Source organism: Pseudoalteromonas sp. SCQQ13 (genome assembly GCF_015864415.1).
Classification (GTDB): Bacteria; Pseudomonadota; Gammaproteobacteria; order Enterobacterales; family Alteromonadaceae; genus Pseudoalteromonas; species Pseudoalteromonas nigrifaciens.
The window spans coordinates 1-57,671 of record NZ_JADYXG010000022.1 but is presented as its reverse complement, the minus strand read 5'-3'; the positions used below and the strand labels follow the sequence as shown (position 1 = coordinate 57,671).

Genomic DNA, 57,671 nt, shown 5'->3' with positions numbered 1-57,671 from the left:
CGGTTGATCAACGCGATGAGTTTACGCCAGTAGCGCAAATTTGGTGTCAGTCTAGCGTTAGTTGGTTGAACGATTTAGTGCAAGTGCCTGCATTTGCCACCACCCCAAAAAATTAGGTTTATGATGAAAAAAATAACATTAATTACCTTATTCGCCAGTGTATTGAGCAGTGGTTTTGCTAATGCAAAAAACAGTGATATTGAGCACTTAAATGCGGCCTCAGCAAGTTTACCTTTTTCGCAAATTGTAAGGGTCGATAATACCTTGTATATGTCGGGTCAAATTGGGCTTACAAGCAGTGGTAAACTAGCACAAGGTGGTTTTGCAGCAGAGACTAAGCAAACGCTCGAAAATATAAAAAGCACCCTAGAGCAGCATAATTACAGTATGAAAAACATAGTAAAGTGTACGGTTATGCTAACCGACATAAATAACTTTAAAATGTTTAATAAAATATATGCTGAATACTTTACCCCGCCATATCCTGCGCGCAGTGCGTTTGCAGTAAAAGCGTTAGCACTAAATTCAGTTGTAGAGGTTGAATGTATTGGCGCTGTTTAAGCTAAATATATAAAAAGTACTAAACTATAATTAGTTATAAAAGTGGGCAAATGATTACACCGCCCACTTTTAATTAACGCTTACGCTTTGTTGCGCATAGTAATATTACGCCCGCCTAAATAACCAAACACCGCACATAGCGCGCTCGCACCTGCGCAAAACCATAAAGTAGATGCCCAGTTACCAAAATAACTATGCAGCGCACCTGCAATAATAGGTCCAGTAGCGGCAAGTAAATAACCAATACACTGCGCCATACCAGAAAGTGCCGCAGCTTGATGTGAGTCGTGAGTACGTAAACTAATAAACGACAAGCCCAATATAAAGCATGCACCCGAGCAAAACCCCATAGTGATTGACCACACAGACGCATAGTCTGGCATATACAACAGTCCAATCGACGACAGGCTTGCCAACACTCCTAAAACAAAGGTGAGTACGCGCTGATCTTTTAGTTTTGCTAATAAGGGAATTAAGATAATACCGGGTAAAGCCGAAGCTACCTGAAATGAGCCTTGCAGCGCACCCGCTTGTTGTGCGCTGTGGCCACTGTCTATTAAAATGCTTGGTAACCAGCCAATAATTATATAAGTAAATAACGAGTTACAGCCAAGTAGCAAAGTAATTTGCCACGCAAGGGCTTGGCGCCACACTTTTACGTCACCGGTGTTTTCAACCAGATCTTTAGTCGGTTTGGTGCGTAGCTTTAATTGCGGTAGCCAAATAAATAAACTTATTAAAGTAATTAACGCGTAACTGGCTAAAGCAATTTGCCAGCCCATTTGTTTATATTCGGCAAGGGGAATAATTAACGCTGAGTAACTACCGCCAAAAATACCCATAGCAAGCACATACGCCGAGGTCATTACAGCCACTTTGTGTGCAAAGTCGCGCTTAATTAAACTCGGTAACAGCACATTACCTATCGCAATGCCGACCCCAATGACGGCGGTGCCTAAATAAAGTACCGGCACAGAATCTATCATGCGCGATGCTAAGCCTAAGCCAATTAAAATAAGGGCAATAAAAAGCGACACTTCTAAGCCTTGCCTTTTAGCTAAACTAGTGGCTAATGGGCTTGCTAAAGCAAATGCAATTAACGGTAAGGTGGTAAGCATACCGGCTTGTGATGCGCTTAAATTAAAACTAAGAATTATTTGGTCCAGCACGGGGGCTAAACCAGTCACTGGCGCACGTAAGTTACTGGCAATAAGTAAAATTCCCAGTACTAATAATGCGTAAGATAAGCGAGATTGAGATTGTTGAGTTAACAAGGTAAACGTCCTAGCAGGTTGGTTATTTAGCAAGAAGCAATAGAGACTAGTATAAAGGCTAAGTCATCACTATAATTTAGTAAAAGAGACATTAAATAACTAAAAACAGACAAAATGCAGCTTCCCCAAGATTGGAATGAAATAAAAAACTTTGAAATCATGCCGCAGCCGGTTATTGCTAAAATAGAATATGCCCAGCTTAGCCGTGAAATTCCGCTGCATACTCATCCAAAAGGGCAGTTAATTTTAGCCCTGCACGGTTATGTTACCTGTGAAGTGGCAACAAAAATGTGGATGGTGCCTACTCATAGCGCCATTTGGATCCCGGCAAATGTAGAGCACAGTAATAGAGCATCTGATAATGCGCATTTATGCCACTTATTTATTGATGCAAACTTACAAGGTATGCCAAGTACAGCCTGTACATTAACCATTAGCCCATTAATAAAAGAGTTAATGCTTAGTTTGGCAAGTAATCAGCAAAACTATAGCTTAACGGGTAAAACCGCACGGCTTGCACAGGTATTATTTGATCAGCTGGTGGATATGCCAATTCAACCTTTAGACTTTGTACTATCAAAAAACAGTGTTATTAAAAACATGAGCAATCAACTTATTAGCCAGCCTTATAGCCGTAAAACATTGCCACAATGGGCACAGCAATTTGCTTTAACTGAACGTACTTTAGCGCGGTTAATAAAAAAAGAAACCGGTATGACCTTTGGTAAATGGCGCACTCAATTGCATATTATAATTGCACTGCAGGCGTTATCTAATCAGCAAAGTGTGCAGCAGGTATCGGAGCTATTAGGTTATGAGTCGGTGAGTGCGTTTATTACTATGTTTAAAAAAGTAATGAAAAAATCGCCCATGCGTTACATGAGCGATCTGGATGTTTACCAGCTATAAGTTGCTGAGATCATGGCGTTACGTGGCCGCCCTGGAAAGTAGCGGTCGCCGGTAAAGCTTGTGTAATCGGCGCGCTCGGCATAAGCGGTATCGGTTAAGTTAATAATACGCGCTGCAAGCGCTAAGTTATTTGTTATTTGCCACTGTGCTCGTAAACTTAAAATGTCATGCCCGTCATAACTGTGTAAGTTTTCAGGATCGGTATAGTAACGACCAACATGATGCCATTGCAGTGCCACATTGGCGTTATTAAACGCCTGCCAGGTTAAATCTAAATTGGCAATTTTACGCGGGGCGGTATCAACATCATTATCTTTAATATTGATATTATTGAGTATTTGCTCATTAGTATAACTATGCTTGGCATAACTGGCGGCAAAGTTAACTGACCAAGTTGAGGTGAGAGCATGCTCAAGTTCAAGCTCAATCCCGCGGTGGCGCGAGCTGCCATTATTCACGGTAAAAAAGTCGCTGTCGCGGTAAATAGTATGGTGCTTACTCATAGCATAAACCGATAAATTATAACGACTATTTTGATAAACGCCTTTTAAGCCAAACTCAGCATTATTAGCTATTTCGGCACTTAAATTAGTGGTGTTTTGCTGGCGTTGTAACTGATATAACTCGGCGGCTTGTGGCGCTCGGTAGCCACGCGAAAAGTTAGCATAAAGCAGGTTATTAACAGTGTACTGATAGCTAACCCCAAGTTTTGGCGATAAGTTACTAAAATTATTTTTTGTACTTTCAGGGCGGCTATATCGGCAACCACCAAATCCGCACTCTGTACCGTCTTCTTTCGTGCGCCCCGCTAACATGTTATTAGTGTAGTCGTATTGCATGTGCTCATAACGAGCGCCAAGAGTCACTAACCAATCGTTTAGTTGCAGATCAACACTGACAAAAGGTGCATATAAAGTGGCATTTACGTCGTAATCGTAATGCTTACCTTGGGGTACTGTAGCAACTAAAAATGCCGAGCCTTGAGTTGGCTTGTTTTGACTTTGTAAAAAGTCGGCGCGGGTGTATTCGCCATCTAGGCCAAAGTTAAGCTTAATATTATTCTCTAGCTGATGTTGATAAAGCGACTGCAGCCCCACACCGGTTTGACTGTTGTACTCTAGTGGCGTACCAGGTAAAAAATGCTTAAAAAAGTCCATACTTTGGTTACGAAAATACACCGTTGTTGAGAGTGTATCGTCATTTATTTGCCAAGTGGCGTTACTCCATACTCGTAACGAACGTGCTTTTCTAAACGCATCCGGATCAAAGTTTTGTTGTGCTATGCTCTCGTCTTTATAGCTTTTAAGGCCAGTAATAAAGCCTGCGGTTTGTTGATCTAAATGGGTATAAGTAAGCCCAGAAGTAAGCGCTAAATCGCTATTATTATACCGGTGACGTAAGTTTACCTTTTGTTGTTTTACGCTTTCATCATCGCGATAGCCGCTGTCGTCAGTAATGCTGGCGTTAATACCTAACCCACTGCTGCCCATATCGTGGCCAGCACGTAATTTATAGCGGTTATAGCCAAACGAGCCATAATCTAGTCCGATTAAGCCGCCATCTTGCGTTGTATCTGGGGTGATCACGTTAATAACCCCATGCACCGCATTTGAGCCATACAGGGCAGAACCAGGGCCTTTAAGTACCTCTATACGCTGCGCCATTTCGCTATGTGCTTCAAACAACTCGTTTATATTACAAAACCCAGCTGCTCTTAGTGCAATACCATCCTCAAGTGTGAGTAAACCACCACAGGCACCTGCACCGGATAAAACAGGTGAGCGCAGCGCGGGTAAATATTCTTGGCCATTACCACGTTGTATATTTGCGCCAGCGACTCTTTGCATGGCTTCTTCAATATGCGTAGGAGCAATGGCATTTAATTGTGCTTCATTGAGCACGCTAATAATTACGGGTAACTGTGTACTAAGCGCCTCAACACGCGACGCAGTGGTTGTTATGCGCTCAATTGGCTGAGCATCATTTTGCTTGGCAATGGCTATAAGTGGTAGCTGAGAGAGTAACAGCAAAGGGGGTAAGTAATGGCGTTTCATATATTCCTACACATTGATTATATGGCAATAGTGCTATGGTAAGCGTTAGGCAAACGTATTGAAATAACTTGCGTTAAACGGTATTGCGTAAACGATAAAGCCGATAAGTAATTGATAAAATAAAGCACATAACAGCCGGTACTACTAAAGTTGCTACAGAAAACAATTCAAATAGCATAAACCCAATTACACCACCGCATAAAAAACCTAGGGTGATCAGTAAAAACACCATGAATTTTCGGCCATCTACAGCATCGCCTTTTAATGCGCGGCCCATCATTAAACCAAGGTCGGTAAAAATACCGGTTAAATGTGTAGTACGTACTACTGCGCCACTGTAATTGGTTGCCAGCGCATTTTGTAAACCACAAGCGGCAGATGCCAGCACTATGCCATAAACAAAGGAGCTATAAAGTAAGTAGGCACTGGCTAGTAGTAATAACCCTTCAATAAACAATAAAGTATCGTAATGTCGGCCTAACTTTAACGAACCACCGTTGAGTAAAAACCCCGACAACGCAGAGCCAAGCATAAAGCTAATTATGATACTAAACAGTAATAATGCCGCACTGCCATCACTCATTAATTTAATGCCAAATAAAGTAACAGAGCCCGACAAATGAGAAATAGCCTGATGTTCAAATCCTAATAAACCCACGGCGTTCACAATGCCGGCAATAAATGCCAGTGTAAATGCGCCATATTCAACCCAGCGTGGCAGCTTTGTAAACATAGTTAACTTCTCTATACTTGGTTATAGATATATTTAATATCATACACTTAAACTTTCTTCTTCTAAAATAATGATAAAAAATAACCGTAATTAAATATATCTCTATTTTATATGGCTTAAGTTAAATTGATCGTGCAATTTTAGTGCTTCGTATTAGTTATTTTTTAAAGAGAAAATAACTATGTTTAACGCCCAGCAGCAATCGCGCATTATAGAAATGGCATGGGAGGATAGAACCCCGTTTGAAGCAATAGAGCAACTTTATGGCTTAAACTATTCGCAGTTGGTGGTTTTTATGCGCCAAAATATTGCCAGCGGTAGCTTTAAAGTATGGCGAAAACGCCACGCTGGGCGCAAAACCAAACATTTAAAGCTGCGTGATCCCGCCATTATGCGCAGCCATTGTAAAACGCAATATAAGCAGCGTTAAGATTAATTTATACAGAGTTTCATATAATGTTCAGGCTAACTTGTTAATCTCGCGTTATTAACTAAAGCAGAGATTAACTATGTATAAAACCATTTATAGCGCATTAATTATTTTAATATTGAGCTCATTTAACGCACAAGCAAAGCACGACAAAGATGATTATTATGATAAGCACCATAATAAACATAGTAAATACGAGCATGGCTCAAACAAGCACTACAATAAAAAACACCATAATAAAAAACACTATTCAAATAAGCATGAGTGGAAAAAACACCATAAAAAATATGATCGCCACGATAACCACTTATCTAAAAAAGAAGCTAAAAAACTTATTCGTCAAGGGTGGACACCACCGGGTTGGCATAAAAGTTACCACAGAGGTGATATTTTAGAGCGTGATATTTATAAGCGTGCCAAAGTAATAGACAGATACCGAGATAAAGGTACTGTACGCATAGAGGTAGATCGTACTATTATTCATATGGTACACGACACGCGCGAAATACTGTCTATTTTGAGTCGATAAGCAACCAACAGGAATTTAAATGTTTATTACGCTGGCAATAATAACAAGTTTTTTATTATTTATAACGCTATTACCTATGGCGTATAGCCAGCATTACCTGGTGCGTGGTTGCGACTTTATTCGCTTACAAGTGTTTTATATTGCAAGCTTTATAGCATGTGTTGCTGGGTACTTTGCATTTAATAACGCCACAGACTTTTTGTATATTGTTGCAGGCGCTGTATTAATTTTGTTTTTACAGGGAAAGTGGATATACCCATATACTTGGTTGGCAAAAAAAGAAGTGCAAAGCGCCTCAAAACACATTGCGCACAGTGTAAGAATTATGTCGGCAAATGTACTTATGTCGAACCATAACAGTGAGCAATTAATTAGCTTGGTTGATCAGCATCAACCCGACCTGCTTATTACCCTTGAAAGTGACAGCTGGTGGCAAAATAAGTTATCAGTACTTAAAAAAGACTATCCATATTACATAGAGTGCCCTAAAGACAACCGTTACGGCATGCACCTATACAGTAAATTTAAAATATTTGACGCACAAATATGCCAGCTAATAGAAGACGACATACCGTCAATTCATATTTTATTTGCAAGTGCACAAGGGGTTAAAATGCAAGCGCACTTTATTCACCCAGCGCCACCAAGCCCCACCGAAGAAGACTCATCGCGGCCGCGCGACTCAGAGCTAATTATGGTAGCAAAAGCACTTAAAAACCCAACACGGCCAACCATAGTTGCCGGCGACTTAAACGACGTAGCTTGGTCGCGCAGTACCCGTTTGTTTATGCAAATTAGTGGCTTATTAGACCCCCGTAAAGGCCGTGGCTTTTACAATACTTTTCATGCAAGTTACTTTTTTATGCGCTGGCCGCTGGATCATTTATTTCACAGCGAAGGGTTTAAAGTAAAGCGTATAAAACGATTAGCTAAATACGGTTCTGATCACTTCGCGCTATTAACCGAGCTAACCTTTGAAAATGCCGACCAACAATCGCTAGAAACTAAATCGGCGCTGCACAAGCAAGAAGAGATTCAACAACTCGCTATGAGCAAAGCAGATAAACGCAAAGTGCCAGTGTTTGAAAAGAGTTAAGCTTTCAGTAATTAATTTATAAAGAGCTTAGGTGCTGCGTTTTAGCACGTGATAAAAATGATGAGTAAAAGTGCGATATAAAATCGTAATAACAAAAATTGATGTTAGATAAATTGAATACAAAAACACCGCGCTGAATTAGCGCGGTGTTTTATTTTACTTTCTAGTAACGAGTGTTTAGTACTCGTACTTTATAGTAAGTTTATGAGCTGTGGATCATGATGCTTTTAACGTTCACAAATTCGCGCATGCCAAAGCCGCCGTGCTCTCGACCGTAGCCACTTTCTTTAACTCCACCAAATGGTAAGTTTGGTTGCGCTAAACCGTAGCCGTTTATGTTGATCATGCCGGTGTCGAAGTGCTTTTTAGCCAGCTCAATGGCTTTTTTCTCGTCTTTTGAGAAAATGCCGCCACCTAAACCATAGCGAGACGAGTTAGCAATTTTCATTGCATCGTTGTTGTCTTTCGCTTTTATAAGCGAGGCAACAGGGCCAAATAATTCGTCATCGTATGCTGGCATGCCTGGCGCTAAATTATCAAGTAGCGTAGGAGGGTAGTAAAAGCCGGTTTGCTCTGGTATTTCACCACCGGTGACTATGTTTGCTCCTGCTTTAACCGATTGCATTACTTGCTCGTGAATACCGTCGCGTAAATCTTTACGTGCCATTGGGCCTAAATCAGTGCCGTCGGCCATTGGATCGCCCATTTTCATGGCTTCAAACTGCTGTTTTACTTGCGCTTTAAAGTCATCATACAGAGACTCAACCACTACAAAACGTTTTGCCGAAACACACGTTTCGCCGTTGTTGATCATACGTCCTGTTACACAGGTTTTTACGGCAAGCTCTAAATCGGCGTCATCAAGTACTAAAAATGCGTCGTTACTACCAAGCTCTAGTACGGTTTTTTTAACGTATTTACCCGCTTGCTCGGCCACTTTTTTACCTGTGCTATCGCTACCGGTAAAGGTAACGCCGCTAATCGCTTTATGCGCTATGAGTGCGCTGGCTGTTTTGCCATCAATAAGTAGGTTACTAAAGCAGTGCTCAGGAAATCCGGCTTGTTTAAACAAGGTTTCAATTTTTTCGGCCATACCAAATACATTACTGGCATGCTTTAACACTGTGGTGTTACCGGCCATAATATTAGCGGCGCTGTAACGAATTACCTGGTAAAGCGGAAAGTTCCAAGGCTGAATGCCAAGTAGTACACCCGTAGGCTGATAGCTAACAATTGCGCGACCGCCGTCCATGTCACGTTCTTCATCAGCAAGAATTTTAGGGCCGTGCTCGGCACTGTAACGACAAATGCCTGCGCACAGTTCAACTTCTTGCAAACCTTGGGCGTATACTTTACCCATTTCTTCGGTCATAAGCTTGGCTATGGCATCTTTTTGCTCTTCGAATAATGAAGCTAATTTGTTTAAGTGTTTTGCACGTTCGGTCACTGACACTAAGCGCCACTGTAAATAGGTTTGATGAGATTTTTCGATTACCTGCTCAGCTTGCTGTTGCGACAGCAGCGTATAGGTATTAATGATTTGCTCAGTTGTTGGATTGATCGTATTAACTGTGTTGCTCATTGTAATCTCCTCTATGTTTGTCTGTACTGAGAAGTGCAAAGGTAATGCCAGTTAAGGTTCTATTCGAGTTTATTTATAAGTTTATGTTATTAATAAATTTAATGTTTTTTATAATATGAATTTAATATTTTTATAGTTTATTTATCTGTTATATTTTGTAAACAATGCAAGTAGCTGCAAAATTTACAAGAAAATTAAAGTAATTTACGTGTTTTTAGGCTTAGCTTGCAAGTTAGAGCCAGTAAACCCTCATCAAAAAATGGTTAATATAAATGAATGAAATTTCAATCTTGCCGCTAGGCGATAGCTATCAAGAACTTGCTGCAAATTTAAAACTGCAACTTGCAGCGCAATACCCAATTAAGCATATAGCGCGCGATACCGTATTGTTACAACAAGGGCAAAAGCAGCGTTATGGCTATTTAATTCTTGATGGGGTGTTAGGTGCAATACATGATGATGCACAGGGCGGGCAAAGGTGTAAGGAGTTTTACTTTAAAGATGAGTTTGCGCTACTTTATGGAAACTGGCTAACGAATACCGAAGCGTTTTATCAACTAAAAGTAATTAATAGGGTAAGCGTTATTAGCGTCCCATTGAATGTATTTAATCAACCCGAATGGCAAATAATTAAGCAACAACTTATTGCGCAGCAGCTTATATTTAAAGAGGCCAAAGAAGCATTTTTATTGCTTAATACACCCGAGCAACGCTACCGTTATTTATTAGCCGAAAAGCCCCATTGGTTGGCGCAGCTAAGTTTAACTCAAGTGGCTATGTATATTGGTATTTCGGCAATTTCTTTATCAAGAATTCGTAAACGACTTAACTTAAGTTAAGAGTAATAACGCTAAAGCTAGTTAGACTTGCTGCTTTAAGGAGTCACTATGTTTTTAATTGCTCAGTCGTTAGTTGCTATAGCAACATTACTTGATCTTGCTTCGTTTCAGTTTAAGTCGCGTTCGTTAATTTTAACCTGCTTATTTATGTCGGTATTGCTGACTGCAGTGCACTTTTTTATGTTGGGGCACAATAGCGCAGGTTGCTTAATGTTAATTGCCGCCTTTAGGTATTTTTACTGCATTTATGCACGCAAAACGTGGGCAATGTATGCTTTTATGTTGCTGTGTTGCGTGGCTGTTTATTTTACTTGGCAAGATTGGTTTAGCGCACTGGCACTTATTGCGACGTTAATTCAAACGTTTGCATCGTTTCAAAAGCACGACTTACATATGCGTTTATGTATGGTTGTAGGTACTTTATTTTGGATAAGCCATAACGTTTTTGCAGGCTCTCCGGTCGCTATTGTTATGGAAAGCTTATTTTTAAGCAGTAATTTAGTTGGCTTGTATCGTTTTTATAGCACAAAAAAAATACCTTGTTGAGCTTTACTCAGGTGTAAGTAAAGCTAATTACAGGCTATAACTGTTTAGCTATTTCTTTGAGTAAATAGGTTTCGCGAATAATCGACAGCCCCTGCTTATCGCTGGTGGCAAGTGTTCGCTCGTTATGCTCAATTGCTTCATTTATATCTACCCACTTGGCAACCATACCATTTTGTTGCTCGTAGTGTTCAAGCTGCGTTTGGCCTAACTTTTGGTCAATATTACATACATAGCAATAAGACTTTATATGAATAATGTCAAAGTCGTCTTTGTACCAAGGGCGGTACTCTTCATATAGGCCGAACTCTTTTTTTATTACTATATTTTGTGCGCCGGTTTCCTCTTGTAGCTCACGTATTAACCCTTGCTCTATACTTTCGTGCTCATCAACACCGCCACCAGGTAAACTAAAGTCATCGTATCTCTTTGTATACATTAATAAAATATGCTGTTTATGCATGGCAATAGCGCGGGCGGTAATACGTGTAAATTGGCTGCCTTGTTCAATATTAATACTTGGGTGAATGAGGGTTTTTAATGGGCGCATTGGCTCTCCTGTAATAAAGTTAAATTATATCAGTTATTTATTTTAGGTTTTTATTAAATAGTATATAAAGTGAGTGTTTTTTAAGTTTAAGTACATCAAGTATGCTTACACTGTTCACTGATGAAAATGTAACTAAATAATATAAGCTCTGTAATTTAAGCGACAAATAGCGCGCCTTTCTTTTAGTGCTAAGGCCAAGTAGAATAATAAAAAAGCATAGGGATTAATCATGTTAAATATACTATTAGTGGACGATGACGTTGAGTTTAGTGACGTGGTTTGTCATATAGTCGAATTCCTCGGCCATAACATAAGTACAGCAACCAGTTTAAAAGAAGCCCATCAGTGGCTAGAAAACAATAGTTTTGATCATATACTGCTCGACTTTATGCTCCCCGACGGTAGCGGCTTACACCTACTTGATCATTTAAAAATGATAGGCCATTCACCTAAAATAACTCTAATATCTGGGCACCCTTCGGTAAAGGGGATTTTAGCCGACATGTGCGAACCTAATGTTGCGCATTTATTAAAGCCATTGCAGCGTGAAGATCTTGAAAGGGTGTTAAATGGCCCGAAAAAAATCATTAAAAAAACGAAATCATCAGCTATAACCCGCCACTTTGGTACGCTAATAGGCGAGTCTACAGCAATGCATAAGCTGTACACCATGATAGAGCGAGTGGCTAAAACCCACGCCAACGTAATGCTTATGGGCGAAAGTGGTGCGGGTAAAGAAGTGGTTGCTCAGGCCATTCATAATGCCAGCGAATGTGGAGGACCGCTGGTGGCAAGTAACTGTGGTGGTTTTTCAAAAGAGTTAATTAGTAGTGAGCTGTTTGGCCATGAAAAAGGCGCATTTACCGGTGCTATTGCACGTAAAGAAGGCGTGTTTGAACAAGCAAATGACGGCACGTTATTTTTAGACGAAGTAACCGAAATGCCAATTGGTATGCAACCTAACTTACTGCGCGTGCTAGAAACAAAAAAAGTAACACGTGTTGGCGGAAACCGCGAAATACCTACAAATTGCCGAGTTATTTCCGCCACTAACCGCTCGCTTACCGATTTAGCGCAAAATAATATTATTCGTGAAGATATTTACTTTAGATTGGCAGTGTTTCCTATTGATATACCGGCACTGCGCGATCGTAAAGAAGATATTCCACTATTAGCAAACGCCTTTTTAGAGCAATTAAATGATGAAAATGGCACCGCATTTAACTGGAATAACGACCAGTTAAAAGAGCTACAAAGCTATGACTGGCCTGGTAACGTGCGCGAACTGCGCCATGCCATACATCGTGCGTTTATTATGAGCGATCCACAAACCAGTGATATTACCTTACCCGATAATTTAGAGTCGCCATTTTCAAAAGTGAATAGCCAAACTAACGACAAGCAAGTGTCGGCAGGACAAACCATTGAGGAAGTAGAAAAAGAACTTATTCATGCCACGCTCGATAAAGTACAAGGTAATAAAACCTTGGCTGCACAAATGCTGGGTATTAGTACTAAAACACTTTATAACCGCCTAAATGCTTATGGTGGCATTGGCGAATATAAATAAAATTTGAGGAAAACAATGAGCAATGACAGTAAAAAACCTCTGAATGAGTTAGTACACGATGCTAGAGCACCACTTAATCGAATTTCGATGAATGCAGAGCTTATAAAACTGGTGCTAGAAAACGATATGCCAAAAGAGAAAGCACTCGATGCGCTAAATAAAATTATTGCTAACTGCCAACAGTGCAGCGAAAGCTTACAAACAATTACAGACTCGCAATAATTTATCTCTTTGAATTAGGATGCTAAATGAGTACGCAAAAAGAACCAAGTAAAGCTAATGTCATTTGGGCAACATTTATTGTTGTGGTGTTATCTATCATTATTGGTAACGCATTTTTGGCAGTAAATACCATACAAGGATTAAGCCAAACGCAAAATAGTTTAGACAATACCAGTATGCTCACTAGCGCTATCGAAAAGTTACATTTGTCAGTTGTGCAGGCCGAGTCGGGTCAGCGAGGTTATTTACTTACAGAAAAAAGTGATTATTTAGTTCCTTATTATGATGCACTTGAGCAGCTTGAGTCACAAACTGAGCATGTAAAATCATTAAGTTCAGAAATTAATGGCCAGGCAGAGCGTATTGCACTGTTATTGTCGTTAGTGGATCAAAAGGAAATTGAATTAAAAAAGACCGTTAACTTAGCGCAAAATAATAAAGAGCGCAGTGCGCTGTATTTAGTAAACACAGATAAAGGACGAGAGCTGTATAAAAAAATTCGCTTAGCGGTAAACGAAATTCAAGATCGAGAAATGCTGTTTAAAGTTAGCCATTTTTCTAAGTTAGCAAAAATAAAAAATGAAGCTAAAATTACCTTTGTTATTACCGCAGTCACTAGCGGTTTGCTAATTATAGGCATGTTTGTACTTACACGGTTAAATTTAAGAAATGCTGCGCAGTATCGTGCAGAGCTTGAAAAACAAAACGAAACGCTAGCTAACAAAGTGACAGAGCGAACTCAAGAGCTAACGCTTTATTCAGATGAGTTGAGCCGCAGTAACCGCGAGCTAGAAGAGTTTGCCTTTGTAGCAAGCCATGACTTGCAAGAGCCACTGCGTAAAATTCAAGCATTTAGTGATCGTCTCGAAACTATGTTTAAAGATGAGCTAGGTGAAAAAGGCATGGATTATATAGCGCGCATGAAAAATGCAGCGCAGCGCATGTCTAATTTAATTAATGATTTATTAGAGTTTTCGCGTATTACCACCCGTGGCAAAAACTTTGTTGATACCGATTTAAATAATGTATTAAATGATATTTTAAGTGATTTAGAAATTGCAATTAAAGAGTCTAATGCACAGGTTAATGTGGGCGATATGCCAATAATTCAGGCCGACCCAAGCCAGATGCAACAGTTATTTTTAAACTTAATTTCAAACGCAGTTAAATTTAGGCATCCAGAACAACAACCAGTTATTAATATTGAACACATAAAAACGAGTGAGTTTAGTGAAGGGCATAATACCGAAGTTTGTTGGCAAATAATTACCGTTAAAGACAACGGTATTGGTTTTTCGCCAGATTATGCAGATAAAATATTTGTTCCATTTCAGCGTTTACATGGTCGCTCGCAATATAAAGGCACCGGCATAGGTTTATCTGTTTGTCGGCGTATAGTAGAGCGCCATGGCGGTACTATAACAGCACAAAGTAACATGGGTGAGGGTGCAAGCTTCATAATAAAACTACCTGTGGAAAGCGAGCTTTTCACATTGCAAGGAGAGGCTTAAATGCCACTTACTAAAGTAAAACCAATCACTATTTTAATGGCTGATGATGATGAAGATGATCGTTTATTAACTCAAGATGCCCTCACCGAAAGCCGTGTACTTAACGAGTTACATTTTGTTGAAGATGGTGTGGAGCTATTAGAGTACTTGGAGCGAAAAGGTAAATTTGAGCAAAAAGATACATCACCCAGACCAGGTTTAATTTTATTAGACTTAAATATGCCACGTATGGATGGCCGCGAGGCATTGCAAGCTATTAAAGCAAACCCATGCTTAAAGGGTATACCTGTTGTTATTTTAACTACCTCAAAGCAAGAAGAAGATATGGTTAAAGGCTACGACTTAGGTGCTGCGTCGTATATAACTAAGCCAGTTACCTTTGATGGTTTAGTTGAACTAATGAAAGCACTCGGTAAGTACTGGGTTGAGTTTGTAGAGTTACCAAATACTTATAATGATTAAAAACAGCCACTAAAACGGGAGATTGCATGTCTATTAAGGCAACCAAGCTGCTACTTGTTGAAGATGATGAAGATGATTATATTCTTACTAGCGATTATCTTGAGCAGCTCAGTTCCCATACATTTGAGATTGAGTGGGTTAGCGACCCTAAACAAGCAGTTAAAGTACTTAGTGAGAATAAGCATGACATTTGTCTGCTAGATTATCGCTTAGGTGCCTCAGATGGCTTAAGTGTATTAAAACAAGCAATAAAAAACGGCTTTAGTGGCCCAATAATTATGTTAACAGGGCAATCTAATGAAGCGTTAGATTCGGCTGCACTTGATGCCGGCGCTGTAGACTATTTAGTTAAAAGTGAAATGACCACTAGCCGCTTTGCGCGCGCAATACGTTATGCTTTAGCCCGTCGCGATGTTGAAGATGAGCGACTTGAACGATTAAAAGCCGAAGCCGAAAACCGCTCAAAAGATCGCTTTTTAGCACACTTAAGCCACGAGCTACGTACGCCGCTGTCGTCGGTTTTAGGTTACACCGAACTATTAATGCAAAGCGACTTTAGTAAACAAGCCGAAAACGAGCTAGGTGTAATTTATCGCAATGGTAAACACTTATTAAGCTTACTTAATGACGTCCTCGATTTATCAAAAATAGCGGCCGATAAGCTTGAACTTAATTGCAGTGATGTAAATCTTGATAGCTTAATGGCTGACGTATTTACTTTAATGCGAGTGTCGGCGCTTGATAAGGGCTTGTCATTACGCTTTGAATCGCTGCAGCCCTTGCCTTTAATCGTTAATATTGACGCAACTCGCCTTCGACAAATACTTATAAACATTATCAACAATGCAATTAAATTTACCGAGCAAGGCGAAATAACTCTTTGTGCTTGGACTGAGTTTGTTAGCGACCGTGAAATGCTATTTTTTAGTATTGAAGACTCGGGCATGGGCATTGCCCCCGAAAAACAAGCGCTTATATTTAAACCGTTTGAACAAATAGCCGATGTTGAGTCGCGTGCAGTGGGCGGTGCAGGTTTAGGACTTGCTATTTGTACTGAGTTACTTAACAGAATGCAGGGCTCAATAGCCTTAGATTCAGCAATAGGCAAAGGCTCTAAATTTATTATTTCGCTCTATCCGGGCAATATTAAAAATGTAGAGCGTAGCTTATTAAGGCTTGACTTAACCCCTAATATGCAGCAAAAAAATGCACCATGTAAAGTTAATGGTAGGGTATTAGTGGTTGATGATTTACGTGATTTACGCGTTTTAGTTGGCCACATGATCACTTCTGCAGGAGCAAAAGTAGATTACGCTGAGCACGGTAAGCAAGCGCTTGAAAAAGTACGTAATGCCCAGCAACAAGGAATAGACTACGACGCTATTTTTATGGATATACATATGCCAATTATGGGCGGAAAAGAAGCCACCATAGAGCTTAGAAAAATTGGCTTTGAAGGCGCAATTATTGCCTTAACGGCAGCAACTATGAAAGGCATTCATAATGAGTTATCGGCATTAGGGTTTAATAATGTGATAGCAAAACCAGTCGATTCCAACTTACTGTATCAGTGCTTACAAGATACGCTTAGTAAAAATAATAAAACAGCAGATGTATTAATTCCCCCCGAAGTTACCCATAGTAATACCCGCTTTTTATTAGTAGAAGACGACGCCGATGCGGCGCAAATAACGCAACTTTTACTAGAAAGCTTAGGGGTTGAAACACAAATAGCAAGCAGTTATGAGCATTGTTTAGCCATACTTAAAGCAGACGCTAACTACGATAAAGTACTGCTAGATATGAACCTGCCCGACGGCAGTGGTTTAGATTTAGCAAACCATATAAAACAACATTATCCAAAATTAAAGCGCGTTATTGTTAGTGGTATGGAACCTGATCCAGTAAAAATTAAACAGCTTGAAATTGAGCAAGTGCTGCTTAAACCAATTAATTTAGCTTTGCTCGAAACACTTATTTAACCAACAATATAGAGTTGATTTATGCAGTTAGTAACATTGGGTTGTGAGCAAGTATTACCCTCAAAAGTGGTGTGTGTAGGGCGTAATTACACCGCACACATTGCAGAGTTAAATAATGAACTGCCAGAGCAAATGGTGTTATTTAATAAGCCTAATAGTGCAATTGGTACTAAGTTGCTAGCTAAGCATAATAAGGATGCTTTACATTACGAAACCGAGCTTTGCTTTGTGGTAAAAAATAGTCGTTTAGTTGGCGTTGGCTTGGGGCTTGATTTAACCAAACGCGAAGTGCAGGCTAAGTTAAAAAACAAAGGCTTGCCGTGGGAGCGAGCAAAAGCGTTTGACGGCTCTGTGCTATTAACGCCGTTTGTTGAGCTTAACGAAGAGATGCAACATTTTAGCTTTGAGCTCAAAATAAACGATCAACTAATACAACAAGGCAATAGCGATTTTATGTTACATAAACCAGCGCAAATTTTAGCTGAAATTAGTGACTTTATGTACTTAGAAGATGGCGACGTGATAATGACCGGCACACCTGCAGGGGTTGGTGAAGTAACGGCGGGCAGTATATTTAGTGTCACGCTGTACGCCAATGAGCAACGTATATTAGCGCATAAATGGCAGGCCGAGTAATAATGCAAAGTTAAAAGTGCATCTATGGAGTAGGTGCACTTAGCTTGCGGTTTTTACTTTTAACTTGGTCTTTTTAATTAATGCGCATTAGCTTAATAAGGCATAGGGTATTGTCTAAAAATACGATTAATAGCGCCGAGAATTTCATCGCTTAAAGTAAGGTTAAACGCGCCTATATTTTCTTTTAATTGCGCCATAGACGTGGCACCAATAATAGTAGAAGTTACGCCATCCACTTTATTACACCAAGCTAGGGCAAGTTCTGCTGGGGTTAAATTATGGGCGTGAGCAAGTTCTACGTATTGCTTTATTGCTTGTTGTGCGTTTGGCGTATCGCGGAAAATACCGTTACGTTGCATAAAGGTCCAACGCGTTCCTTCAGGGCGTGCGCCGTTTAAATATTTACCGGTTAATGAACCCGCAGCTAATGGTGACCAAGGTAAATAAGCAATATCTTCGTGTACACATTGTTCTATTAAGTAAGGCCAATCTTTGGCGTGTACTAGGCTAAATTCGTTTTGAATCGACACCATGCGCGGTAAATTATGCTCTTTAGCTAAGTTTAAAAACTGGTTAACACCCCAAGGTGTATCGTCTGAAAGGCCACAGTGTTTTATTTTTCCGGCTTTTACGCAGTCGTTTAAACCTTCTAATATATCGAGCATATCGGCAGTTTGTTGCTGCGTATCTACCTCGGTAAATTTAAGCATACCTGGCCATTGTTTGGCAAAATGTGGCGTGGCGCGGTTGGGCCAGTGTAGTTGGTATAAATCAATGTAATCGGTTTGCAAGCGTTTAAGCGAATCATCAACCGCGGCAATGACTGTTTGGCGGGTAATATTGCTACCTTCACGTATCCACTCTAAACCGTTTCCGGCAATTTTAGTGGCAAGTACTATGTCGCTACGTTTATCTTGATTGCGCGCTAACCAGTTGCCAATAATTTGCTCTGTTTTGCCGTAGGTGTCGGGAGATGGCGGCACAGCGTACATTTCGGCGGTATCAATAAAGTTAACACCTTGCTCAAGCGCATAAGCTATTTGCTGATCTGCATCGCTTTGCGTGTTTTGTAACCCCCACGTCATACTACCTAAGCAGACCCTTGAGACGTTTACACCACTGCTACCTAGTGGGTTGTATTGCATATAAGCTCCTTATTTACTGGCTTAGTTTTGGGTATATTGCTGTATAGCAGATAAAAGCGGCTCAGTGATTGGCGACTTTTTACCAGTTTGAAAGTCAAACATTACGACTTGCGAAGTGCCCGTAGTGGTAATGGCATTTTGCGCGTGGCTAAACACGTTGTAGTTCATCATAAAGCGATCTGTTTTAATATCGCTAATGGTGACACCTACAGTGAGAGTATCGGGAAAAGTAACCGGGCGTTTATAGCGAATGGTGTTTTCGCTGATCACAGGGCCAATACCTTTGCTGCTAATGGTTTCAAAAAGATTTATTTTATTTAAAAAATCGATGCGAGCTATTTCAAAATAGCGTAAATAAACGACATTATTTACGTGTTGCAGAGCATCCATATCTCCCCATGCCACTGTAATATCAGTATGAATAGGATGTTGATCTTTAAACGTTTGCATACATTTACGCCCTTTAATTTTAAAGTGTTTAGATTATCAATATGGGGTTATTACCTCAAGGTAATTAACCTAGGGTATTTTATGTTTGGTTTAATTAAATAAAAGGTTTATTGTTATATAACACAGCTAGGGAGATATGTATGAAAAGTGTCGTTAATTGGCTTTTAGTCTGTTTAGTTTTTATAGCTGCATTTATTTGCTACGCGATGGGTAATGCATCGGGTGTAATTGCTTTAACAGTTATGGGCTTTGCGTTGGAAACAGGGTTTTGGCTGTACTCTTTTAAAAAGCGTAAAAATAATAAACGCTGTTTTTAATAGGGTGCAAGCTTGCTAATTATAGGTGATTCTATAATAATGGCTGTATAAATAAACAGTTGTTATAGTGGTAATGAAAAAGTTTATTCATATAGATATGGACTGCTTTTATGCGGCGGTCGAAATGCGCGACAACCCTAAACTTGCCAATGTACCACTAGCAATTGGTGGTAATAGTCGCCGTGGCGTACTCTCTACTGCAAATTACATTGCTCGGGAATATGGCGTGCGCTCGGCTATGTCTAACTATCATGCTAAGCAGTTATGCCCCGACTTAGTTATAGTGCCTGGGCGTATGGCTGTTTATAAAGACGTGTCGACGCAAATACGTGCCGTGTTTAGTCGCTATACAGATTTAATTGAACCCCTCTCTCTTGACGAAGCCTATTTAGATGTAACCCATAGTGATCAGTGTAAAGGCAGCGCTACACTTATTGCGCAGCAAATTCGTGCTGATATTTATAATGCCACAGGGCTTACTGCCTCGGCTGGTATTGCGCCAATTAAATTTATTGCCAAAATAGCCAGTGACGAAAACAAACCCAATGGTCAGTTTGTAGTATTGCCCGATCAGGTTGATGCCTTTTTAGCACAGCTACCGCTGGGTAAAATTCCGGGGGTAGGTAAGGTCACGCTCGAAAAGCTTAACTTAAAAGGTTTGTATACAGGCCAAGATGTACGCAAAAAAGGCGTAAATTGGATGCAGCAACATGTAGGTAATTTTGGCGTGTCGTTATATCAAAAGTGCGCTGGTGAACACATAGGCCGGGTGTCTACTGAGCGCGTACGTAAATCGCTAAGCGTTGAGCATACTTATGAGTACAATAAAAATAGTTTACAAGAATGCCTAGAACAACTTCCTTCACTGCTTGAGGAGTTAACCACTCGACTAAACAAGCAGCAGCTGCAAAACCAGGTAAATAAACTTAGTGTTAAAGTGAAATTTGCTAATTTTGTAGTGACCTCAGCCGATCAGGCGCATCAGCAATTAAATAGCGATATTTTTAGCGAACTATTAGCTAAAGCGTATCAACGCGGCTTACAGCAACCAGTGCGTTTGTTAGGTATTGGGGTAGGAATAAAGAATCAGCCGCAACACAATTTGCAGCTGAGCATACTTGATATGTAAACCCTGTAGTGACAAGTTGCCAGCGCATGTTAACTTAAGCGGGGAGCTTATCGCAGCTTGCTGGTCTTCAATATTCAAATCAACGATAATAGAGGCTTATGTTTTTAACAGGACCTTTATTTATGGCATACCCTAAAGCAGTAGTGGCTCAGCCAGTGAGCGCTAGCCTTGAATGCAACGCGCATGACGCACTCATTATAATTAGTGATGACTTTTCTCAATTAGCTAACAATCCATTACGCGACGCTATTGCAGCGCAAGCAAAAGTAGATTCACGTATCGGTAAGCAAGTAACTTTATTAGTTATTAATAATAAACGTGTAGTACTGGCGCCTACTGGGCCATTAAATAGAGACTACGACGATGTACGCCGTTATTTTGATGCTGCAAAATTAGCAATAAATGAAGCTAAAGCATCGGGCAGTGTTAACCCTGCTATTTACTTGCCTAATATAAATGCCGACAGCCGTTATCAGCATGCGCTAGAAGTTGCTTACTTAGGAACTTGCCAAGCATTGTGGCAGCCATTAGAAGCGCGCGAATATCATGGCGAGGCTATTGAGCCAATTACGCAAATTGGTTTGGTTGATGCCACAGAGCAAACAATTAAAGCAGTGAATGCACTTGCAGCTGGACAATACGCAGCGCGTGATTTATGTGGCACTGAGCCTGAGCGCATGGCGCCGCCACGTTTTGCAGATTACTGTGTTGATCTATTTAAAGGCAGTAATGTTGTAGTTGATGTTATTGATGACCTTGCAGTTATAGATAAAAACTACCCTATGCTTAGCACAGTAGCTCGTGCATCGTACGCTGTTGAGCATCATCACCCGCGTGTAGTTAAATTAGAATATGTACCAGAGGGCGAGGTAACTCGTACACTCATGTTTGTAGGTAAAGGCTTAGTATACGATACCGGCGGCGCTGATTTAAAAGTGGGCGGCCATATGGCGGGCATGAGCCGCGATAAGGGCGGTGCAGCTTCTGTGGCCGGCTTTATGAAAGCAGTGGCCGACTACCAACCTAAGGGCGTTAAAGTAATTGCTTACTTAGCGGTAGTACGTAACTCAATTGGCTCTGATTGTTTTGTACCAGATGAAATTATTACTAGCCGTGAAGGTGTGCGAGTACGCATAGGTAATACAGATGCAGAAGGGCGCTTAGCTATGGGCGACCTGTTAAGTGAAATGAAAGATTTAGCTAAAAACCAAATTAACCCAACGCTATTTACAGTGGCCACTTTAACCGGCCATGCAGCCCGCGCTATGGGTCCTTATGGTGCTTACGTTGAAAATGGACCAGCACGTAGTGCTAATATTTCACGAAAGCTCGCTGATAACGGCGACTTATGGGCCGATGGCGCAGAAGTATCGCGTTCTCGTCGTGAGGATTATGACTTTATCAAGCCGCGTACTTTAGCAGACGATGTACTTTCTAGTAATAACGCAGCATCGGCTGTAACGGCACGAGGACATCAGTTCCCTATGGCGTTTTTAGCAATTGTTGGCGGCTTAGACAAGCATGGTAACGACTCAGCTCAGCCACTACCTTATGTACATATGGACATAGCAGGTAGCGCAGTAGAGGGCGGCGATTGGCAGCATGGCAAGCCAACGGCAGCCTCGGTAAGTAGTTTATTTGCTAGTTACTGTTTGTAATTACCATAAAGTAGTAATTAACAACGCCCTGTAAATACAGGGCTTTTAATTTTTAATCTAATTTAAAACGAGTTACTACACTTGAGAGTTGTGAGCTACTTTGTTTTAACTGCTCGCTGGCACCGGTTAATTGCTTGGTATTATCGAGTGACTCTTTAGTTGAATTAGCTAGGTCGTTAATACGCAAGTTCACTTCATCTGCAGCTAAAGTTTGCTGCTCAGTAGCACGCGCTATTTGACTGTTCATTTCGGTGATCACACTAACTAAGCGTTCAATTTCATTTAATGATGTGTTTGCTGATGATGCCTGCTCAACCGTTGATGCTGAAAGAGCTTGGCTCGACTTCACCGCCTCTACAGCTGCTTTTGCACCGTTTTGCAGCTTAGTGATCATAGCTTGAATTTCGTCGGTACTTTTACCAGTACGACTTGCTAAAGTACGCACTTCGTCTGCCACAACGGCAAACCCACGGCCGTGTTCACCTGCGCGAGCAGCCTCAATCGCAGCATTAAGGGCAAGTAAATTAGTTTGCTCTGAAATACTTCTAATTACTTCAAGTACCGATCCTATATTATTACTTTCGCTGGCTAAATCGGCGGTAACTCGGCTCACAGTTTCTATATTACTGGAGAGTGTTTCAATCGCTGTTATTGTATTGGCAACGACATTTTTACCTGATGATGCATTACTAGCTGCATCGTTTGCAGCTTGCTCGGCGGCTTCAGCATTGCGACTCACATCATGAATTTGATGGGTCATTTGCTCCATTGCTGCAGCTACCTGAGTGCTACTGTCGTTTTGTAATTCAATAAATGATTGGCTTGTTTTACTTGCTTCGTCAACGGTATGCGCATGTTGATTAACATCGTGTGCGCTTTGCGATACATGCGTCAACGATTCACGCATTTTCAATATAAATAAGTTAAACGAATGCGCTAGTTCAGAAATTTCATCATTTCCGGTTTCATCTAAGCTGCGGGTTAAATCGCCTTCGCCTTGGGAAATATCTTTCATCATGTCGGCAGCTAAGCGTGTTGGAGTAATAATACTTTTACCAATAAAGTAGCTTAATATAATCAGTGCAATAATCATTACCACGGCATTTATAATTATTAAATTACGTTGCTCAGCAAATGCACCATCAATACTGTCGAGGTACACGCCCGAACCTATAACCCATTGCCATTGGTTAAAGCCCTTCACAAACGCTATTTTATCAACTGGTTTGTCTTTACCTGGTTTAGGCCATTTATAAGGTACAAACCCTGAACCTGCTTGTTGAGTCACTTTTACCATTTCTACAAATAATGCTGTGCCATCGGGGTCTTTGTTATTAGTTAAATCTGTACCATTTAAGTCTGGCTTAAATGGATGCATTATCATTTTTGGGTGGTAGTCATTTATCCAAAAATAGTTGGTATTATCGTACCTAAGGGCACTAATTGTAGCTAAAGCTTGCGACTGCGCTTGTTGTTGGGTGAGGGTATTACTTTGCTCAAGATTATAAAAGTGATCAATAACGCTATAGGCGGTTTCTACTAGGTTTTGAGTTTTAAGATATTGCTCATTTTTAAGCGCTTGATACTGATTACTTAAGCTCGAAATACTTAATATAACCAGTCCCAATACAACGATACCAACTAACAGTGCAAAACGCTGAAAAATAGTAAAACGACGAAGGTTGAGCATATGTTTATTCCTTAATGGGTACAGCACTGCTGTGCTTTTATTAAGTTTATTTATATAACTAAACTTAGCACTTATTAAGGCAAAAAAAAGGCTGATTTATAATCAGCCTTTAGTCTATTTATTCAACATTTAGTTGTTATTTAACATCAAAATGACGATTAAAGAAGTTAGTAATGGTTTGGTGTAGGTGCGTTTGCACTGTTTTACCGCGTAGGCTGTGTTTAGAACCTGGGTAGGTCATCATTTCAAACGGTTTATTGGTATCTTGTAATTGTTTAAATAGTTTAGTGGCGTGAGTAAACAATACATTGTCGTCGGCCATGCCGTGGTAAATCATTAATGGACCTTTTAAGCCGTCAATATACGGAAATACCGCACTGTTTTCATAGCCTTTAGCATTAGTGGCCGGGTGGCCTAAATAACGCTCAGTATAATGAGTGTCGTAAAGTGCCCAGTCGGTTACTGGCGCGCCAGAAACACCGGCGTTAAAGTAATCGCCAGCTTTAAACATGGTCATTAGTGCCATGTAACCGCCATAACTGTGGCCGTAAATACCAATACGTTGTGGGTCTACATAATCAAGCGTACGTAAAAATTCCACGCCTTTAATTTGATCAGCAACTTCTACTTCACCTAAATTTTTATAAATAGCATCTTCAAACTTTTTGCCACGGTTGTATGAGCCGCGGTTATCAAGTTGAAAAATCACATAGCCTTGTTGCGCCATATATTGAAAATATAGGTTTTTACTACGCCAGCTATTAGTTACTCGCTGTGCATGTGGGCCACCGTATACGTTCACAATAACAGGGTGTTTTTTAGCGTCACTTATATTGCTTGGTTTAAATAACCTATAATGCATTACTTGGCCGTCTTCGGCTTTAAGTGTGCCGTATTCAGGCGTCGCTAAATCACTTAGGTAAGGCGTAAGCGGGTGCGTGTTATCTAGCTTGTTTTCTTCAAGCCAAGTAATAAACTCGCCATTTATTTTACGCAGAGCTGCAGCGTTTGGCTGATTAACCGCCGAGCTATTATCAATAAAGGTTTTGTTGTCTTTGGCAAGTACTACATCGTGATATTGGCCTTGCTCGGTAATGCGTTTAATATCGCCTTTTTTAAATAACGAGGCACTGTATAAGTGGCTTTCGAGTGGGGTGTCTTTTCTGCCTGAAAAGTAAACGAGGCCTTTTTTCTCATCTATGCCTTTTAAGCTATCGACCGCCCATTCGCCGTTAGTAATTTGACGTACTAATTGGCCATTGGTGCGATAAAGGTATAAATGTTTAAAACCATCACGCTCAGACGCCCACACAAAATGCTTTTTGTCTTTTAAAAACTCAAGGTCAAAGTGTAAGTTTATCCAGGTATCGCTACTTTCGGTGAGCGCTACTTTTTGGCTTTTAGTTTTGCTGTTATAAAAGCGCAGCTCTAACGTTTGCTGTGAGCGGTTTTGCCATTGATACGAGAGCGTATTACTATCTTTTAACCATTTTGCTCGGGCAAGGTAAATATCTTCATCTTTGCCTAAATCAACCCAATCCACTTGCTGATTGTTTAAGGTAACTACGCCAAGCTGTATTTTAACGTTATTAGTGCCAGTAAATGGGTAACGTTGATTGAATAGTTTTACTTCGTCGGCGTAAATTTCGTTGCGTAGCGCTTCTTTTACTGGGCTTTCATCAACGCGAGTAAAGGCAATTTTAGACTCGTCGTCGGCCCACCAATAGCCGGTCATACGGCTCATTTCTTCTTGTGCAACAAATTCGGCCATGCCATTTTTAATGATGCCGCCGCCATCGTTACTTAGTTGAATTTCTTTACCAGAATCGAGCGCTAAAGCGTACAGGTTTTGCTCGCGAATAAAAGATACAAAATTACCTTTTGGCGAAAAGCGAGCATCGGTTTCAAATGCCTCGGTATTGGTGAGTTTTTTACTTTTATTTGCTGCTAGTTCGTAGTAATACAAATCGCCGTTAAGTGGGAACAATAACGCTTTACCATCTTTAGACCACTTATATTCAAGAATACCTTGGCCAAAAATACGCTGGCGCTCGCGGCGTGCTTTCTCTTCGTCAGAGAGGTTCTCTGGGCCCGAGAATAACTTAGCCGAATCGACCAGCATACGGTTGGTGTTATCTTTTAAGTTATATTCCCATAAGTCGTAGCGGTTATAGTCGTCACTTTTGCCTTGTAAATAAGTAACGCGATTGCCATCGGGCGAAAACTTTAATTGCACAGGAGATTTACCCGATAAACTCGGGTCGTCAAAAATACGCTCTAGCGAGAGTGGTTTTGCTTGTACGCTAACAGCACTTGCTAGCAGAGGGATGGCCAGTGAAAGGTGTTTTATTTTTTTTAGCACAGGGTTGCCTTCGCTTTAATAAATATTGCTTAGAATGGTAAAGCCAAGCGTGTGCAACTGCAACTAAATGCTATAAAGTGGTAATTATTAAAGACAAAGTAGGACACTATGATGACCCACCCCACATTTGAACTAGCCCCAGAGCTTAAGCGCGATTGTATAGAGCTTGCCGATTGGCCGCTGTGTAAAGTATTACTATTGAACGATAGCCAATACCCCTGGTTTATTTTGGTGCCAAAAAAATCCGGTTTAAAAGAGATAATTGACTTAAGCGAGGATGAGCAAGTTACTTATTTGCGCGAGTCGGCAAAATTGAGTCATTTATTAATGCGGGTATTTAATCCCGATAAATTAAACGTGGCGGCGCTTGGTAATATGGTGCCGCAATTACATATTCATCATATTGCGCGCTTTACTAGCGATGCCGCTTGGCCTGCGCCAGTATGGGGTAAACACCCGGCAGTGCCATATGAAGACGAGAAAATAGCAAAAATAAAAGCCCACTTTTAATTCTAAAACCTTATAGAGAGAGCCAAGATGAGACATATTAAGTTGTTTGCCAATGCATTATTTATCACTGCGCTATTAACTACAGGCGCAGCGTTTGCAACAGAGCAGTCTATTAATATTACAGCAGTTAAAACTAGCGATGTGCGTAATTTAGTTATTCACGAAAATCAAACGTTGTCTGCGGCACAACCAACGAGCGAGCAGCTTAAACAACTCGCTAATGCTGGAGTAAAGCACGTAATTAATTTACGTGGCGAAAACGAGCAAGACTGGGATGAAGCCCAGTTGGTGGCTTCGTTAGGGATGCAGTATCACGCATTGCCAATTGCTGGCGCGCAAGATGTTAGCGTTGAAAACGCACAAAAGCTGGCTAAAATAATGGCAGAACTAAACGGCGAACCTGTGCTGTTACATTGTGCTAGTAGCAATAGAGTAGGGGCTTTAATGGCTATTTCTGCTCATGCAGAGGGGCTTGATATTGAATCGGCCCTAGCAAAGGGAAAGCATTGGGGAATGAGTAGTTTAGAGCCTGTAGTGCGCAGCGTTATTACTGCTAAGTAATTATTACTAAATAATTAGCGTTTAGCTTAAATAACGACACCGAGCACTTTTAACTCAATAAAAAAGCGTTACAGTTTTGAGCTGTAACGCTTTTTTAGTTTTTATTTACTAGGCTATTTTAGGTAGTAAACAGGCTATAAACTATTTAAGGCCCAACACTGCTTTGCCTTGTTTAAAAGTAACATCAACCGGAATATTAGCTTGGCTTAGCTTTTCTAAATCCTCTGCTAGCTCTGCTTTAATATTACCGTGCGTAGCAATAAGCTGATCTACTTTTTGATAATCGCCATCACCTTGAATGGTTAAAATTAAGCGCGATAATTTAGCCATAGCATGGCTCATTTTTTCCATATTTACACGGTATAAACCAGCTTCATTTTTAGAAAAAGCACCTTCTTGAGCAAAAAAGTTAAAGCGGATCATATTCGCTTTACCATGAGCACTAGATGCACCAAAACGTACTGAGCGGAATATACCAGCCATAAAGGTGGTGTAGTAATCCTCTAGTGTACCTTCAGTAATTTCGCCTTTTTTAAGTAGTTGCTCAATCATGTATAAACCTAAAATATCGGCTTTACCTTCCTCTAGCGCACTGGCGTGTTCTTGTAATGATTGGCGCACAGTTCCCTTACCAGTAAGGGTATTTTTAATGCCTAAGCCATGGGCTACTTCATGGAACATAGTATTAGCAAAAAAAGCATCAAAGGTAATATGCTTACGTTGCTCAGGCACAATAAGCTGTTCTGCAATTGGTACTAAAATTTTGTCAAACTTAGCGCGCATGGCATTTTTAAGTTGTAAACGGCGCGTGCCTTTTTCAAGCTGTACTTGCTCGTCGTTTGGTAAGTTTATTGCAATGGTTTTACTGCCCGCATTTGAGTGCCCTGCATAGTAAACAACGTCGTAGGCATTTAGGTCGGCGTCTGATCCCGGAACTTCCTGTTTGTATTTATCATCAACCGGTAAGCCTTTTTGTAGCTCAGGTAAAAAGGCAGCAAATTTAGCCAGGCGTTCGCTCCATGCTAAATCTTTAATTAATACATAAGACTCATAAGCAGCACGGTAACCAAACAATTGGTCTTCATAAGTTTCAATTGGACCAATAACCACATCTACTGGGTTATTTTTCATATCCATCCACGCAAAATCAGACGCTTGAAAGTCATCGTTTAGTAGCGCGTCTGCACGAAGGTTTAAGTAGTTAGCAAACTCTTTATCGTCTGCTAGTTTACTTGCTTCACGTAGCAAGTTAGCAGCCTCTAAAAGCTCGGTTGCGTACTCTTTAGAGTATGGCACGCTGTAAAGGTTACCTTGCTCATCACGTTTAATAATAGAGTAAAGCCCATTTTTATCTGCAAGATCAGCTTTATTTAACTCTTCTTTAGTTATATCTGCAGGGTAAAACTGTGCACCAGTTGCTTTTTCTTTATAGCTTGATAAAAACACTTTATCGCCGTTTAAACGATCCCATGGACCGTAGTTTATGTCGGCAAATTTACGCACTTTGTCATCAGCTAGTTTAGCTAAAAATGACTCTTTATTTTCACCAAACGCTTGCTGCCAAAATAAATCATCCATAATTATTGAAGCATCTATAAGCTTTGCCACCATAGCTTTTTGGTTATCACTTAAATGTGATAAATCAGTTTGTAAGCTAAAGTCAGTGTAAATGTCTAAACGTTGTTTATCGGTATTTATAAGTGTTGGACCTACTGGCTTTACTTGCTCTGTTTTAACAGCCGTTTTATTACTAGAAGAAGGGGCTTGCTCTGAACAAGCACTAAGAAAAACGATGCCGGAGAGCATAATTGCTTGGCTAATTTTATTTAAATTCATTATTTTGCCTATTTAAAAGTAAGATTTATTATTTGTATGCAGTTCGCTAAGGCGCTTACTATCTTAAAAATACTGCCTTATAGTGACTGCATTAAAGCAAAACACCGTGGTAAATAGCAAGTTTTAGGCGTTAGAGGTGTAATTAACTGATGTTAAATAGTAAATAAAAAATAAATTTATGTAGTTTTGTTAGCTTTAACTATAAGTTAAGTAATACTAAAGCATATAATAACAACAATATAAGGCTTGTTTTAGCTTATAAATAACTAATCATAGGGATGTTATGTCTACTGAAAATGCATTGTTAACAATTTTGATTGATAGAATAAATAACGACACTTTGGTGCTGCCTACTTTACCTGAAGTAGCAATTAAAGTGCGCCAAGCTGCTGATAATAATGACGTAAACTTGATGCAAATGGCCGATGTGATTGCACATGATCCAGCACTAACAGCCCGTATGATTAAAGTAGCTAACAGTGCAATTATGGGGCGCTCAGTTAAGGTATCTAACTTACATCAAGCAGTTACTCGCATAGGCTTACGACAAATTAAAAATATTGCAACGGCTATGGCAATGGAGCAATTGTTTGTATCTAACAACGAGCTAATTAAAGGTTACATGGGCAAAGCGTGGCAAAAAACGTTAATAGTAGCGAGTCACTCAATTGCATTAATGGAATTTTACTTAAAGAATAATAAGCAAAACTCTTTAAATAGAGATTCGATTACCTTGGCATCATTAATTTATAATATTGGTGTATTACCCATTTTAACCGAAGCCGAACGCCATCCTGAGGTATTTGCTAATCCTAGCTTTTTAGCCCATGCAATTCAAAAGCTCAGTGGTAAAATTGGTGGCTCTATAATGAAAGCGTGGGAGTTTCCTGATGAATTTGTTGATGTGGCGCAAAACTGGGCTGATGCCAGTCATCGCCCTGAGCAGGTAAGCTATATTGATTTTATTAGGATTGGTGCAATTTTAGAGGGCACGCTACAAGTGTCAGATAAGTCGGCCGCGCTACAGGTTTATATTAACAAAGGAATTATTCCTTCTATGCAGCTTTTCACCAGCGATGAGTATCACGCTATGGTTGACGATATAAAAGAGATGTTTTGCTAATAGTAATTAAGTAGTGAGTGTAAAAAAGCACGATTAAATCGTGCTTTTTTTGGCTTAACTTAGCAAGGGTTAGCGCTTAAGCTAAGTCGTCTATATCGCCTAAGCCTTGAGTTAGCTCTTCAAGTAGCTGTTTAATTTCTTCTGAAGCTAAAATAAAGTCAGCATCGAGTTTTACTGCCATGTCTTCTTTTGGAATATCAGCATTTTCTTCTTTTAAGGTATCGCTGTAGCTTAAACGCTTAATAGAGCCGTCGTTTTGCAGCATAAACTTAACGCGTTCTTGCCAATCAAGTGCAAGCTTAGTAACACGTTTGCCTGTTTCAAGGTGCGATTTAACTTCGTCGCACGATAGGTCGTGGCCTTTAAGCTTAACTTGCGCGCCACTATCGTCTGCTTCTTCTAGCTCTGCATCTGAGCCAATTGCAAAGCCTTCAGGCGTGCTGAAGTTAGTTAACCAGTCGGTTAAAAATACATCTAGGTCGTAATTGGCAAATGCAGGTACTACAGGCAGTGTGCCTAATGATTTACGCAAAAGTGCGAGTAACTCTTCGGCTTTGTTAAAACTGCCGCTATTAACCACAACCCAGCCGTTTTCTTGGTCAATAAATGCAAACTGTAAGCTCGACTTTTTAAATGCTTGTGGTAGCAGTGTATGTAAAATGTTTTCTTTTAATTCGTCTTTTTCTTTCTTTTTAACTGGGCGATTTTCTTCAGCTTCAATTAAGTCGACTTTTTCTGCAACTAGCTCATTTATAACCGATGCAGGTAATACTTTTTCTTCGCGCTTAGCGCAAACTAAAATACTTTTTTGTGAAAAATGCGATAAAGTTTCGCCGTGTTTCCCAAACGCTTTTGTCCAGCCAAATGTAGCCAGCTCTTGGCCCGTACATGGACGAAATAAGTCTTGCTCTAATGCTTTGTCAAAATCTTCTTGTGTATACGAAACATCTTGTTTAAAGCGATAACATATAAGGTTACTAAACCACATAGGAATACAGATCCATTTGAAAAATTTGCACAATCATAGCAATAAAATCAGTATCTCGAAATGGCTGATTTTATTGTGGCATATTTAAAAAATAGCAAGTTGTTTTAAGGAGCGCAGTCATAATTGAGTATGTGTAATCTTGCTTGCTGTCGCTGCGCACTTGTTGCGCAATAAGTTGCTACACTTTTATACAGGCCGTTTAAAACTAAGCGCATATGTATTTAGCGCTTAGCTTTTTGCATTACACTATAGTTTAATGCTGGGTTTGATAATGCGCAGGCTAGGCCAAATATAAATAACTCTTGGTTGAATAAATTTCAATTTTGAAAAATTAACACGCCCTAGTGTATTTTACATTAATTCAGTTATAGTGAAGCTCGATATTTTTGAAGTTTTTTGGCTTTAAGTTTGGCTGAACGAGAGGTTGTTTTTATGCTGGCTTTAATGCATCGCCTTAGTAACTGGTTTTCATGATGAACTTTTCTATTTTAGTTTGTGACGATTCAGCAGTAGCCCGCAAACAAGTGATACGTTGCTTAAATGACTGTATAACCGCCGATATACGCCAAGCGATAAATGGAGTAGATGCGTTAGCGTTATTGAAAGAACAACATTTTGATTTAGTTTGCCTCGATTTAACTATGCCGATACTCGATGGTGTGCAGGTGTTGGAGCATATTAAAGCAGAAAAAATGGAGTGTTTTGTATTAGTCATTTCGGCAGATATTCAACAGCAAATGCAGCAGCGCGTAGCACAATTAGGTGTTATAGGGTTTATCGAAAAGCCAGTTGGCAAAATAATACTTAATAATATTTTGCATAAATTTGGCATTTACTAGAAGTTAAGATGAAAAAAAAGACTGTTTTATCTTCTTAATGAGGGTTGACAGTATAGCCTGTGTTAAGGCAGTCTTAAGCTATGAAAACATTTAGTCTTGCAGCGACCATTATTATTACAACCATCATCCTAACTGGATAGTGGCATAGGTCGGTGCAACAAATTTAAAGGCCTGTGTTCACTTAGAACCCAGGCCTTTTTTCGTTTTATGGAATGAGGAAACATAAAAAATGCGCGTTTTAAAATTTGGCGGATCATCGCTTGCCGACTTTGCTTGTTTAGAGATGGTTGCCGTGCTGGCAAAAGCACAATTAAAAGATGAAATGTTATTAGTGCTTTCAGCCCCCGGTGGCATGACAGATTCATTAGTTGCATTAGCCTCAGCGGCTGAGCAGGGTGAAGACTTTAGTCACTTGTGGCAAGCACTGGTAAATCGATGTGACGAGTTAAAAAAAGCAGTAGAGCAAGGCTATGGTGAAATTGAAAACTGGCCAAATTTTACCGAGCTTAAAAATAAACTTGATGGTGTATCACTGATTAAATGCTGCCCTGAGCAAGTACGTGCTTTTATTATTAGCTTTGGTGAGCGCGTTAGTGTGTCGTTAATGCAATGCTTACTCGGTGATTTAAACGCGCAGTACCTTGAAGCGACCAATTGCATAGTATCAACCGGTGGTTACATAGATGCAGAGGCAGACTTAGTTGCCAGTAAAGTGCGCTTTCAAGCCGTATTAAAAGAACAACCAGCAACTATTTATATTATGCCCGGTTTTACTGCCAGTAATGAGCAAGGCGAACTAACCACTTTGGGCCGAAATGGCTCAGATTATTCTGCGGCAATTGCGGCAGCTTGTTTAGAAGCCGATGTTTGCCAAATTTGGACTGATGTAGATGGTGTTTACAGTGCCGATCCGCGTTATATAAAAACCGCCACTAAAGTTGATTTTTTATCTTATAAAGAAGCGATGGAGCTTTCTTACTTTGGTGCAAAAGTATTACACCCTAAAACAATTTTACCCTGCGCTAAAGCGGGTGTACCGTGCGAAATTAAAAACACGCGTAACCCCAATGCACAAGGCTCACTTATTAGTAACGAGAGCGTTTCATCTGAGCCAGTAAAAGCACTATCAAGTTTACAAGATTTAGCAATGCTTACCGTGTCGGGCCCGGGCATGAAAGGTAAAGTAGGGATGGCATCTAAAGTATTTAATGCCCTTGCCCTTGATAATGTGTCGATTGTTTTAATTACCCAGTCATCGTGTGAGTTCAGTATTAGTTTTTGTGTTCATGAGGTCGATTTAGCGCTGGCACTTGAAGCGCTGCAAACCGCATTTAAATTAGAGTCTCAAGCAGGATTAATTGAACCAATACAAGTAAAGCGTAACTTAGCTATTGTTACTTTGGTGGGCGATAATATGCGTGCGCACAAAGGTTTAGCGGCTAAGTTTTTTGCATCACTTGCTCAAGCACAAGTAAATATTGTAGCTATAGCCCAAGACTCTACCGAAAGTTCTATTTCGGCCGTGATCGATGGTGAACGTTGTAATGGCGCTGTAAAGGTTTGTCATGAGAATTTCTTTACCCATATTCCATCAATTGACGTGTTTTTATTAGGGTGTGGTTTAGTAGGTCAAGAGCTTATTGAGCAATTAGAGCGTCAACAAGCTTGGCTTGAAAAACGCAATATTAAACTTAAGCTTTATGGGGTTGCTAACTCTCGCCAGCTACACTTAGACAGTGAAGGTATTGCCTTTGATGACTGGCAGCAAAAGCTTGGCGCATCAGAGCAGGCTTTTGATTTAAAACTAGTTGAACAATTTGTACAGCAAAATCATTTAATAAACCCAGTATTAGTTGATTGTACTTCGTCAGATGCGTTATCGGCGCAATACGTAGACTTTTTAAATGCCGGTTTCCATGTCGTAGCCGCAAATAAAAAGGCCAATACAAGCTCGTATGCTTACTATCAAGACTTAATTGCAGCAACGCAAAAAAATGGCCGTAAGTTTTTATACGAAACCAATGTAGGAGCCGGTTTACCGGTACTTGATAACTTAAAATCGTTATTTGGTGCAGGAGACGAGTTACTAGAATTTAGCGGTATTTTATCAGGCTCGCTATCGTACATGTTTGGTGCGCTGCAAGATGGCTTGTCACTGTCTGAGGCAACAATTAAAGCTAAAGAAAGTGGCTTTACTGAACCTGATCCGCGTGATGACTTATCGGGGACAGACGTAGCACGAAAACTATTAATTATTGCCCGCGAATCTGGCATGCCACTAGAGCTAAGCGACATTGAAGTAGAGTCGGTATTACCGCACGGTTTTGCACAAGGCGATGATGTAAATACGTTTATGGAAAAGCTCCCTAGCCTAAACGCAGGTTTTAACGACCGAATAGCAAGTGCTGCCGCAGAGGGTAAAGTACTGCGTTACGTAGGCACAATTAAGCAAGGTCACTGTAAGGTAGGTATAGAAGCCGTTGATGCAAAGCATGCACTTTACGATATTCGTGATGGCGAAAACGCATTAGCAATTTTAAGTCAGTATTATCAGCCACGCCCATTTGTTATACGAGGCTATGGCGCAGGCTCGGCAGTAACAGCCGCTGGTGTATTTGCTGATATTTTAAAAACGTTATCGCGCTAGGAGCAAACAATGATTGAAGTATATGCTCCCGCATCTATTGGTAATTTTGCCGTTGGTTTTGACGCATTAGGCGCAGCTCTTGCACCTATTGACGGCAGTTTATTAGGCGATGTAGCCGTTGTTAGTGCCGCATCGAGCGATGAGTTTATTTGCTCTGGCGAATACGCGCATAAGCTACCAAGTGATGCCAGTGAAAACTTAGCGTATCAATGTTTAGTGCATTTTAGAGCGCATGTAGCGCCTAATATGCCAAGTGTAAAGTTGGAGCTGAAAAAGAACTTGCCCATAGGTTCAGGGTTAGGATCAAGTGCGTGTTCGGTGGTAGCAACCTTTGCTGCCCTAGATAAATTTGCCGGAACCAAGCTTAGCCAAGTTGAACTTATTGAGTTAATGGCCGACTTTGAGGCAGTTGTTAGTGGTGGTCGTCATTACGATAACATCACGCCATGTTATTTAGGTGGCCTGCAGCTAACTGGCGATTTAATTCCTAATAAATCAATTGCTTTACCAGTCGATGAAAACTGGTATTACGTTGCTGCGTTTCCTGGTTTTTCACTTAATACAGCAAAAGCACGCTCAGTTTTACCAAAAGAGTTGAGCATGCACGCAGGTGTAGAATTTGCGCAGCGTTTATCTGCCTTTAGTAGTTTATTGTTAATGCATCGCTTTGATGATGCATTAAGTATTATGCAAGACCATATAGCCGAGCCATACCGTGCGCCACTTATAACAGGTTTTAGTGAAGCAAAAGCGAGTTTGCCAGCGCTAGGCGCCGAAATTGTTAGTATTTCTGGTGCAGGGCCAACATTATTTACTGTGTGTAAAACATTAAAAGCTGCACAGCAGTGCGCGCAGTGGCTTGAAAGTAACTACATAAACGAGCAAGGTTTTTGCCATATTTGTAAATTAGATAACGACGGCACACGTCAATTAACAGTTTTATAGGATAGTAGTTATGCAATTACATAATTTAAAAGATAGTTCGCAACAAGTGTCGTTTGTTGAGGCAGTAAAAACGGGTTTAGGGCGTAATCAAGGGGTATTTTTTCCCGAGTCATTAACACCACTAACGGATGTTGATGCACTACTTGATATGGATTTTGTAACCCGTAGTAGTAAAATACTCTCGCATTTAATTGGCGATGAATTACCAGCAGATACCGTTGCACATATAGTTAAAAATGCATTTAACTTTCCGGTTAAGCTGGTGGAAGTGGCAGAGAACACTTATTGCTTAGAATTGTTTCATGGGCCTACCTTAGCGTTTAAAGATTTTGGTGCGCGCTTTATGGCAGAGTGTTTAGCGCAGTTTAATCAAGGCGATAAAGTGACTATTTTAACTGCAACGTCGGGCGATACTGGCGCGGCGGTTGCACATGCGTTTTATAATAAGCCTAATATCGACGTGGTAATTTTATACCCTAAAGGCAAAATTTCACTGGCGCAGCAAAAGCTCTTTACTACATTGGGTGGCAACATTCATTGTTATGCGGTTGAAGGCAGCTTTGATGATTGCCAAGAGTTAGTTAAAAATGCCTTTTTAGATGAAGAAGTTAAATCTACACTGGGGCTTAACTCTGCTAACTCTATTAATATTAGTCGCTTAGTGGCACAAGTTTGTTATTACTTTGAGGCAATTGCACAATTACCAAAAGCAAAACGGGCTACTGCGCATATTTCGGTTCCAAGTGGTAACTTTGGTAATGTGTGCGCGGCAATGATAGGTGCTGTTATTGGTTTGCCTGTTGGCAAACTTAGTGCAACTACTAATCAAAACGATACAGTACCGCGCTTTATGCTGGATAAAAACTGGACGCCAAACGCGACACTTGAATCACTTTCAAATGCAATGGATGTAAGCAAGCCAAATAACTGGCCACGAGTGCAATCTATGCTCGACAACAATTGGTTTAGCTACGATAATTTTTATTCAACTAGCGTAAACGAGCAAGATACGCAAACAGTGATGAAAAATATTCAACAAACAGGTTATGTTGCTGAGCCGCATACCGCTATTGCATACCAAGGACTTGTTGAAAATCGCGCTCCTGGCGCTGCCGGAATCTTTTTAGCAACGGCTCATCCAGCTAAATTTAAAGACAGTGTTGAAGGTATTTTAAACATTGAACTAGCTATGCCAAAGCCACTTGCAGATGCATTAGCCAAGCCATGTTTAGCTAATGATATAAATGCTGATTATGATGCCTTACGTACTGAAATACTTAAAAAATTAAGTTAAAAGTAAGATCTAATTAAAGCGGCCTTGGTCGCTTTTTTTATAGGTATATTTTAGTGTGGGTGTTAATACTTTCATTAGCTATGTAAATATAGTAATTAATATATATTTTAATTTATTATGTAATGATTAAAAAATATCATCTTAAAAAGCCTGTGAAATAAATTCAATCCCTGTTTAAATATCCTCAACTTAAGAGCGTAGGCAAATAGTCGTTTTAAGCGTACAATAAAGCCTCTAAAAAATACCATACACCTTGCCCCAGGAGACCCCAATGTTAGAACGTAGCATGAATATTTCAGATTTTGACCCAGAGTTATTTGACGCAATTGCAAAAGAAACTGCGCGCCAAGAAGATCACATTGAATTAATCGCTTCTGAAAACTACTGTAGCCCACGCGTACTAGAAGCACAGGGTTCACAGTTAACTAATAAATACGCAGAAGGTTATCCGGGCAAACGTTACTATGGCGGTTGTGAGCATGTAGACGTTGTTGAGCAATTAGCGATTGACCGTGCTAACGAACTATTTGGTTCTGACTATGCAAACGTACAACCACATGCTGGTTCGCAAGCAAATGCGGCCGTTTTTTTAGCATTGTTAAACGCCGGTGATACCGTACTAGGTATGAGCTTAGCTCATGGCGGCCATTTAACGCATGGTTCACACGTAAACTTTTCAGGTAAGCTTTATAATGCAATTCAGTATGGCCTAGATGAAACTACAGGCGAAATTGATTACGCACAGGTTGAAGCGCTAGCGCTTGAGCACAAACCAAAAATGATTATTGGTGGCTTCTCAGCATACTCAGGTATTGTTGATTGGGCTAAATTACGTGAAATTGCTGATAAAATTGGCGCTTACTTTTTTGTAGATATGGCGCACGTTGCTGGTTTAATTGCGGCGGGTATTTACCCAAGCCCAGTTCCTCACGCACATGTTGTTACTACAACTACACATAAAACCTTAGCAGGCCCTCGTGGTGGTTTAATTATTTCGGCATGTGGCGACGAAGCTATTTACAAAAAGCTTAACAGTGCTGTTTTCCCTGGTGGCCAAGGCGGTCCTTTATGTCATGTTATTGCTGCTAAAGCTGTGGCATTTAAAGAAGCCCTACAACCAGAATTTAAAGTATATCAAACACAAGTTGTTAAAAATGCACAAGCTATGGTTGCTGTTATGCAGGAACGTGGCTACAAAATTGTATCTGACAAAACTGAAAACCACTTATTCTTACTTGATTTAATCAATAAAGATATTACCGGTAAAGATGCTGATGCTGCTTTGGGTAACGCTCATATTACAGTTAACAAAAACTCAGTGCCTAACGATCCACGTTCACCGTTTGTAACATCTGGCCTACGTATTGGTTCACCTGCAATCACTCGTCGTGGTTTTAAAGAAGCAGAATCTAAAGAGCTTGCTGGCTGGATCTGTGACGTACTAGATAACATCAATGATGAATCAGTACAGGCGCAAGTAAGAGAAAAAGTAAAAGCAATTTGTGCAAAACTACCTGTTTACGCTTAATAAAAGTAAAACAGTAATTTAGATCACAATCGCTTAGTTTTTTGCTAAGATAAAGGCCGCTTTAAAGCGGCCTTTTTTGTTTTTTAAAACGGAAGTACCTAGCTATGCATTGCCCATTTTGTACCGCAAAAGATACCAAAGTTATTGACTCTCGCCTGGTTGGCGGTGGTCACCAAGTGCGTCGTCGTCGTGAATGCAATGACTGCCATGAGCGTTTTACTACGTTTGAGGGCGCAGAACTGGTTATGCCACGGGTAATAAAACAAGATGGCAGCCGCGAACCCTTTAACGAAGATAAATTGTTAAATGGTTTAAACCGCGCACTGGAAAAACGCCCCGTAAGTACCGAACAAGTAGAAGAAGTAGTTAATATAATAAAGTCGCAATTACGCGCAACCGGCGAGCGAGAGGTTTCGAGCCATTTAGTGGGAGAGTGCATTATGGAAGCGCTTAAAAAGCTCGATAAAGTAGCTTATGTGCGCTTTGCCTCGGTGTATCGCTCGTTTGAAGATATTCGCGAATTTGGCGAAGAAATTGCCCGTTTAGGGGAGTAAGTATGCAAAGCGACTGTGTTTTTAACCAAGATGACGAAATGTATATGGCACGTGCTATAGAACTGGCTAAAAAAGGCCGGTTTACTACCACGCCTAATCCAAACGTAGGTTGTGTATTAGTTAAAAACAATGAAATAGTAGGCGAGGGATTTCATCAGCTTGCCGGACAAGGGCATGCAGAAGTAAATGCACTTGCTATGGCTGGCAGTAAAGCAAAAGGCGCAACTGCTTATGTTACGCTTGAGCCATGTAGCCATTATGGTCGTACACCACCGTGCGCAGAAGGTTTAAAAGCCGCCGGTGTAGTAAAAGTAATTGCCGCCATGGTCGATAGTAATCCACAAGTGGCTGGTAAGGGGCTGAAAATACTTAGCGACGCTGGTATTGAGGTTGCGTATGGGTTACTTGAAGCACAGGCTAGGGCGCTTAATTTAGGCTTTTTTAAACGCATGGAGCATGGCCTGCCCTATGTAACGTGTAAAATGGCCGCCAGTATTGATGGTAAAACGGCGCTTAATAATGGCCAAAGTAAGTGGATAACAGGCGCAGCAGCACGCCAAGACGTACAGTTATATCGTGCACAAAGTTGCGCTATTTTAACCGGTGCCGACACAGTATTAGTAGATGACGCTAAATTAAATGTGCGTAAAAATGAATTACCGCAGGCATTACCTACACAGTTACCGCTTCGCCAACCTGTGCGTGTTATTATTGACTCGCAAAATCGTTTAACCCCAAATCTTGCTTTATTTGCTATTGAAAGTGAAATAATAATTTTTACTACCAAGGTTGATAAATCGCAACATTGGCCGCATTTTGTAAAGCATATAGTAGTAACTGCTAGTAATTCAAAAGTTGATTTAACCGCGGTTTTAAAAAAGCTCGCAAAGCTGCAATTTAATACTGTGTGGCTAGAGGCTGGAGCAACCCTTGCGGGTAAAATGGTTGAACTGGATTTAATAGATGAATTTATTTTTTATCTAGCGCCTAAATTAATTGGGTGTGATGGCAAGAGTTTAGTTAATTTTCCTGAGTTGATCAGTATGCAAAATACGATTGATTTAACTTTTAATGAGTGTACGCGTATAGGTGATGATTTACGTATTAGCGCAGTAAAAAGCTCATTAAAACCACTTGATACAAAAGAGTAATGCTATGTTTACTGGGATAATAGAAGCCACAGGCAAAATTGCTTTATTACAAAAAAAACAAGGCGATTTAGCTATTCGTGTACAAAGCCCTGACCTTGATATGAGTGATGTTAAGTTAGGAGATAGTATTGCCACTAATGGTGTGTGTTTAACTGTTGTTGATAAACATGCCGATGGTTTTAGTGCCGACTTATCGAATGAAACGATAGATTTAACTGGTTTTGCTCATTACACATTAGGGCAAACAGTTAATCTTGAAAAAGCCATGCAACCGGTTTCGCGTTTAGGTGGGCATTTAGTGTCTGGCCATGTTGATGGCATTGCTACAATTACCGCCATTACGCCAAATGCACGTGCTACAGAATATTGGCTAACCACAGATGAAAACCTAATGAAATACATACCGTATAAAGGTTCTGTATGTATTGATGGTATTAGCCTAACAGTGAACGCAGTAGAAGGTAATAAATTTAAATTAACGATTGTGCCCCATACTAGCGAGCAAACAACGATAGCTAATTTTAAAGTGGGCACCCAAGTTAATTTGGAAGTCGACCAAATTGCGCGTTATTTAGAGCGGCTTATAAAAGGCGCAGAGCAGCCTACGGGCGCTGATATTTCAATGAGCTTACTCGCAAAAGCGGGCTTTATTAAGTAACGCAACTAACAACTAATAAGAGTGAATTATGAACTTACACAGCGCAGAAGAAATTATCGCAGACATTAAAGCCGGTAAAATGGTTATTTTAATGGACGATGAAGACCGGGAAAATGAAGGCGATTTAATTATTGCCGCCGAGCATATTAGTGCAGAAGCTATTAACTTTATGGCCACGCATGGCCGTGGTTTAATTTGTTTAACTATGACGCAACAGCGATGCGAGCAACTTGATTTACCGCTTATGGTAAAAAATAACGGTGCTGCGTTTTCAACTAATTTTACAATGTCGATAGAAGCTTCAAAAGGCGTTACTACAGGTATTTCGGCAGCAGATAGAGCACGTACAGTACAGGCCGCTATAGCTAAAGGCGCAGTGCCTAGCGATATAGTACAGCCTGGGCATATTTTTCCTATAATGGCACAACCTGGCGGTGTTTTAACGCGTGCAGGGCACACTGAAGCAGGCTGCGACTTAGCCCGTTTAGCAGGGCTTGAGCCTTCATCGGTTATTGTTGAAATACTCAATGCAGATGGCACTATGGCGCGCCGTCCTGACTTAGAAGTGTTTTCTAAACAGCACGATATTAAAATTGGCACCATAGCTGATTTAATTGAATACCGTAACTTAAACGAAACCACAATAGAGCAAGTGGCAAAGTGTAAGTTACCTACCGAGCACGGTGAGTTTGATTTAGTAACCTACAAAGACACCATTGACGGACAGCTACATTACGCATTAGTAAAAGGCGAAATAAAACAACAAGCGCCAACCGTAGTGCGAGTGCATTTACAAAGCACCTTTAACGATATTTTACTCTCAGATAGAAACTCTGAGCGTAGCTGGGGCGTGTCTGACGCAATGGCTTATATAGCTAAGCACAATGGTGTATTAGTTATTTTAGGCAAACAAGAAAGTACCGCAGAGCTTGAGGCAACCGTAAAGGCGTTTGCAGCCGAAGATTCGGGTGAAGATGTAACACCGAATAAATTTACAGGTACGTCTCGTACTGTAGGCGTGGGTTCACAAATATTAGCCGATTTAGGCATTAAACAAATGCGCTTAATGAGTCGCCCTAAAAAGTATCATGCACTTTCAGGGTTTCATTTAGAAGTTGTTGACTACATAGAGCCGCAGTAATTAGACGCTAGGCTATTATTTTATTTTTATGGTATGATGCGCTGCAATTTTTGCGCAATCGAAATCGCTCAAACTTATTTTTAAGGTTATCAAATGAAAATTATTGAAGGTAGTAAGTACGCTCCGGGCAAAAAATTTGCCATTGTCATTTCTCGCTTTAATGACTTTATTGGTAGTAGCTTATTAGCAGGCGCTATTGATGAATTAAAACGCACAGGTGGTGTATCGGATGACGATATTACCGTAGTTTATGTACCTGGCGCGGTTGAATTACCTTTAGCAGCGAAACGTATTGCGGCAAAAAAACAGTATGATGCAATCATCGCATTAGGCGTAGTGATCAGAGGTGGTACTCCACACTTTGACCTAGTTGCTGGCGAATCAAACAAAGGTCTTGCGCAAGTATCACTTGAGTATGATATACCGGTTGCATTTGGCGTATTAACCACAGAAAGCATTGAACAAGCAATTGAGCGTGCTGGCACCAAAATGGGCAATAAAGGCGGCGAAGCTGCTTTAGGCGCGCTTGAAATGGTTAATGTGTTAGATAAAATTTAAGTTTAAGGAATTTTTGTGAAACCAGCAGCAAGACGTAAAGCACGTATATTAGCACTTCAGGCCATTTATTCTTGGCAATTAAGTGGCAATGCAATTGCCGATATCGAACAACAAATGTTGATCGAAAACGACGTGACTAAAATTGATGTTGAATATTTTAAAGATTTAGCCAGTGGCGTTGCGGTAAATTATAAGCAACTAGACGAGGCTGTATCACCGCATTTAACCCGTCCATTCGATGAGTTAGATATGGTTGAACGCGCAATATTACGTTTAAGCAGCTATGAGCTAAAATTTCGTGAAGATGTTCCATACAAAGTGGCTATCAACGAAAGCATTGAATTAGCTAAAATGTTTGGCGCTGAAGATAGCCATAAATTTGTAAACGGTGTACTTGATAAAGCAGTTAAGCATTTACGTAAGTAATATTTAGTCAGGTTTTTGATAATTATTTTATCAAAACTGGCTGGTATAAATTACCGTTAAAAAGGAGAGCCGGCATAGGTCGGCTTTTTTGTGTATGAAGGAATTTGAATTAATTAATCGTTATTTTAAAGGCCGTGGTATTACTCGCCGCGATGTTAATTTAGGGATTGGAGATGACTGCGCATTAGTTACTGTGCCGCAAAATTGTCAGCTTGCTATAACAACCGATACACTCGTTGCTGGTGTGCATTTTTTTGATGACATTGAACCTCGCGCACTCGGGCACAGAGCATTGGCTGTAAATTTAAGTGATTTAGCGGCAATGGGGGCAGAGCCTACATGGGTTTCTATCGCTTTAACACTTCCGAGTATTGATCAGCAATGGATTGAAGAATTGACTGACGGCATGCATGAAATTGCCGAATATTTTAATGTACAAATAATTGGTGGCGACACGACTCAAGGACCTTTGAGTATTACTATTTGTGCAAAAGGTACAGTACCCGAAGGCACTGCATTATGCCGAAATGGCGCAAAAGTAGGTGACTGGATTTTTGTAACTGGGCCGTTAGGAGATGCGGGGCTTGCAATAGAGTCTCGCAAGCAAGGCTTAACGATTGAACCTGAGCATCTAAAACATATTAAAAAGCGCCTTAACTTCCCTACACCTAGAGTGGCTGCAGGGCAGGTATTACGTGGGCTTGCGTCTTCTGCTATTGATATTTCAGATGGTTTACTAGCCGATTTAGGCCATATACTAAATATGTCGCAGGTTAGCGCAACGGTTAATATTGAAAGCATACCCACCTCGGATGCAATGAAAGCTAGCCTTGATTTTGAACAACAATTACCGTTTATACTAAATTACGGCGACGACTATGAACTGCTTTATACCGTGCCTGATAGCAATAAAAGTATGCTTGATGTAAAACTGCGTCAATATGGCGTAGAGGCAATTTGTATTGGCCAAATAAAAAGTGGCGAAGGGCAAATTGACCTGTTACATAAAGGCGAAAAATTTACTTTTAAGCACCAAGGTTTTGAGCACTTTTCTAAGGATTTAAGTTGAACAACAAGCGTTTATTTAACCTAAAGCGTCCACATCAGTTTTTTGGTTTAGGTTTTGGTACTGGGCTTGCACCTATAGCCCCAGGCACATTTGGTACTTTGGCTGCTTTACCTTTTATTTTTATAACCATGCACTACCCGTTGTGGTTACAAATAGTATTTGCTGTAGTGATCAGTGTTTTTGGTATTTGGGCTTGTGGCAAAACCGCTGATGATTTAGGGGTACACGATCACCCCGCGATTGTATGGGATGAAGTGGCAGGCTATTACATCACTATGATTGGTGCCGCACTGAGCTGGCAAACATTATTGGTTGGTTTTTTACTGTTTCGTTTTTTTGATATAGTCAAACCAGGCCCTATCCGTGTGCTCGACAAGCGTGCCCATGGTGGATTTGGAATTATGATTGATGACGTACTTGCAGGTATATTTTCACTTATTTGTTTGCAAGCGCTGATAAAAGTAGGTTTACTACCCTTTTAGTTTATTATTTGATTGTTTAGCTAGGTGGCAGCAATATGATGCGATTTTTACTAGTTTTTGTACTACTAACCTGTGCTATGCCAAGTTGGGCCTCAATTACTGATTACGTAGTTAAACAATGGAATATTAAAGATGGACTCCCCTCGCAATCACTCAAAAGTGTTGTGCAAGACCAGCAAGGTTATATGTGGCTGGGAACTCAATTTGGTTTAAGTCGTTTTGACGGCAATACTTTTACCAACTACAACACGCAAAATAGTCTTTTTTTACCAAGTAATGGTATTAATAAATTACTAATAGATGGCCAAGGCTTTTTGTGGATCGGCACCAAAAATGGGTTAGTGGTTATTGACCCTGCAACACTTAGTGCACAAGAGTTTAATATTAAAGGCCCGGTTAGAGATATTTTAGAGGACTCTAAAGGCGGTATTTGGATAGCCGCTAATGGCCTGTATTATGTTGATCGTAGTTTGGTTGATTTACGCGATCAAACTAATGAGCCATCACCCATAGTTAATCCCACTGTTATTACTCAAATAGTTGGCTCTGTGAGCAAAATGGCGCTCGCACCTGAAGGTATTTGGTTAGTAAACGACAGACATTTACTGCGCCTGACAAAAAGCGCTGCCGACTTTTCTAAATTACGTTTAGAGCTTACTGCCAAAGTGTCATTACCCGACAGCTTAGCGCAAACCATAGTGCACGATCTCTCTTTTTTAAATGGTAATTTATATTTAGCCTCTGAGTTGGGTGCTTATTTTTTAGATTTAGATGACGAACTACGTTCTTTCCCACTGCCTAATGTGAATAACTCTGCAGTTTATAAATTTATGAGCGACACCAATGGTGGCTTATGGGTATCTACTTATGGGCGTTTATTATTTCGTGGCAAGTCAGGTGATTGGCAATGGGTTGAGCCAAGTCAGTTAGATCAAAGTATTTGGTTTGCTGACATGTTTCGCGATGATCAAAATAATGTTTGGCTAGCCAGTTTTAGTGAAGGTTTATGGCTGGCACACGAAGGTCGCATTGAGCGTCACTCGGCAATTTCTAAAATGACTGAAACGGTAATGGCGATTAGTAAATCACCCGATGACAAACTGTGGATAGCTAACAGAAGTGGAGTTGGTTACTTTGATACCAATAAAAACTTTATTAATATAATAAACAGTAGCAAGTATGGGCATGCCTCGGTGCATGATTTACAGTTTGATGGCGATCGGCTTTATATTGCTACTGGGCGGGGGTTATTCTTTTATGAAGACGACACACTTTACAGCTTTCCTGGGCGCGCATTAAACGACAACCCGGTATTTGCGATTAGCTCAGCTACCCGAGGCGGATTTTGGATTGGTACTGGCCGAGGTTTGTATCGACTCAATTATAGTGGTTTAAGGCCCTTTGCTTATAATGCATTTTTAGGCAGTAAGTTTATTACTTTTGTATTAGATGCACCAAACTTTGGCATTATCGGTACTAGTAAAGGCGCGTATTACTTTACTGACCGAGGAATAGAAAAAATAGGCGACCAAACTACCTTAGAAAGTGCTTATGTAACCAGTATTTTGCATATAGATGGAGTTGGAATATTAGTTGGCTCGTTAAACGATGGTTTGTTTTATCGTAGTGGACAAGGACAATGGCAGCAATTAGATGCGGCAAATGGCTTACCCTATGGTTCTATTTTTAGCTTAAAGTACGATGAAAAATTAAAAAGAATATGGGTAAGCACCATGAAAGGTGTTTATCGGATGCCGGTAGATCAATTTAAAACGCAGATCCAAAGCTTAAAAGTTGAAGAGGTTATTTCCTCGTTCGATCGCCAACTCGATGGTAAAGCCAGCCAATGTTGTAATGGCTTAGGGCATGACGCGGTTGTTGATATGGATAACTCCATTTGGTATCCCAGTTTACAAGGTGTAGTTGAAATACCTAAAAGCGTTGAGCTGTTTGGTTTACGTGGTTTAAAACCTAAAATAGAAACATTAACTACACCATTACGTAGTTTAACCACAGCTGCATTAGGTAATAAACCGCGATTAAAAATAGACGAGCGCGATGTTACTTTAAAATACACAGCTATAGATTATTACGCGCCAAATAGTATTGAGTTTAGATATAAATTAAATGGTTTAGATACTGACTGGCGATACGCTAATACTCGCCGCGAAGCTATTTATACCAACCTTCCAGCCGGTGCATTTTTGTTTCAGTTAGAAACAAAACGCCAAGGCGAGGATTGGAACATAGCCCAATCTGTTGATTACGCTTTTGTAGTACCTGAGCGTTTTGATGAAACAATTTACTTTAGATTACTGATCACAAGTGGTTTCGTTTTATTGTTTTATTTAGTGTTTTGGGTATTTAGAGCGCAAGAGCGCCGTAAACAAGAAGTGTTAGAAGGGTTGATCACTGATCGTACCTTAGAGCTTCGCCAAGCAAACGATAAGCTTAATAAGGTTAACTCACAGCTTAAGCTGGTGAGCCATTCAGATGAGCTTACAGGGTTACGTAGCCGCCGCTTTTTGTTCGACCAACTACCTAAAGATATTGAACATTTTCAGCGTAACTCACAGTCACTGCAAGCGCAGGGCAAGTCGCTAGTATTATTAATTATAAACTTAGATAATTTTAGCCGTATTAACGATGCGTATGGGCCAATTGCCGGAGATAGTTGTTTGCAGCAAATGGCGGTATTACTTAATTCGCGTACTCAGGGCTCAGATTATGTGGCACGTTGGAGCGGCGATGAATTTTTACTTTTATTACGTGACTTTAAATGTAACTTAATTGACAGCTATGTGTCGGATCTTTGCCAAGGAATTGCCGAACATGGATTTCAATTGCCAAATGGTAAAAGCACTCATATTTCGGCCTCAATTGGTTGGTCGTTTTATCCGCTACCATTATTAGGTGGCCAAGTTATTAGCTGGGAAACCTCGATTAATTTAGCTGATATTGCACTGCATCAAGTTAAAAAACGCGGTGGCGATGGGGTCGCTAATATTACCTTTGATGAGCAGTTAGATGCGTTTGAGTTTGAGCAAAACCCTAATGTTGAACAGCAAATAGGCTTGCTACAAGCCAATGGTTTAGCTGATATTAAAGTATGGATGCGATAAGTAACTAATATTTAGATATTAAAAAAGGAGCCTAGGCTCCTTTTTTAATATGCTTTAAATGAGTAGGGGGTTAATTAATAAACGCTTTGATAGCAGTTAATATTCCTTGCTCGCCTAAGCCCATTTCGTCGTGCATTTCGTCTTGTGTACCGTGCTTAATAAATTCATCAGGGATACCCAAGTTAAGAATGCTAACCTGTGCTTTTTGCGTTGCTAAATACTCATTAACCGCAGAGCCAGCACCGCCAGAAATTGCATTGTCTTCAAGCGTTACTATTACATCGTGGCTGTTTATTAACTCATTGAGTAACGCAGTATCAAGCGGTTTAATAAAGCGCATATTAACTAAAGTCGCATTGAGTTCATCAGCTGCTAGTTGCGCGTTTTCAAGTAATGTACCAAATGACAATATAGCCACTTTAGCACCTTGCTTAACAACATCGGCTTTACCAATTTCAAGTAATTGCATATTAGTTGCAATTTCTGCCGTACCAGCACTACCACGCGGATAACGCACAGCAACAGGACAATTTGCTTGATAACCAGTATATAACATGTGGCGACACTCATTTGTATCGCTTGGCGCCATAATGACCATATTTGGAATGCAGCGCATAAAGCTTAAATCGTACGCACCTTGATGTGTTTCGCCGTCTGCGCCAACAATACCAGCACGGTCAATAGCGAATAACACAGGTAAGTTTTGCAGCGCTACATCGTGAATTAGCTGATCGTACGCACGTTGTAAAAAGCTTGAGTAAATTGCGACAACGGGTTTTAAGCCTTCACAAGCAAAACCAGCGGCTAGGGTTACAGCGTGCTGCTCGGCAATCGCAACATCAAAATACTGATCAGGATGCTCTTTTGAAAAACGCACCATGCCAGAGCCTTCGCGCATAGCCGGTGTTATCGCCATAAGCTTGCTGTCTTGCTTTGCTATGTCGCATAACCAGTCGCCAAATACATTAGAAAATGTAGCCGCACCGGGTTTTGATTTAGGTAAACTTGATGTATTAGGATCAAACTTAGGTACGCCGTGATAGCCAATAGGGTCGGCTTCAGCGGGTTTATACCCTTTGCCTTTTTGGGTTTTTATATGCAGTAATTGCGGGCCTTTTAAGTTACGCATATTACGCAGCGTATCTACTAACATGTTTACATCATGGCCATCAATTGGGCCAATATAATTTAGGCCTAATTCTTCAAAGAAGGTACCAGGGATCATCATCCCTTTAATATGCTCTTCCATTTTACTGGCAAGTTGCTTAACTGGTGGCACACCCGAGAGTAGTTTTTTACTACCTTCGCGAATGTTAGTATAAAAGCTACCCGATAAAATACGGGCAAAGTGATTTGTTAACGCGCCAACGTTTTCAGAAATCGACATTTCGTTGTCATTTAAAATGATCAACATATCTGATTTTACATCACCTAAGTGGTTCATGGCTTCAAACGCCATGCCTGCTGTAATAGCACCATCGCCTATAACGGCAACCGTTTTGCGTCCTTTACCTTCTTTTTGCGCAGCAATAGACATGCCCAACGCAGCTGAAATAGAGGTACTAGAATGGCCCACACTAAACGTATCGTATTGGCTTTCTTCGCGAAATGGGAAAGGGTGCAAGCCATCTTTTTTACGAATGGTGTGCATTAAATCGCGACGCCCGGTGAGTATTTTGTGTGGGTAAGCTTGATGGCCTACATCCCATACAAGGCGATCATCTGGGGTGTTATACACATAATGTAGTGCCACAGTGAGCTCTACGGTACCTAAACCAGACGCTAAATGCCCGCTACTTTGCGATACCGAGTTGAGTAAGTAGTCACGCAACTCATGGCTAAATGCAGGAAGCTTATCTTGTGCTAAGTCTCGCAAGTGGGCTGGTTCGTTAACCAAATTAAGTAATGGATACTTGCTGCTATCAAGTGTCATGGTTTTATATATGTCCTTCGCTAACATCAACTAACTGTGCAAACGCGTTGTTTGAGTTATTTGATGTTCAGTAATAATTTTAGTGCTAAGTTGCAATACATTTAAGCCGTGTTTAGTGGTCACGTTCAATTAAATAGTTAGCTAGTGACGCTAAAGCACTGGTATCGGCGTCTATATTTGCTAACGCTGCATGGGCTTGTTGTATTAAGTTTTGCGCTTTTTCTTTAGCGCCTAGCATACCTAATAAAGCGGGATATGTCGCTTTATTCGCAGCGATATCTGACCCTTGAGGCTTACCTAAAGTAACGGTATCGCCTTCTACGTCTAAAATATCGTCATGTACTTGAAATGCAAGCCCTATGGCATAGCCAAAAGTGGCTAAATTTTCTAACGTGTTTTGACTAACATTGTTCGAGCACAAAGCCCCCAGTGTAATTGCACAGCTTATTAGCGCACCGGTTTTTAACTTATGAATACGCTCAAGTTCAGCCACGGTTATTACTTTATCAGTAGCTGCAATATCAAGCCCTTGGCCTGCCACCATACCTTGTAACCCAGAGGCATGTGCCAGTTCAGCAATCATTTTAACTTGAGCTTGAGCACTACAGTTAAAATTATGCTTGGCGATTAACTCAAATGCTAAAGCTTGCAGTGCATCACCGGCTAAAATTGCGTGTGCTTCGCCGTACACGATATGACAGGTTGGGCGTCCGCGACGTAATTCATCATCATCCATAGCTGGTAAGTCATCGTGAACTAACGAGTAGCTATGAATACATTCTATAGCTGCAGCAAGTACGTCTAAATCTTGTTTATCTGCGCCGAGCATTTTACCCGTTGCGTAAACCAAAAAAGGACGCAATCTTTTGCCGCCATTCATTAAACTATAATGGGTGGCGGCTTTTATGGTCTCGTCAGTATTAAGCGATTGGTCAAAATAAAGGTTAAGAGTATTGGCTACATCAGTTTGAGCATGTGTAATAAGTTCTTTAATAGTCACGGCTATTCCATATCATTATCAAAGTCGGTTAATACAGACTTCTCATCTTTGCCCATTAAAATAGCCACCTTTTGCTCAGCTTGTTGCAACTTACTAGACGATGCGCCTGCTAAAGCAATGCCACGCTCAAACTGTTTTAATGACTGCTCAAGCGATAAATCACCTTGTTCCATTTCACTAACGATTGTTGTTAATTCTTCTAGTGCTTGCTCGAAACTTAAGTTTTCAGGTTTTTTAGTCGCCATCTTTATTTCAACTTACATAATAAATTTAGAAGTCAATTTTAGGGGGAATGCTAAACTAGGTCAAAGGATGAAATGGTTTTTTCGTTAATAAACGTTTTATGTTTTAAAAAATTGATAATTAGATAGATAACACAAGTTGATCTAGAATAGTGCTTAATCCAGCTTTTTATGTTTATCTATAAAAAATGGCTTAAGCAATTCAGTATCTTGCCGATAAACAATTAATAACAAACGTTTGCATATAAAAGCAAAAACTTTTGGAGGGAATGTGGATTTAGCAACCATTATTGGGATCCTTGGCGCAATTGGCTTAATTGTCATGTCCATGTTTATGAGTAGTAGCGGTGAAATGGCTATGTTTTACAACACGCCCTCTGTTGTAATCGTATTTGGCGGTTCATTATTTATCGTTTTATCAAACTTTACTATGTCACAGTTTTTTGGCATAGGTAAGGTGGTTACCAAAGCGTTTATGTTTAAGCTTGAGTCGCCAGAAGAGTTAATCGAAAAAGCAGTTGAACTTGCAGATTCAGCACGTAAAGGCGGGTTTTTAGCACTTGAAGAGGCAGAAATACCGAATCCATTTATGCGCAAAGGCGTTGACATGCTAGTAGATGGCCACGACGCAGACGTAGTGCGGGCCACACTGCAAAAAGATATTTCATTAACTACAGCACGGCATGAGTCGGGTGCTACTTTATTTAAATCTTTGGGTGATATAGCCCCAGCAATGGGAATGATAGGCACCTTAATAGGCTTAGTTGCGATGTTATCTAATATGGATGATCCTAAAGCAATTGGTCCGGCTATGGCGGTGGCATTGTTAACCACATTATACGGCGCATTTTTAGCTAACGTAGTCGCTATTCCTATTCAAACAAAATTGGAGCTGCGTAAAGACGAAGAGGCAATGAATCAACGTTTAATTTTAGATGCGGTTTTAGGTATTCAAGATGGTCAAAATCCAAAAGTAATAGAAGGTATTTTGAAAAACTATCTTGCTGAATCAAAACGTAAAGTAAACACTGAGGATTAACTATGTCTGATCAAGAGTGCAAGTGCCCACCCCCAGGTTTACCTGCGTGGATGGGGACATTCGCAGATTTAATGTCGCTATTAATGTGCTTTTTTGTGCTCTTGCTTGCGTTTTCTGAAATGGATGTACTTAAATTTAAACAAATTGCCGGTTCGATGAAATTTGCATTTGGTGTACAAAATAAAATAGAAGTTAAAGATATTCCCAAAGGCACATCAGTTATTGCTATGGAGTTTACTCCGGGCAAGCCAGAGCCTACCCCAATTGAAACAATTCAACAGCAAACGGTAGAAATGACCCAGCAAATGTTAGAGTTTCAGGCAGGTGATGAAAGCTCAGCAGGCGGAAGGCAAGAGCAGCAGGGCGATAAACGTGGTGGCGAGTCGCGTAGTACTTCCAAAGAGCAAGCATCGGAGCAAGCAATTTCAGCGGCCGATCAACAGCAAACAAACGACTTAGTTAAAAAAATCGCTCAGCAATTAGAAAAACAAATAATTGATGGTGCCATAGAGCTTGAATCATTAGGGCAGCAAATAATTATTCGTATTCGTGAAAATGGCTCTTTCCCTTCGGGTAGCGCATTTTTACAACCTAAGTTTAAACCCATTATTCAAGAAATTGGCGTGCTATTAAAAGATGTGCCTGGAGAAATTACCGTGTCTGGGCATACTGACGATTTTCAGGTTTCAAACGAGTTATATATTAATAACTGGGATCTTTCATCTAAGCGTGCAGTTGCAGTAGCCAGTGAGCTGCAAAAAGTAGTTGGATTTGATAAAAATAGAATGATGGTAGTAGGGCGTGCTGAAACCCGGCCGTTAGTGCCAAATGACAGCAATGAAGATCGCCGTCGTAATCGTCGCGTTGAAATATCTATTTTACAAGGAAAGGCCAAAGAGTCTGATCCTATCGATGTAAGGTAGCAGTCATTTTATTAAAAACACACTTGGTTTAAGCAAACTAAGTGTAATTGATTACAGGTGACTTTTAGTCAAAATTGACTAAAAGTCACCACCTCAGCCAAATACCTCAGAGTTGTTAAATAGTACGGTTTAATAAAAACATCCCACGCTGTGAATTGATATGCTAAACTACTGTGTATATAAACAGTAAAAGAGCTTGCTTATGAAACTCTATATTGCCGAAAAGCCGTCATTAGGGCGTGCTATTGCCGACGCGTTACCAAAACCGCACAAAAAGCACGATGGCTACATTGAAGTTGCAAATGGTGATTGCGTATCTTGGTGTATTGGTCATTTGCTCGAGCAAGCCGAGCCCGATGACTATGATGAGCGCTTTAAAAAGTGGCAGTTTGAGCACCTACCTATCATTCCTGAGCAGTGGCAATTAAAAGCAAAAACTAAAACTCGCAAGCAACTTACTGTGTTAAAAAAGCTAATCAAACAGGCTACAGCACTAGTGCATGCAGGTGATCCCGATAGAGAAGGGCAATTACTTGTCGATCAAGTTATTGAAGAAGCCAAAATAAGTAAAACTAAAAAGCAGCATATTCAACGCTTATTAATTAGTGATTTAAACTTAGCTGCAGTAAAAAAAGCATTAACGACTATGCGATCTAACCGTGAGTTTATTCCGTTGAGCGTTTCAGCCTTAGCGCGCTCTCGTGCTGATTGGTTGTTTGGTATGAATTTAACCCGCGCTTATACTTTAGCAGGGCAAAAAGCTGGGTTTGGTAACGTACTTTCTGTGGGACGAGTACAAACACCCATACTTGGCTTGGTGGTTAATAGAGATAATGACATAGCAAATTTCGTATCGAAGCCATTTTATGAAGTATTAGCCCACTTAGTCACCCCCGAAAAACAATCATTTAGTGCAAAATGGATACCCAGTAAGGCATGTGAGCCTTATCAAGACGAAGAAGGGCGAGTATTAAATAAAGCATTGGCTGAAAACGTAGCCTCGCGTATCACACAGCAAAATGCTGAGCTAACGGCGCTTGAACAAAAGCAAAAAAAACAAACTGCGCCACTGCCTTATAACTTATCTGCTTTGCAGATAGACGCGGCAAAAGCATTTGCTATGCCAGCGCAAAAGGTGCTGGATATATGCCAAACTCTTTATGAGCGTCATAAGTTAATTACCTACCCGCGTTCAGACAACCGCTACTTACCTAATGATCATCACCAAGATGCGTCTGCTATTTTAAAAGCTATAAGCACTAATGGCGGGCAAGGTGTTGAGTTAGTAAAAGCAGCTGATAGTAAAAAACGTAGTAAATGTTTTAACGATTCAAAAGTGGCTGCGCATCACGCCATTGTCCCTACGGCAAAACAGTTAAAGTCGGCAAGTTTAGGTAGCGATGAGACAAAGGTTTATCAATTAATATGTCGTCATTATTTAATACAGTTTTATCCCGACTATATTTACAACGAAACTAAAGCAGAGATAACTATTGCTGGCGGGTTATTTAAAGCAAATGCAAAGCAAGATGTAAGCTTGGGTTTTAAGGTGCTAATGGGTAAGTCTGAATTGAAAGATGAAGCCACGCTACCGCCTTTAACAAAAGACATGTTACTTTTTTGCTCGCAAGGGGAGGTTGTTGAAAAATATACCTCTCCGCCAGCGCACTTTAGTGATGCGACTTTACTTGCAGCCATGACAGGCATAAGCCGCTATGTACAAGATCCACAGATAAAAAAAGTACTTAAAGACACCGATGGCTTAGGCACAGAGGCAACGCGAGCGGGGATCATTGAATTATTATTTAAACGCCGTTTTTTAAAACGTGAAGGCAAATTAATTAAAGCAACCGAAACCGGGAGTGCACTTATTAGCGTGCTGCCGCAAGGTTTAGTTCGCCCCGATTTAACCGCTAAATGGGAATCGAGCTTAGGTGATATTGCACAGCAAGTAATGAGCTATCAGCAATTTTTACAGCCTTTACTTGCCGACTTAAATAGTTTTGTACAACAAGCTGCAAATTGCGATAGCAATGTATTTGCAAAGCTGCCTAAAACTTCAGCTAAAAAGCGTTTTGTTAAACGTGGCCAAAAAACGCCTTATAAAAAGTCGAGTTATAAAAAAAGCTCTGTTACAGGTTAACTACAGAGCTATTATTTAAATAAAACTATTGATTAAACAAAGTTACCGCTGCATTACTCATGGCTTTAATGCCAGTTGGTAGTGCGACTTTATAGTCTGGGGCAAACTTACTTGAATGCAGTGAAGGTAATGTTTTGCCCGCTTTTATTGCACTTGCATATTTTGCTTGGTTAACGCCACCGAGCCAAAATAGTGTGATAGGAATATTTTCGTCAGTGCGGCCATATAAGCCAAAGTCTTCACCTGCCATTACAGGGAGGGTTTCAAGCACATTTTCATCACCAATAGCGCTGGCAATACTTTGACGCACAAGGTTGGTTTGTGCCGGATTGTTATATGTAGATGGAATTGACTCATCTTCATGTACTTGCACCTTAGGGTAGAGCGCTTCCTCAAGGCCTGCGCTTTGTGCAATACCGGCGGTAATGCGTTTAATTGCTGCAATTTGTGCATTTCTAATATCAGGGTTATAGCTGCGTAATGTAAGTTGTAACTTTACTTCATCAGAAATTACATTATGTTTTGAGCCACCATGAATAGATCCAACAGTAATGACTGATGGCTCTAATGGTGAAAGCTCACGACTCGTAATAGTTTGCAGTGCAAGCACAGTGCGCGCAGCAATAATAACCGGATCAATAGTGGTATGCGGATAAGCTCCATGTCCGCCTTTACCCTTTATAGTTATATCAACAGAATCGACGCTGGCCATAGTATATTCGTTTTTCATCGCAACTTTACCGGCAGGCACACTTGCACTTACATGTAGCGCAATTATGTGATCAGGTTTTGCATATTTACTAAATAAGCCTTCTTTTAGCATGGCTTTAGCGCCACCGCCTACTTCTTCTGCGGGTTGTGCCACCATCATTAGCGTGCCTTGCCATGCATTTTTGTGAGCTATTAGTTGTTCAGCAGTACCAATGAATGAGCTCATATGTATATCGTGACCGCAGCCGTGCATAACACCTACTTTTGCACCGTGCTCGTCTATTACTGTTACTTTAGAAGCATACGCCTTACCTGTTTGTTCTGTAATAGGTAAGCCGTCGGTATCGGTACGTATCATTACTGTGGGGCCATCACCATTTTTGTAAATGCCTACAACGCCAAAACCACCTACATTGCTTGTAACTTCAAAACCAAGCTTGTTTAACTGCGCTGCTATTTTTTTTGCGGTTTGTTGCTCGTGATACGAAAGCTCGGGTGATTGATGCAGATCGAGGTAAAAGCTTTCAATGGCTGGCATGCTGCTATGTAAATTTAAGTCTAATGATTTAGCCGCCAATAGAGGGCTAGCTAATAATAGCGCTGTGCCTAAGTAAGTTAACTTCATGATTTTCCCTTATTGAGATAAATGTATATCCAAGTGATTTAGATATATGACTTGTAATAATTATGTTCAGCACCATATAAAAACCTAAATAAATGAATATGGCAATCAATTCAATGAGCAACATAGTTAGTATCAACGCGCAAAATTTTCAGCAAGTACTCGGCGAAACATCACAACAAAAGTTGGTACTGCTAAACTTCTACTCAGCGCAAAGTCCTGAATGTATTAACCAGGCAGCAATATTAGATAAATTAGCCGCTGAATATACCGACTATATAGTAGTAGCAAATTTAGATTGCGATGCCGAGCAAGCTCTGGCTTCGCAATTAGCACAGCAAGTTGGTTTACAAACACTACCAACACTGGTGTTGTTAAAAGACTCAGCGCCCGTTGATGTATTATCGGGTGCCCAAGCTGAAGCGAAAATTCGTGAAGCATTAGCTAAACATTTACCCGCTCAACAAGACTTACTATTAGAGCAAGCAAAGCAAGCATTATTAAAGTCAGATTTAAATGCCGCGTTTAATTATGCAAAGCAAGCTTATGAAATTGACAACAGCAACGCGCGTATTAAATTAGTACTTGCAGATATATGTATTCAAATTCATAAAGTAGATGAAGCGCAAGCACTAATTAATACAATAGATGTACAAGAGCAAGATGCTTACTTTAATAATATAAAAGCAAAATGCGAAGCTGCGCTTGAAGCAAAAGATTCACCAGAGATTAAAGAAAAGCAACAACAAGTAGAAAAGTACCCAAATGACTTAGAATTAAAAGAAGAGCTAAGTATTTTACTCAATGAAGCCGGCAGAAAAGAAGAAGCATTAGATGTACTATTTACAGTGCTGCAAAAAGATCTGAATTTTAACGAAGCAAAACCAAGTTTTTTAGCTATTATTGCCTCTTTACCCGACGGTGATGCACTTGCAGCAAAGTATCGTCGCAAGTTATATAGTATTTTGTACTAAAACTTAATAACTATTACTTTTAAAAGCACCTTATCTAGGTGCTTTTTACATTTTTAAGTTTATAGCAATATAACAGTAAGCTTGTTTAAGGAATAAAAAGCGCAGTTATCCACAGGGTTTTGTGGGTAACCTGTGAGCCTGGCTTGTGTATCTTTGGGGTAAAAATTAAATGCAAAAAAGGCGATAAAAACACTTGCGTAAAATCTGCGGCTCCCTATAATGCGACCCCACTGAGACGGGAAACGTCAACGCCTAGCGAGACGCGAACTACTTAGAGAGTTAAATAAAACTTCGGTTTTAAATCTTCCAAAAAGAAAGTTTAAAACAAAGTGTTGACTCGGAAAATAAAGGATGTATTATACGCATCCCTTGAGACGCTAAAGCGACTCAAAACGTTCTTTAACAATATAAAGCAATC

The 57,671-nt window shown here is 40.3% G+C and carries 53 protein-coding genes (1 of these 53 running past the window's edge); 38 read left to right on the top strand and 15 right to left on the bottom strand.

The window, feature by feature from the left end:
* Nucleotides 1-116, top strand: the 3' end of a protein-coding gene (locus tag I6F41_RS15625; protein ID WP_011329061.1) for a GFA family protein. 298 nt of this gene lie to the left of the window's left edge; only the last 116 of its 414 coding nucleotides appear in the window; its start codon lies off the left edge, out of view; the stop codon is at nucleotides 114-116.
* 4 nt (nucleotides 117-120) lie between these two features.
* Nucleotides 121-561 (top strand): Rid family detoxifying hydrolase, encoded by a 441-nt coding sequence (locus tag I6F41_RS15620; RefSeq protein ID WP_231613584.1) that lies wholly within the window; start codon nucleotides 121-123, stop codon nucleotides 559-561.
* An 80-nt stretch (nucleotides 562-641) separates the two neighbouring features.
* On the opposite strand, the gene I6F41_RS15615 is transcribed toward I6F41_RS15620, so the two are convergent.
* A complete protein-coding gene (locus tag I6F41_RS15615; RefSeq protein ID WP_011329059.1) occupies nucleotides 642-1,835 on the bottom strand; it encodes an MFS transporter in 1,194 nt (397 codons plus the stop codon).
* A gap of 114 nt (nucleotides 1,836-1,949) precedes the next feature.
* Here I6F41_RS15615 and I6F41_RS15610 point away from each other — a divergent pair, with 114 nt between their 5' ends.
* On the top strand, nucleotides 1,950-2,744 hold the full coding sequence (locus I6F41_RS15610; protein WP_011329058.1) for an AraC family transcriptional regulator: 795 nt from the start codon (nucleotides 1,950-1,952) through the stop codon (nucleotides 2,742-2,744).
* Here the strand turns inward: I6F41_RS15610 and I6F41_RS15605 are convergent.
* Nucleotides 2,732-4,798, bottom strand: coding sequence for a TonB-dependent receptor (locus I6F41_RS15605; protein ID WP_182684369.1), 2,067 nt, complete (start codon nucleotides 4,796-4,798; stop codon nucleotides 2,732-2,734). The genes I6F41_RS15610 and I6F41_RS15605 overlap by 13 nt on opposite strands.
* Nucleotides 4,799-4,871: 73 nt before the next feature.
* Nucleotides 4,872-5,531 carry a YoaK family protein gene (locus tag I6F41_RS15600; protein WP_011329056.1) on the bottom strand — a complete coding sequence of 220 codons (660 nt, stop codon included), beginning with the start codon at nucleotides 5,529-5,531 and terminating at the stop codon, nucleotides 4,872-4,874.
* 181 nt (nucleotides 5,532-5,712) lie between these two features.
* On the opposite strand from I6F41_RS15600, the gene I6F41_RS15595 reads away from it, so the two are divergent.
* The 3 genes from I6F41_RS15595 (at nucleotide 5,713) to I6F41_RS15585 (ending at nucleotide 7,586) form a co-directional block, all read left to right on the top strand.
* Nucleotides 5,713-5,961 (top strand): TIGR03643 family protein, encoded by a 249-nt coding sequence (locus tag I6F41_RS15595; RefSeq protein WP_011329055.1) that lies wholly within the window; start codon nucleotides 5,713-5,715, stop codon nucleotides 5,959-5,961.
* A gap of 79 nt (nucleotides 5,962-6,040) precedes the next feature.
* Nucleotides 6,041-6,490 (top strand): hypothetical protein, encoded by a 450-nt coding sequence (locus I6F41_RS15590; protein WP_011329054.1) that lies wholly within the window; start codon nucleotides 6,041-6,043, stop codon nucleotides 6,488-6,490.
* Nucleotides 6,491-6,509: 19 nt separating this feature from the next.
* Entirely contained in the window at nucleotides 6,510-7,586 is a 1,077-nt protein-coding gene (locus tag I6F41_RS15585) for an endonuclease/exonuclease/phosphatase family protein (protein ID WP_182684368.1), read from the top strand.
* 202 nt (nucleotides 7,587-7,788) lie between these two features.
* Here the strand turns inward: I6F41_RS15585 and I6F41_RS15580 are convergent, their stop codons facing one another.
* Nucleotides 7,789-9,168, bottom strand: a complete 1,380-nt coding sequence (locus I6F41_RS15580; protein ID WP_011329052.1) for an NAD-dependent succinate-semialdehyde dehydrogenase — start codon at nucleotides 9,166-9,168, stop codon at nucleotides 7,789-7,791.
* Between the two features lie 272 nt (nucleotides 9,169-9,440).
* Here I6F41_RS15580 and I6F41_RS15575 point away from each other — a divergent pair, with 272 nt between their 5' ends.
* Nucleotides 9,441-10,007, top strand: coding sequence for a Crp/Fnr family transcriptional regulator (locus I6F41_RS15575; RefSeq protein WP_089368690.1), 567 nt, complete (start codon nucleotides 9,441-9,443; stop codon nucleotides 10,005-10,007).
* A 48-nt stretch (nucleotides 10,008-10,055) separates the two neighbouring features.
* Nucleotides 10,056-10,553, top strand: coding sequence for a YgjV family protein (locus I6F41_RS15570; RefSeq protein ID WP_011329050.1), 498 nt, complete (start codon nucleotides 10,056-10,058; stop codon nucleotides 10,551-10,553).
* 34 nt (nucleotides 10,554-10,587) lie between these two features.
* On the opposite strand, the gene I6F41_RS15565 is transcribed toward I6F41_RS15570, so the two are convergent.
* Nucleotides 10,588-11,100: an NUDIX hydrolase gene (locus I6F41_RS15565; protein WP_011329049.1), complete on the bottom strand. Its 513-nt coding sequence runs from the start codon at nucleotides 11,098-11,100 to the stop codon at nucleotides 10,588-10,590.
* A gap of 229 nt (nucleotides 11,101-11,329) precedes the next feature.
* Between I6F41_RS15565 and I6F41_RS15560 the strand changes: the two genes are divergently transcribed.
* Genes I6F41_RS15560 through I6F41_RS15535 form a run of 6 tightly spaced genes read left to right on the top strand, consistent with a single transcriptional unit; the run spans nucleotide 11,330 to nucleotide 17,483 of the window.
* A complete protein-coding gene (locus tag I6F41_RS15560; protein WP_182684367.1) occupies nucleotides 11,330-12,670 on the top strand; it encodes a sigma-54-dependent transcriptional regulator in 1,341 nt (446 codons plus the stop codon).
* Nucleotides 12,671-12,685: 15 nt separating this feature from the next.
* Nucleotides 12,686-12,892, top strand: a complete 207-nt coding sequence (locus I6F41_RS15555) for a histidine kinase (RefSeq protein ID WP_182678284.1) — start codon at nucleotides 12,686-12,688, stop codon at nucleotides 12,890-12,892.
* 26 nt (nucleotides 12,893-12,918) lie between these two features.
* Nucleotides 12,919-14,403, top strand: coding sequence for a sensor histidine kinase (locus I6F41_RS15550; RefSeq protein WP_179807509.1), 1,485 nt, complete (start codon nucleotides 12,919-12,921; stop codon nucleotides 14,401-14,403).
* Complete coding sequence (locus tag I6F41_RS15545) at nucleotides 14,404-14,865, top strand: response regulator (RefSeq protein WP_011329045.1); 462 nt, start codon at nucleotides 14,404-14,406, stop codon at nucleotides 14,863-14,865.
* Between the two features lie 26 nt (nucleotides 14,866-14,891).
* On the top strand, nucleotides 14,892-16,847 hold the full coding sequence (locus I6F41_RS15540) for a hybrid sensor histidine kinase/response regulator (protein WP_197108732.1): 1,956 nt from the start codon (nucleotides 14,892-14,894) through the stop codon (nucleotides 16,845-16,847).
* 21 nt (nucleotides 16,848-16,868) lie between these two features.
* Complete coding sequence (locus I6F41_RS15535) at nucleotides 16,869-17,483, top strand: fumarylacetoacetate hydrolase family protein (RefSeq protein WP_197108730.1); 615 nt, start codon at nucleotides 16,869-16,871, stop codon at nucleotides 17,481-17,483.
* Nucleotides 17,484-17,575: 92 nt separating this feature from the next.
* Here I6F41_RS15535 and I6F41_RS15530 read toward each other — a convergent pair whose 3' ends face one another.
* Both I6F41_RS15530 and I6F41_RS15525 read right to left on the bottom strand, forming a co-directional pair.
* Nucleotides 17,576-18,628: an aldo/keto reductase gene (locus I6F41_RS15530; protein ID WP_179807512.1), complete on the bottom strand. Its 1,053-nt coding sequence runs from the start codon at nucleotides 18,626-18,628 to the stop codon at nucleotides 17,576-17,578.
* A 21-nt stretch (nucleotides 18,629-18,649) separates the two neighbouring features.
* On the bottom strand, nucleotides 18,650-19,078 hold the full coding sequence (locus tag I6F41_RS15525; protein WP_086993205.1) for an acyl-CoA thioesterase: 429 nt from the start codon (nucleotides 19,076-19,078) through the stop codon (nucleotides 18,650-18,652).
* A gap of 140 nt (nucleotides 19,079-19,218) precedes the next feature.
* Here I6F41_RS15525 and I6F41_RS15520 point away from each other — a divergent pair, with 140 nt between their 5' ends.
* From I6F41_RS15520 to I6F41_RS15510, 3 genes are all read left to right on the top strand, one after another.
* The gene (locus I6F41_RS15520) at nucleotides 19,219-19,395 is read left to right on the top strand and encodes a hypothetical protein (RefSeq protein ID WP_197108728.1); all 177 of its coding nucleotides are present in this window, start codon (nucleotides 19,219-19,221) and stop codon (nucleotides 19,393-19,395) included.
* 73 nt (nucleotides 19,396-19,468) lie between these two features.
* A complete protein-coding gene (gene dinB / locus I6F41_RS15515) occupies nucleotides 19,469-20,524 on the top strand; it encodes a DNA polymerase IV (protein ID WP_197108726.1) in 1,056 nt (351 codons plus the stop codon).
* Between the two features lie 122 nt (nucleotides 20,525-20,646).
* On the top strand, nucleotides 20,647-22,182 hold the full coding sequence (locus tag I6F41_RS15510; protein ID WP_182684364.1) for a M17 family metallopeptidase: 1,536 nt from the start codon (nucleotides 20,647-20,649) through the stop codon (nucleotides 22,180-22,182).
* Nucleotides 22,183-22,234: 52 nt separating this feature from the next.
* On the opposite strand, the gene I6F41_RS15505 is transcribed toward I6F41_RS15510, so the two are convergent.
* Together I6F41_RS15505 and I6F41_RS15500 are read right to left on the bottom strand one after the other, a co-directional pair.
* Nucleotides 22,235-23,872 (bottom strand): methyl-accepting chemotaxis protein, encoded by a 1,638-nt coding sequence (locus tag I6F41_RS15505; RefSeq protein WP_197108722.1) that lies wholly within the window; start codon nucleotides 23,870-23,872, stop codon nucleotides 22,235-22,237.
* 136 nt (nucleotides 23,873-24,008) lie between these two features.
* Nucleotides 24,009-26,234, bottom strand: coding sequence for a S9 family peptidase (locus I6F41_RS15500; RefSeq protein WP_089368684.1), 2,226 nt, complete (start codon nucleotides 26,232-26,234; stop codon nucleotides 24,009-24,011).
* A 111-nt stretch (nucleotides 26,235-26,345) separates the two neighbouring features.
* Here I6F41_RS15500 and I6F41_RS15495 point away from each other — a divergent pair, with 111 nt between their 5' ends.
* Together I6F41_RS15495 and I6F41_RS15490 are read left to right on the top strand one after the other, a co-directional pair.
* Complete coding sequence (locus I6F41_RS15495) at nucleotides 26,346-26,744, top strand: HIT domain-containing protein (RefSeq protein ID WP_197108736.1); 399 nt, start codon at nucleotides 26,346-26,348, stop codon at nucleotides 26,742-26,744.
* Between the two features lie 27 nt (nucleotides 26,745-26,771).
* Nucleotides 26,772-27,305 carry a fused DSP-PTPase phosphatase/NAD kinase-like protein gene (locus I6F41_RS15490; protein ID WP_086993181.1) on the top strand — a complete coding sequence of 178 codons (534 nt, stop codon included), beginning with the start codon at nucleotides 26,772-26,774 and terminating at the stop codon, nucleotides 27,303-27,305.
* A gap of 141 nt (nucleotides 27,306-27,446) precedes the next feature.
* Here the strand turns inward: I6F41_RS15490 and I6F41_RS15485 are convergent, their stop codons facing one another.
* On the bottom strand, nucleotides 27,447-29,141 hold the full coding sequence (locus I6F41_RS15485; protein ID WP_011329033.1) for a dipeptidyl-peptidase 3 family protein: 1,695 nt from the start codon (nucleotides 29,139-29,141) through the stop codon (nucleotides 27,447-27,449).
* Between the two features lie 283 nt (nucleotides 29,142-29,424).
* Here I6F41_RS15485 and I6F41_RS15480 point away from each other — a divergent pair, with 283 nt between their 5' ends.
* Nucleotides 29,425-30,264 (top strand): HDOD domain-containing protein, encoded by an 840-nt coding sequence (locus I6F41_RS15480; protein ID WP_011329032.1) that lies wholly within the window; start codon nucleotides 29,425-29,427, stop codon nucleotides 30,262-30,264.
* A gap of 76 nt (nucleotides 30,265-30,340) precedes the next feature.
* On the opposite strand, the gene rdgC is transcribed toward I6F41_RS15480, so the two are convergent.
* A complete protein-coding gene (gene rdgC, locus I6F41_RS15475) occupies nucleotides 30,341-31,252 on the bottom strand; it encodes a recombination-associated protein RdgC (protein WP_011329031.1) in 912 nt (303 codons plus the stop codon).
* A 470-nt stretch (nucleotides 31,253-31,722) separates the two neighbouring features.
* Here rdgC and I6F41_RS15470 point away from each other — a divergent pair, with 470 nt between their 5' ends.
* The 14 genes from I6F41_RS15470 to I6F41_RS15405 all read left to right on the top strand — a co-directional run bounded on the left by I6F41_RS15470 (nucleotide 31,723) and on the right by I6F41_RS15405 (nucleotide 47,666).
* The gene (locus I6F41_RS15470) at nucleotides 31,723-32,091 is read left to right on the top strand and encodes a response regulator (RefSeq protein WP_086993178.1); all 369 of its coding nucleotides are present in this window, start codon (nucleotides 31,723-31,725) and stop codon (nucleotides 32,089-32,091) included.
* A gap of 229 nt (nucleotides 32,092-32,320) precedes the next feature.
* Nucleotides 32,321-34,738 (top strand): bifunctional aspartate kinase/homoserine dehydrogenase I, encoded by a 2,418-nt coding sequence (gene thrA, locus I6F41_RS15465; protein ID WP_011329029.1) that lies wholly within the window; start codon nucleotides 32,321-32,323, stop codon nucleotides 34,736-34,738.
* A 9-nt stretch (nucleotides 34,739-34,747) separates the two neighbouring features.
* Nucleotides 34,748-35,683 (top strand): homoserine kinase, encoded by a 936-nt coding sequence (gene thrB / locus I6F41_RS15460; RefSeq protein WP_011329028.1) that lies wholly within the window; start codon nucleotides 34,748-34,750, stop codon nucleotides 35,681-35,683.
* A 10-nt stretch (nucleotides 35,684-35,693) separates the two neighbouring features.
* Complete coding sequence (gene thrC, locus I6F41_RS15455) at nucleotides 35,694-36,977, top strand: threonine synthase (protein WP_182684362.1); 1,284 nt, start codon at nucleotides 35,694-35,696, stop codon at nucleotides 36,975-36,977.
* Between the two features lie 271 nt (nucleotides 36,978-37,248).
* On the top strand, nucleotides 37,249-38,505 hold the full coding sequence (glyA, locus tag I6F41_RS15450; RefSeq protein ID WP_011329026.1) for a serine hydroxymethyltransferase: 1,257 nt from the start codon (nucleotides 37,249-37,251) through the stop codon (nucleotides 38,503-38,505).
* A gap of 104 nt (nucleotides 38,506-38,609) precedes the next feature.
* Complete coding sequence (nrdR, locus tag I6F41_RS15445) at nucleotides 38,610-39,059, top strand: transcriptional regulator NrdR (RefSeq protein ID WP_011329025.1); 450 nt, start codon at nucleotides 38,610-38,612, stop codon at nucleotides 39,057-39,059.
* 2 nt (nucleotides 39,060-39,061) lie between these two features.
* Nucleotides 39,062-40,210 carry a bifunctional diaminohydroxyphosphoribosylaminopyrimidine deaminase/5-amino-6-(5-phosphoribosylamino)uracil reductase RibD gene (ribD, locus tag I6F41_RS15440; RefSeq protein WP_086993176.1) on the top strand — a complete coding sequence of 383 codons (1,149 nt, stop codon included), beginning with the start codon at nucleotides 39,062-39,064 and terminating at the stop codon, nucleotides 40,208-40,210.
* 4 nt (nucleotides 40,211-40,214) lie between these two features.
* Entirely contained in the window at nucleotides 40,215-40,868 is a 654-nt protein-coding gene (locus tag I6F41_RS15435; RefSeq protein WP_086993175.1) for a riboflavin synthase, read from the top strand.
* A 28-nt stretch (nucleotides 40,869-40,896) separates the two neighbouring features.
* A complete protein-coding gene (gene ribBA, locus I6F41_RS15430) occupies nucleotides 40,897-42,009 on the top strand; it encodes a bifunctional 3,4-dihydroxy-2-butanone-4-phosphate synthase/GTP cyclohydrolase II (RefSeq protein ID WP_011329022.1) in 1,113 nt (370 codons plus the stop codon).
* Between the two features lie 93 nt (nucleotides 42,010-42,102).
* Nucleotides 42,103-42,567, top strand: a complete 465-nt coding sequence (gene ribH, locus I6F41_RS15425; protein ID WP_011329021.1) for a 6,7-dimethyl-8-ribityllumazine synthase — start codon at nucleotides 42,103-42,105, stop codon at nucleotides 42,565-42,567.
* Nucleotides 42,568-42,582: 15 nt separating this feature from the next.
* A complete protein-coding gene (nusB, locus tag I6F41_RS15420) occupies nucleotides 42,583-42,993 on the top strand; it encodes a transcription antitermination factor NusB (protein WP_011329020.1) in 411 nt (136 codons plus the stop codon).
* Between the two features lie 94 nt (nucleotides 42,994-43,087).
* Nucleotides 43,088-44,062, top strand: coding sequence for a thiamine-phosphate kinase (thiL, locus tag I6F41_RS15415; RefSeq protein WP_041454538.1), 975 nt, complete (start codon nucleotides 43,088-43,090; stop codon nucleotides 44,060-44,062).
* On the top strand, nucleotides 44,059-44,544 hold the full coding sequence (locus tag I6F41_RS15410; protein ID WP_011329018.1) for a phosphatidylglycerophosphatase A family protein: 486 nt from the start codon (nucleotides 44,059-44,061) through the stop codon (nucleotides 44,542-44,544). The genes thiL and I6F41_RS15410 overlap by 4 nt, the downstream gene beginning before the upstream one ends.
* Before the next feature lie 35 nt (nucleotides 44,545-44,579).
* Nucleotides 44,580-47,666 (top strand): ligand-binding sensor domain-containing diguanylate cyclase, encoded by a 3,087-nt coding sequence (locus tag I6F41_RS15405; RefSeq protein ID WP_011329017.1) that lies wholly within the window; start codon nucleotides 44,580-44,582, stop codon nucleotides 47,664-47,666.
* 70 nt (nucleotides 47,667-47,736) lie between these two features.
* On the opposite strand, the gene dxs is transcribed toward I6F41_RS15405, so the two are convergent.
* The 3 genes from dxs to I6F41_RS15390 form a co-directional block, all read right to left on the bottom strand.
* Nucleotides 47,737-49,599: a 1-deoxy-D-xylulose-5-phosphate synthase gene (gene dxs / locus I6F41_RS15400; RefSeq protein WP_086993171.1), complete on the bottom strand. Its 1,863-nt coding sequence runs from the start codon at nucleotides 49,597-49,599 to the stop codon at nucleotides 47,737-47,739.
* Between the two features lie 112 nt (nucleotides 49,600-49,711).
* Nucleotides 49,712-50,599, bottom strand: coding sequence for a (2E,6E)-farnesyl diphosphate synthase (gene ispA / locus I6F41_RS15395; RefSeq protein WP_011329015.1), 888 nt, complete (start codon nucleotides 50,597-50,599; stop codon nucleotides 49,712-49,714).
* Nucleotides 50,600-50,601: 2 nt separating this feature from the next.
* Nucleotides 50,602-50,844 carry an exodeoxyribonuclease VII small subunit gene (locus tag I6F41_RS15390; protein WP_011329014.1) on the bottom strand — a complete coding sequence of 81 codons (243 nt, stop codon included), beginning with the start codon at nucleotides 50,842-50,844 and terminating at the stop codon, nucleotides 50,602-50,604.
* Nucleotides 50,845-51,112: 268 nt separating this feature from the next.
* Here I6F41_RS15390 and pomA point away from each other — a divergent pair, with 268 nt between their 5' ends.
* The 3 genes from pomA (at nucleotide 51,113) to I6F41_RS15375 (ending at nucleotide 54,946) form a co-directional block, all read left to right on the top strand.
* Nucleotides 51,113-51,880 carry a flagellar motor protein PomA gene (gene pomA, locus I6F41_RS15385; protein WP_041454537.1) on the top strand — a complete coding sequence of 256 codons (768 nt, stop codon included), beginning with the start codon at nucleotides 51,113-51,115 and terminating at the stop codon, nucleotides 51,878-51,880.
* 2 nt (nucleotides 51,881-51,882) lie between these two features.
* Nucleotides 51,883-52,803 (top strand): flagellar motor protein MotB, encoded by a 921-nt coding sequence (locus tag I6F41_RS15380; RefSeq protein WP_182684360.1) that lies wholly within the window; start codon nucleotides 51,883-51,885, stop codon nucleotides 52,801-52,803.
* 202 nt (nucleotides 52,804-53,005) lie between these two features.
* Entirely contained in the window at nucleotides 53,006-54,946 is a 1,941-nt protein-coding gene (locus I6F41_RS15375) for a DNA topoisomerase III (RefSeq protein ID WP_182684359.1), read from the top strand.
* Between the two features lie 25 nt (nucleotides 54,947-54,971).
* Here the strand turns inward: I6F41_RS15375 and I6F41_RS15370 are convergent, their stop codons facing one another.
* Nucleotides 54,972-56,282, bottom strand: a complete 1,311-nt coding sequence (locus I6F41_RS15370) for a M20 metallopeptidase family protein (protein WP_182684358.1) — start codon at nucleotides 56,280-56,282, stop codon at nucleotides 54,972-54,974.
* A 113-nt stretch (nucleotides 56,283-56,395) separates the two neighbouring features.
* On the opposite strand from I6F41_RS15370, the gene I6F41_RS15365 reads away from it, so the two are divergent.
* Nucleotides 56,396-57,253 (top strand): tetratricopeptide repeat protein, encoded by an 858-nt coding sequence (locus tag I6F41_RS15365; RefSeq protein WP_182684357.1) that lies wholly within the window; start codon nucleotides 56,396-56,398, stop codon nucleotides 57,251-57,253.
* Nucleotides 57,254-57,671: the final 418 nt, after the last annotated feature.

Bases quoted from the DNA above. Each gene is read 5' to 3' on its own strand.
- I6F41_RS15620 (WP_231613584.1), top strand. From the start codon at position 121: ATGATGAAAAAAATAACATTAATTACCTTATTCGCCAGTGTATTGAGC.
- I6F41_RS15610 (WP_011329058.1), top strand. From the start codon at position 1,950: ATGCAGCTTCCCCAAGATTGGAATGAAATAAAAAACTTTGAAATCATG.
- I6F41_RS15605 (WP_182684369.1), bottom strand. From the start codon at position 4,798: ATGAAACGCCATTACTTACCCCCTTTGCTGTTACTCTCTCAGCTACCA.
- I6F41_RS15600 (WP_011329056.1), bottom strand. From the start codon at position 5,531: ATGTTTACAAAGCTGCCACGCTGGGTTGAATATGGCGCATTTACACTG.
- I6F41_RS15595 (WP_011329055.1), top strand. From the start codon at position 5,713: ATGTTTAACGCCCAGCAGCAATCGCGCATTATAGAAATGGCATGGGAG.
- I6F41_RS15590 (WP_011329054.1), top strand. From the start codon at position 6,041: ATGTATAAAACCATTTATAGCGCATTAATTATTTTAATATTGAGCTCA.
- I6F41_RS15585 (WP_182684368.1), top strand. From the start codon at position 6,510: ATGTTTATTACGCTGGCAATAATAACAAGTTTTTTATTATTTATAACG.
- I6F41_RS15580 (WP_011329052.1), bottom strand. From the start codon at position 9,168: ATGAGCAACACAGTTAATACGATCAATCCAACAACTGAGCAAATCATT.
- I6F41_RS15575 (WP_089368690.1), top strand. From the start codon at position 9,441: ATGAATGAAATTTCAATCTTGCCGCTAGGCGATAGCTATCAAGAACTT.
- I6F41_RS15570 (WP_011329050.1), top strand. From the start codon at position 10,056: ATGTTTTTAATTGCTCAGTCGTTAGTTGCTATAGCAACATTACTTGAT.
- I6F41_RS15565 (WP_011329049.1), bottom strand. From the start codon at position 11,100: ATGCGCCCATTAAAAACCCTCATTCACCCAAGTATTAATATTGAACAA.
- I6F41_RS15560 (WP_182684367.1), top strand. From the start codon at position 11,330: ATGTTAAATATACTATTAGTGGACGATGACGTTGAGTTTAGTGACGTG.
- I6F41_RS15555 (WP_182678284.1), top strand. From the start codon at position 12,686: ATGAGCAATGACAGTAAAAAACCTCTGAATGAGTTAGTACACGATGCT.
- I6F41_RS15550 (WP_179807509.1), top strand. From the start codon at position 12,919: ATGAGTACGCAAAAAGAACCAAGTAAAGCTAATGTCATTTGGGCAACA.
- I6F41_RS15545 (WP_011329045.1), top strand. From the start codon at position 14,404: ATGCCACTTACTAAAGTAAAACCAATCACTATTTTAATGGCTGATGAT.
- I6F41_RS15540 (WP_197108732.1), top strand. From the start codon at position 14,892: ATGTCTATTAAGGCAACCAAGCTGCTACTTGTTGAAGATGATGAAGAT.
- I6F41_RS15535 (WP_197108730.1), top strand. From the start codon at position 16,869: ATGCAGTTAGTAACATTGGGTTGTGAGCAAGTATTACCCTCAAAAGTG.
- I6F41_RS15530 (WP_179807512.1), bottom strand. From the start codon at position 18,628: ATGCAATACAACCCACTAGGTAGCAGTGGTGTAAACGTCTCAAGGGTC.
- I6F41_RS15525 (WP_086993205.1), bottom strand. From the start codon at position 19,078: ATGCAAACGTTTAAAGATCAACATCCTATTCATACTGATATTACAGTG.
- I6F41_RS15520 (WP_197108728.1), top strand. From the start codon at position 19,219: ATGAAAAGTGTCGTTAATTGGCTTTTAGTCTGTTTAGTTTTTATAGCT.
- dinB (WP_197108726.1), top strand. From the start codon at position 19,469: ATGAAAAAGTTTATTCATATAGATATGGACTGCTTTTATGCGGCGGTC.
- I6F41_RS15510 (WP_182684364.1), top strand. From the start codon at position 20,647: ATGGCATACCCTAAAGCAGTAGTGGCTCAGCCAGTGAGCGCTAGCCTT.
- I6F41_RS15505 (WP_197108722.1), bottom strand. From the start codon at position 23,872: ATGCTCAACCTTCGTCGTTTTACTATTTTTCAGCGTTTTGCACTGTTA.
- I6F41_RS15495 (WP_197108736.1), top strand. From the start codon at position 26,346: ATGACCCACCCCACATTTGAACTAGCCCCAGAGCTTAAGCGCGATTGT.
- I6F41_RS15490 (WP_086993181.1), top strand. From the start codon at position 26,772: ATGAGACATATTAAGTTGTTTGCCAATGCATTATTTATCACTGCGCTA.
- I6F41_RS15485 (WP_011329033.1), bottom strand. From the start codon at position 29,141: ATGAATTTAAATAAAATTAGCCAAGCAATTATGCTCTCCGGCATCGTT.
- I6F41_RS15480 (WP_011329032.1), top strand. From the start codon at position 29,425: ATGTCTACTGAAAATGCATTGTTAACAATTTTGATTGATAGAATAAAT.
- rdgC (WP_011329031.1), bottom strand. From the start codon at position 31,252: ATGTGGTTTAGTAACCTTATATGTTATCGCTTTAAACAAGATGTTTCG.
- I6F41_RS15470 (WP_086993178.1), top strand. From the start codon at position 31,723: ATGATGAACTTTTCTATTTTAGTTTGTGACGATTCAGCAGTAGCCCGC.
- thrA (WP_011329029.1), top strand. From the start codon at position 32,321: ATGCGCGTTTTAAAATTTGGCGGATCATCGCTTGCCGACTTTGCTTGT.
- thrB (WP_011329028.1), top strand. From the start codon at position 34,748: ATGATTGAAGTATATGCTCCCGCATCTATTGGTAATTTTGCCGTTGGT.
- thrC (WP_182684362.1), top strand. From the start codon at position 35,694: ATGCAATTACATAATTTAAAAGATAGTTCGCAACAAGTGTCGTTTGTT.
- glyA (WP_011329026.1), top strand. From the start codon at position 37,249: ATGTTAGAACGTAGCATGAATATTTCAGATTTTGACCCAGAGTTATTT.
- nrdR (WP_011329025.1), top strand. From the start codon at position 38,610: ATGCATTGCCCATTTTGTACCGCAAAAGATACCAAAGTTATTGACTCT.
- ribD (WP_086993176.1), top strand. From the start codon at position 39,062: ATGCAAAGCGACTGTGTTTTTAACCAAGATGACGAAATGTATATGGCA.
- I6F41_RS15435 (WP_086993175.1), top strand. From the start codon at position 40,215: ATGTTTACTGGGATAATAGAAGCCACAGGCAAAATTGCTTTATTACAA.
- ribBA (WP_011329022.1), top strand. From the start codon at position 40,897: ATGAACTTACACAGCGCAGAAGAAATTATCGCAGACATTAAAGCCGGT.
- ribH (WP_011329021.1), top strand. From the start codon at position 42,103: ATGAAAATTATTGAAGGTAGTAAGTACGCTCCGGGCAAAAAATTTGCC.
- thiL (WP_041454538.1), top strand. From the start codon at position 43,088: ATGAAGGAATTTGAATTAATTAATCGTTATTTTAAAGGCCGTGGTATT.
- I6F41_RS15405 (WP_011329017.1), top strand. From the start codon at position 44,580: ATGATGCGATTTTTACTAGTTTTTGTACTACTAACCTGTGCTATGCCA.
- dxs (WP_086993171.1), bottom strand. From the start codon at position 49,599: ATGACACTTGATAGCAGCAAGTATCCATTACTTAATTTGGTTAACGAA.
- I6F41_RS15390 (WP_011329014.1), bottom strand. From the start codon at position 50,844: ATGGCGACTAAAAAACCTGAAAACTTAAGTTTCGAGCAAGCACTAGAA.
- I6F41_RS15380 (WP_182684360.1), top strand. From the start codon at position 51,883: ATGTCTGATCAAGAGTGCAAGTGCCCACCCCCAGGTTTACCTGCGTGG.
- I6F41_RS15375 (WP_182684359.1), top strand. From the start codon at position 53,006: ATGAAACTCTATATTGCCGAAAAGCCGTCATTAGGGCGTGCTATTGCC.
- I6F41_RS15370 (WP_182684358.1), bottom strand. From the start codon at position 56,282: ATGAAGTTAACTTACTTAGGCACAGCGCTATTATTAGCTAGCCCTCTA.
- I6F41_RS15365 (WP_182684357.1), top strand. From the start codon at position 56,396: ATGAGCAACATAGTTAGTATCAACGCGCAAAATTTTCAGCAAGTACTC.